At 71.5% G+C, this 42,027-nt stretch carries 37 protein-coding genes; 8 read left to right on the forward strand and 29 right to left on the reverse strand.

Annotation, left to right across the window (positions count from 1 at the left end; genetic code table 11):
- Window positions 1–29 precede the first annotated feature (29 nt).
- The 6 genes from serA to ACWIF2_RS24955 all read right to left on the reverse strand — a co-directional run bounded on the left by serA (window position 30) and on the right by ACWIF2_RS24955 (window position 9,891).
- On the reverse strand, window positions 30–1,619 hold the full coding sequence (gene serA, locus ACWIF2_RS24930; RefSeq protein ID WP_454362864.1) for a phosphoglycerate dehydrogenase: 1,590 nt from the start codon (window positions 1,617–1,619) through the stop codon (window positions 30–32).
- A 220-nt stretch (window positions 1,620–1,839) separates the two neighbouring features.
- Window positions 1,840–2,838, reverse strand: a complete 999-nt coding sequence (ilvC, locus tag ACWIF2_RS24935; RefSeq protein WP_454362865.1) for a ketol-acid reductoisomerase — start codon at window positions 2,836–2,838, stop codon at window positions 1,840–1,842.
- 121 nt (window positions 2,839–2,959) lie between these two features.
- On the reverse strand, window positions 2,960–3,484 hold the full coding sequence (gene ilvN, locus ACWIF2_RS24940; RefSeq protein WP_010048631.1) for an acetolactate synthase small subunit: 525 nt from the start codon (window positions 3,482–3,484) through the stop codon (window positions 2,960–2,962).
- A 22-nt stretch (window positions 3,485–3,506) separates the two neighbouring features.
- The gene (locus tag ACWIF2_RS24945; protein ID WP_454362866.1) at window positions 3,507–5,357 is read right to left on the reverse strand and encodes an acetolactate synthase large subunit; all 1,851 of its coding nucleotides are present in this window, start codon (window positions 5,355–5,357) and stop codon (window positions 3,507–3,509) included.
- A gap of 225 nt (window positions 5,358–5,582) precedes the next feature.
- Window positions 5,583–8,597, reverse strand: a complete 3,015-nt coding sequence (locus ACWIF2_RS24950; RefSeq protein ID WP_454362867.1) for a putative bifunctional diguanylate cyclase/phosphodiesterase — start codon at window positions 8,595–8,597, stop codon at window positions 5,583–5,585.
- Between the two features lie 343 nt (window positions 8,598–8,940).
- Window positions 8,941–9,891: a 2-hydroxyacid dehydrogenase gene (locus ACWIF2_RS24955; protein WP_454362868.1), complete on the reverse strand. Its 951-nt coding sequence runs from the start codon at window positions 9,889–9,891 to the stop codon at window positions 8,941–8,943.
- A 77-nt stretch (window positions 9,892–9,968) separates the two neighbouring features.
- On the opposite strand from ACWIF2_RS24955, the gene ACWIF2_RS24960 reads away from it, so the two are divergent.
- Both ACWIF2_RS24960 and ACWIF2_RS24965 read left to right on the forward strand, forming a co-directional pair.
- Entirely contained in the window at window positions 9,969–10,967 is a 999-nt protein-coding gene (locus ACWIF2_RS24960; protein WP_454362869.1) for an aldo/keto reductase, read from the forward strand.
- Window positions 10,968–11,099: 132 nt separating this feature from the next.
- Complete coding sequence (locus tag ACWIF2_RS24965) at window positions 11,100–12,272, forward strand: PQQ-dependent sugar dehydrogenase (RefSeq protein WP_454362870.1); 1,173 nt, start codon at window positions 11,100–11,102, stop codon at window positions 12,270–12,272.
- Window positions 12,273–12,287: 15 nt separating this feature from the next.
- Here the strand turns inward: ACWIF2_RS24965 and ACWIF2_RS24970 are convergent, their stop codons facing one another.
- The 7 genes from ACWIF2_RS24970 to ACWIF2_RS25000 form a co-directional block, all read right to left on the reverse strand.
- The gene (locus ACWIF2_RS24970) at window positions 12,288–12,470 is read right to left on the reverse strand and encodes a DUF6191 domain-containing protein (RefSeq protein WP_454362871.1); all 183 of its coding nucleotides are present in this window, start codon (window positions 12,468–12,470) and stop codon (window positions 12,288–12,290) included.
- A 49-nt stretch (window positions 12,471–12,519) separates the two neighbouring features.
- Entirely contained in the window at window positions 12,520–15,564 is a 3,045-nt protein-coding gene (locus tag ACWIF2_RS24975; protein ID WP_454362872.1) for a helix-turn-helix transcriptional regulator, read from the reverse strand.
- Between the two features lie 137 nt (window positions 15,565–15,701).
- A complete protein-coding gene (locus ACWIF2_RS24980; protein ID WP_454362873.1) occupies window positions 15,702–15,887 on the reverse strand; it encodes a hypothetical protein in 186 nt (61 codons plus the stop codon).
- A 196-nt stretch (window positions 15,888–16,083) separates the two neighbouring features.
- On the reverse strand, window positions 16,084–16,647 hold the full coding sequence (locus tag ACWIF2_RS24985; RefSeq protein ID WP_454362874.1) for a hypothetical protein: 564 nt from the start codon (window positions 16,645–16,647) through the stop codon (window positions 16,084–16,086).
- 35 nt (window positions 16,648–16,682) lie between these two features.
- Window positions 16,683–17,255, reverse strand: a complete 573-nt coding sequence (locus ACWIF2_RS24990; RefSeq protein ID WP_454362875.1) for a GNAT family N-acetyltransferase — start codon at window positions 17,253–17,255, stop codon at window positions 16,683–16,685.
- On the reverse strand, window positions 17,233–19,479 hold the full coding sequence (locus ACWIF2_RS24995; protein WP_454362876.1) for an MMPL family transporter: 2,247 nt from the start codon (window positions 19,477–19,479) through the stop codon (window positions 17,233–17,235). The genes ACWIF2_RS24990 and ACWIF2_RS24995 overlap by 23 nt, the downstream gene beginning before the upstream one ends.
- Before the next feature lie 158 nt (window positions 19,480–19,637).
- Window positions 19,638–20,090, reverse strand: a complete 453-nt coding sequence (locus ACWIF2_RS25000) for a hypothetical protein (protein ID WP_454362877.1) — start codon at window positions 20,088–20,090, stop codon at window positions 19,638–19,640.
- Window positions 20,091–20,281: 191 nt separating this feature from the next.
- On the opposite strand from ACWIF2_RS25000, the gene ACWIF2_RS25005 reads away from it, so the two are divergent.
- The gene (locus tag ACWIF2_RS25005; RefSeq protein WP_454362878.1) at window positions 20,282–21,085 is read left to right on the forward strand and encodes a methyltransferase domain-containing protein; all 804 of its coding nucleotides are present in this window, start codon (window positions 20,282–20,284) and stop codon (window positions 21,083–21,085) included.
- A gap of 69 nt (window positions 21,086–21,154) precedes the next feature.
- Here ACWIF2_RS25005 and gatB read toward each other — a convergent pair whose 3' ends face one another.
- The 10 genes from gatB to ACWIF2_RS25055 form a co-directional block, all read right to left on the reverse strand.
- Complete coding sequence (gene gatB, locus ACWIF2_RS25010; protein WP_454362879.1) at window positions 21,155–22,669, reverse strand: Asp-tRNA(Asn)/Glu-tRNA(Gln) amidotransferase subunit GatB; 1,515 nt, start codon at window positions 22,667–22,669, stop codon at window positions 21,155–21,157.
- A gap of 15 nt (window positions 22,670–22,684) precedes the next feature.
- On the reverse strand, window positions 22,685–22,924 hold the full coding sequence (locus ACWIF2_RS25015; protein WP_215118383.1) for a hypothetical protein: 240 nt from the start codon (window positions 22,922–22,924) through the stop codon (window positions 22,685–22,687).
- Window positions 22,921–24,414 carry an Asp-tRNA(Asn)/Glu-tRNA(Gln) amidotransferase subunit GatA gene (gene gatA, locus ACWIF2_RS25020; RefSeq protein WP_454362880.1) on the reverse strand — a complete coding sequence of 498 codons (1,494 nt, stop codon included), beginning with the start codon at window positions 24,412–24,414 and terminating at the stop codon, window positions 22,921–22,923. Before gatA ends, ACWIF2_RS25015 begins: the two co-directional genes overlap by 4 nt.
- Before the next feature lie 5 nt (window positions 24,415–24,419).
- Window positions 24,420–24,716, reverse strand: coding sequence for an Asp-tRNA(Asn)/Glu-tRNA(Gln) amidotransferase subunit GatC (gene gatC, locus ACWIF2_RS25025; RefSeq protein WP_007384860.1), 297 nt, complete (start codon window positions 24,714–24,716; stop codon window positions 24,420–24,422).
- 99 nt (window positions 24,717–24,815) lie between these two features.
- A complete protein-coding gene (locus ACWIF2_RS25030; RefSeq protein WP_454362881.1) occupies window positions 24,816–27,113 on the reverse strand; it encodes a putative bifunctional diguanylate cyclase/phosphodiesterase in 2,298 nt (765 codons plus the stop codon).
- Window positions 27,114–27,372: 259 nt separating this feature from the next.
- Window positions 27,373–29,568, reverse strand: coding sequence for an NAD-dependent DNA ligase LigA (ligA, locus tag ACWIF2_RS25035; protein ID WP_454362882.1), 2,196 nt, complete (start codon window positions 29,566–29,568; stop codon window positions 27,373–27,375).
- Window positions 29,569–29,583: 15 nt separating this feature from the next.
- Entirely contained in the window at window positions 29,584–30,540 is a 957-nt protein-coding gene (locus tag ACWIF2_RS25040; RefSeq protein WP_454362893.1) for a methionine synthase, read from the reverse strand.
- 82 nt (window positions 30,541–30,622) lie between these two features.
- Window positions 30,623–31,321, reverse strand: coding sequence for an SDR family oxidoreductase (locus ACWIF2_RS25045; protein WP_454362883.1), 699 nt, complete (start codon window positions 31,319–31,321; stop codon window positions 30,623–30,625).
- Window positions 31,322–31,347: 26 nt separating this feature from the next.
- A complete protein-coding gene (locus ACWIF2_RS25050; protein WP_382497098.1) occupies window positions 31,348–31,887 on the reverse strand; it encodes an LOG family protein in 540 nt (179 codons plus the stop codon).
- The gene (locus tag ACWIF2_RS25055; protein ID WP_454362884.1) at window positions 31,884–32,687 is read right to left on the reverse strand and encodes a class I SAM-dependent methyltransferase; all 804 of its coding nucleotides are present in this window, start codon (window positions 32,685–32,687) and stop codon (window positions 31,884–31,886) included. Before ACWIF2_RS25055 ends, ACWIF2_RS25050 begins: the two co-directional genes overlap by 4 nt.
- An 80-nt stretch (window positions 32,688–32,767) precedes the next feature.
- Here ACWIF2_RS25055 and ACWIF2_RS25060 point away from each other — a divergent pair, with 80 nt between their 5' ends.
- Window positions 32,768–33,091, forward strand: a complete 324-nt coding sequence (locus ACWIF2_RS25060; RefSeq protein WP_454362885.1) for a DUF427 domain-containing protein — start codon at window positions 32,768–32,770, stop codon at window positions 33,089–33,091.
- A 61-nt stretch (window positions 33,092–33,152) separates the two neighbouring features.
- Window positions 33,153–33,935 (forward strand): alpha/beta fold hydrolase, encoded by a 783-nt coding sequence (locus ACWIF2_RS25065; RefSeq protein ID WP_454362886.1) that lies wholly within the window; start codon window positions 33,153–33,155, stop codon window positions 33,933–33,935.
- Between the two features lie 166 nt (window positions 33,936–34,101).
- On the opposite strand, the gene mnmA is transcribed toward ACWIF2_RS25065, so the two are convergent.
- Entirely contained in the window at window positions 34,102–35,232 is a 1,131-nt protein-coding gene (gene mnmA, locus ACWIF2_RS25070; RefSeq protein WP_454362887.1) for a tRNA 2-thiouridine(34) synthase MnmA, read from the reverse strand.
- 60 nt (window positions 35,233–35,292) lie between these two features.
- Here mnmA and ACWIF2_RS25075 point away from each other — a divergent pair, with 60 nt between their 5' ends.
- Window positions 35,293–35,970 carry an N-acetylmuramoyl-L-alanine amidase gene (locus ACWIF2_RS25075; RefSeq protein WP_454362888.1) on the forward strand — a complete coding sequence of 226 codons (678 nt, stop codon included), beginning with the start codon at window positions 35,293–35,295 and terminating at the stop codon, window positions 35,968–35,970.
- 40 nt (window positions 35,971–36,010) lie between these two features.
- On the opposite strand, the gene ACWIF2_RS25080 is transcribed toward ACWIF2_RS25075, so the two are convergent.
- The 3 genes from ACWIF2_RS25080 to ACWIF2_RS25090 all read right to left on the reverse strand — a co-directional run bounded on the left by ACWIF2_RS25080 (window position 36,011) and on the right by ACWIF2_RS25090 (window position 37,791).
- Window positions 36,011–37,180: a cysteine desulfurase family protein gene (locus tag ACWIF2_RS25080; RefSeq protein ID WP_454362889.1), complete on the reverse strand. Its 1,170-nt coding sequence runs from the start codon at window positions 37,178–37,180 to the stop codon at window positions 36,011–36,013.
- A gap of 140 nt (window positions 37,181–37,320) precedes the next feature.
- Window positions 37,321–37,587, reverse strand: coding sequence for a DUF4190 domain-containing protein (locus ACWIF2_RS25085; RefSeq protein ID WP_454362890.1), 267 nt, complete (start codon window positions 37,585–37,587; stop codon window positions 37,321–37,323).
- Window positions 37,588–37,623: 36 nt separating this feature from the next.
- Entirely contained in the window at window positions 37,624–37,791 is a 168-nt protein-coding gene (locus ACWIF2_RS25090) for a hypothetical protein (protein WP_184598666.1), read from the reverse strand.
- Between the two features lie 115 nt (window positions 37,792–37,906).
- Here ACWIF2_RS25090 and ACWIF2_RS25095 point away from each other — a divergent pair, with 115 nt between their 5' ends.
- Window positions 37,907–38,545 carry a TetR family transcriptional regulator gene (locus ACWIF2_RS25095; RefSeq protein WP_432966758.1) on the forward strand — a complete coding sequence of 213 codons (639 nt, stop codon included), beginning with the start codon at window positions 37,907–37,909 and terminating at the stop codon, window positions 38,543–38,545.
- A gap of 656 nt (window positions 38,546–39,201) precedes the next feature.
- Here the strand turns inward: ACWIF2_RS25095 and ACWIF2_RS25100 are convergent.
- Window positions 39,202–40,062 carry a thioesterase family protein gene (locus tag ACWIF2_RS25100; protein WP_454362891.1) on the reverse strand — a complete coding sequence of 287 codons (861 nt, stop codon included), beginning with the start codon at window positions 40,060–40,062 and terminating at the stop codon, window positions 39,202–39,204.
- A gap of 143 nt (window positions 40,063–40,205) precedes the next feature.
- Here ACWIF2_RS25100 and ACWIF2_RS25105 point away from each other — a divergent pair, with 143 nt between their 5' ends.
- The gene (locus ACWIF2_RS25105) at window positions 40,206–41,441 is read left to right on the forward strand and encodes an alpha/beta hydrolase (RefSeq protein ID WP_454362892.1); all 1,236 of its coding nucleotides are present in this window, start codon (window positions 40,206–40,208) and stop codon (window positions 41,439–41,441) included.
- Here ACWIF2_RS25105 and ACWIF2_RS25110 read toward each other — a convergent pair.
- Window positions 41,332–42,024: a trimeric intracellular cation channel family protein gene (locus ACWIF2_RS25110; protein WP_454362894.1), complete on the reverse strand. Its 693-nt coding sequence runs from the start codon at window positions 42,022–42,024 to the stop codon at window positions 41,332–41,334. The two genes, ACWIF2_RS25105 and ACWIF2_RS25110, sit on opposite strands and share 110 nt — an antisense overlap.
- Between the last annotated feature and the right edge of the window lie 3 nt (window positions 42,025–42,027).

Below are 42,027 nucleotides of genomic sequence, written 5' to 3' on the forward strand. Positions count from 1 at the left end.
AATCAGACAGTCACTCGTCTGATCGAAGGTCAGAAAAAGTTAACGGAGCGCGCGGAGGTCGCACCGATCTCCGCCGCCACCTCGGCCAGCACCCCGGAGGTCACCGTGTCGTCCACGGTCAGCACCGCCAGCGCCTCGCCGCCGGCCACGGCCCGCGACACCTGCATGCCGGCGATGTTGATGCCCGCCTCACCGAGGATGCGGCCCACCGTGCCGACGACACCCGGCCGGTCCTCGTACCGCAGCACGACCATGTGCTCGGCGAGCGCGAGGTCGACGTCGTACTCCCCGACCGCGACGATCTTCTGGAGGTGCTTCGGGCCGGCCAGCGTGCCGGAGACCGACACCTCCTCGCCGTCGGCGAGGGTGCCGCGCACGGTGACGACATTGCGGTGCTCGGACGCCTCGGAGCTGGTGGTCAGGCGCACCTCGACACCGCGCTCCTGCGCGAACAGCGGGGCGTTCACATAGGACACCGTCTCGTCGACGACGTCCTCGAAGACACCCTTGAGGGCGGACAGCTCCAGCACCTTCACATCGTGCTGGGTGATCTCGCCGTACACCTCGACGTCGAGGCGGACCGCGACCTCACCGGCGAGCGCGGTGAAGATCCGGCCGAGACGCTCGGCGAGCGGCAGGCCCGGCTTGACGTCCTCGGCGATGACACCGCCCTGCACGTTCACCGCGTCCGGCACGAGCTCACCGGCGAGGGCGAGGCGCACCGAGCGGGCGACGGCGATACCGGCCTTCTCCTGCGCCTCGTCGGTGGAGGCACCGAGGTGCGGGGTGGCGACGACCTGGTCGAACTCGAAGAGCGGCGAGTCGGTGCAGGGCTCCTTGGCGTACACGTCGAGACCGGCACCGGCGACCCGGCCCTCCTTGAGGGCGGAGTACAGCGCCTCCTCGTCGACGATCCCGCCGCGCGCGGCGTTGACGATGCGCACGCTCGGCTTGACCTTGCGCAGCGCCTCGTCGCCGATCAGACCGAGGGTCTCGGGCGTCTTGGGGAGGTGGACGGTGATGAAGTCGGAGACCTCGAGCAGCTCGTCCAGCGACAGGACCTTGACGCCCATCTGCGCGGCGCGGGCCGGCTGCACATAGGGGTCGTAGGCGACGACCTTCATGCCGAAGGCCGACATGCGCTGCGCGACCAGCGCGCCGATGCGGCCGAGACCGACGACACCGAGGGTCTTCTCGGCCAGCTCGACGCCCGTGTACTTGCTGCGCTTCCACTCGCCGTTCTTCAGAGCGGCGTTGGCCTGCGGGATGTTACGGGCGGTGGCCACGAGCAGCCCGCAGGCCAGCTCGGCGGCGGTCACGATGTTCGAGGTGGGGGCGTTGACGACCATCACGCCGGCCTTGGTGGCGGCGGAGACGTCCACGTTGTCCAGGCCGACGCCGGCTCGTGCGACGACCTTGAGCTTGTTCGCGGCTGCGATCGCCTCGGCGTCGACCTTGGTGGCCGAACGGACCAGGATCGCGTCGACATCGGCGATGGCCGGGAGCAGCTCGGCCCGGTCCCCGCCGTTGCAATGCCGGATCTCGAAGTCCGGGCCAAGCGCGTCGACGGTGGCGGGCGACAGCTCTTCAGCGATGAGTACGACGGGTTTCGAGCTCACGTGAGTCCTCACAAGTCCAATGCTGCGGACGGCCGTCCCGACGGCCGCAGGCGGTGGAGGGATGCTTGCCGCGTGGAAGACGCACGACGCTGTGGGCCTGACGCGTATATATGCAGCAGTGTAGTGGTGGTGCGGAGGGCGCCTCCCGCCTGAGCGGAAGGATCACCCGGACGAGAAAGGGGCCGGCCGTGGCAGCGGTGCCGCGGCCGGCCCCAGGGGCTCACGCCTCCTCGTCGACCCAGCTCATGAGCTTGCGCAGCTCCTTGCCGGTGGTCTCCAGCAGGTGCTCGGAGTCCTGGGTCTTGTACTCGTTGTACTTCTTCAGACCGCCGTGGTACTCGTCCATCCACTGCTGGGCGAAGGTGCCGTCCTGGATCTCGGCGAGGACCTTCTTCATCTCGGCCTTGGTGGCGTCGGTGATGATGCGCGGGCCGGTGACGTAGTCGCCCCACTCGGCGGTCTCGGAGATCGACCAGCGCATCTTCTCCAGGCCGCCCTCGTACATGAGGTCGACGATCAGCTTCAGCTCGTGCAGGCACTCGAAGTAGGCGATCTCCGGCTGGTAGCCGGCCTCGGTCAGGGTCTCGAAGCCCGCCTTGACCAGCGCGGCCGTACCACCGCAGAGGACGGCCTGCTCGCCGAAGAGGTCGGTCTCGGTCTCCTCGGTGAAGGTCGTCTTGATGACGCCGGCCCGGGTGCCGCCGATGCCCTTGGCGTACGACAGGGCCAGCGCGAAGCCGTTGCCCGTGGCGTCCTGCTCGACGGCGGCGATGCACGGAACGCCGCGGCCCTCCTCGTACTGGCGGCGGACCAGGTGGCCCGGGCCCTTGGGGGCGACCATGCAGACGTCGACGCCGGCCGGGGGCTTGATGAAGCCGAAGCGGATGTTCAGGCCGTGGCCGAAGAACAGCGCGTCGCCGTCGTTCAGGTTGTCCTTGATGTGGTCCTCGTAGACCTGGGCCTGGATCGGGTCCGGGACGAGGATCATGATGACGTCGGCCTCGGCGGCGGCCTCCGACGGGCTCACCACGCGCAGGCCCTGCTCCTCGGCCTTGGCCTTGGACTTGGAGCCCTCGTGCAGACCGACGCGGACGTCGACACCCGAGTCACGGAGCGACAGCGCGTGGGCGTGGCCCTGGCTGCCGTACCCGATGACCGCGACCTTGCGGCCCTGGATGATGGACAGGTCGGCGTCGGCGTCGTAGAACAGCTCGGCCACTTTGGGTTCTCTCCTCGGGAGTGCAGGTGTTGCGTCCCACCGTATGACGGGGGGCGGAAGGGAAGTCTGAGGGTCTCGGAATACGGGCGGCCGACGGCGCGCCGACCGCCCGCTTCAGGTCTTACGCCGACCGGTCCAGGGCGCGCAGCGACCGGTCCGTGATGGAACGGGCGCCACGGCCGATCGCGATCGTGCCGGACTGGACCAGCTCCTTGATGCCGTACGGCTCCAGCATCTTGAGCATGGCGGACAGCTTCTCGCCGGACCCGGTGGCCTCGATGGTGACGGCCTCCGGGGAGACGTCGACGGTCTTGGCGCGGAACAGCTGGACGATCTCGACGATCTGGGAGCGCGTCTCGTTGTCGGCGCGCACCTTCACCAGGACGAGTTCGCGCTGCACCGCCTGCGAGGGCTCCAGCTCGACGATCTTCAGCACGTTGACGAGCTTGTTGAGCTGCTTGGTCACCTGCTCCAGCGGCAGGTCCTCCACGCCGACGACGATGGTGATGCGGGAGATGTCGGGGTGCTCGGTGACACCGACGGCGAGCGAGTCGATGTTGAAGCCGCGGCGGGAGAACAGGGCGGCGATCCGGGCGAGGATGCCGGGCGTGTTCTCCACCAGGACGGAGAGCGTGTGCTTGGACATGATCTGGCTTCCTTTACGGCTCTCAGTCGTCTTCGTTGTCGCCGAAGTCGGGGCGGACGTCCCGGGCGGCCATGATCTCGTCGTTGGAGGTGCCGGCGGCGACCATCGGCCAGACCATCGCGTCCTCGTGGACGATGAAGTCGATGACGACCGGGCGGTCGTTGATCGAGTTCGCCTCCTCGATGACCTTGTCGAGGTCGTCCGGGGACTCGCAGCGGATGGCATAGCAGCCCATGGCCTCCGACAGCTTCACGAAGTCGGGGACGCGGGTGCCGCGGGCGTCCGGGTTGACGTCCTCCGGGCCGGAGTGCAGGACGGTGTTGGAGTACCGCTGGTTGTAGAAGAGGGTCTGCCACTGGCGGACCATCCCGAGGGCGCCGTTGTTGATGACGGCGACCTTGATCGGGATGTTGTTCAGGGCGCAGGTGGTGAGCTCCTGGTTGGTCATCTGGAAGCAGCCGTCGCCGTCGATGGCCCAGACGGCCCGCTCGGGTGCGCCGGCCTTGGCTCCCATGGCGGCCGGGACGGCGTAGCCCATGGTTCCGGCGCCGCCGGAGTTCAGCCAGGTGCCCGGCTTGTCGTACTCGATGAAGTGGGCGGCCCACATCTGGTGCTGGCCGACGCCCGCCGCGAAGATCGTGCCCTCGGGCGCGAGCTGTCCGATGCGCTGGATGACCTGCTGCGGGGAGAGCGAGCCGTCGTCGGGCTGGTCGTAGCCGAGCGGGTAGGTGTCGCGCCAGCGGCTCAGGTCCTTCCACCAGGCGCTGTAATCGCCCTGTTGGCCTTCGCTGTGCTCCTTCTGGACGGCCTGGATCAGGTCGGCGATGACCTCGCGGGCGTCACCGACGATCGGCACGTCGGCGGCGCGGTTCTTGCCGATCTCGGCCGGGTCGATGTCCGCGTGGACGATCTTGGCGAAGGGGGCGAAGCTGTCCAGCTTGCCGGTGACGCGGTCGTCGAAGCGGGCGCCGAGGGCGACGATCAGATCGGCCTTCTGCAGACCGGTGACGGCGGCCACGGAGCCGTGCATGCCGGGCATGCCCAGGTGCTGCGGGTGGTCGTCGGGGAACGCGCCGAGCGCCATCAGGGTGGTGGTGACGGGCGCGCCGGTGAGCTCGGCGAGGACCTTCAGCTCGGCGGTGGCCTTGGCCTTGAGCACGCCGCCGCCGACGTAGAGCACGGGCCGCTTCGCCTGGGTGATCAGCTTGGCGGCCTCGCGGATCTGCTTGGCGTGCGGCTTGGTCACCGGGCGGTAGCCGGGCAGGTCCATGGCGGGCGGCCAGGAGAAGGTGGTCTTCGCCTGGAGGGCGTCCTTGGCGATGTCGACCAGGACCGGGCCCGGGCGGCCGGTCGAGGCGATGTGGAAGGCCTGGGCGATGATCCGCGGGATGTCCTCGGCCTTGGTGACGAGGAAGTTGTGCTTGGTGATCGGCATGGTGATGCCGACGATGTCCGCCTCCTGGAAGGCGTCGGTGCCGATCGCCTTGGACGCCACCTGGCCGGTGATCGCGACCAGCGGCACGGAGTCCATGTGCGCGTCGGCGATCGGGGTGACCAGGTTGGTCGCGCCGGGGCCTGAAGTGGCCATGCAGACGCCGACCTTGCCGGTGGCCTGCGCGTAGCCGGTGGCGGCGTGGCCGGCGCCCTGCTCGTGCCGGACCAGGACGTGGCGCACCCTGGTGGAGTCCATCAGCGGGTCGTAGGCGGGGAGGATCGCCCCGCCGGGAATGCCGAATACCGTGTCGGCGCCGACCTCCTCGAGAGAGCGGATGAGGGACTGCGCGCCCGTCACCTGCTCGGGGGCGGAGTGTCCTCCGGATCGGGGCCGGGGCTGCGGGTGATGGGCCCCGGTGGCCTGCTCGGTCATCGGCATTCTCTTCTCAGATGCTGAGGGTTTTTTGCGAGGTTTGTGCGGTTTTCATCTGCTGCACGTAAGGCGCCTGTGCAACAAAAAACCCCTCGTGCCATAAGGCAAGCGAGGGGAGCGCGCCGGGTGGAGTCGCTGAGCGGTCGAGGCTCAGCGTCAGCCGACGCGCTTTCCAAGTACGAGAATTCGGGTGCGCATGGCACAGACCCTCCCCCCGGCGCACACTCACTGTCAAGTGGGTGGGACGGGAGTCTCATTATGTGAGCGTAGGGCCGTACCGCCTCCGATGACGGCGGACACTCCCGAGCTGTACACCCGCGGGGCACCGCCCGCGAACGCCGGCTCGGCAGATCCGTTCGGCACCGGATAGTGACCGCCGGCCAGGGCCCGGCGCAGTCGGTACTCGTCGAGCGGTCCGGAGAACGCCATGCCCTGCCCGTGTGTGCAGCCCATCGCGCGCAGGGCGACGACCTGCTCGGGCAGGTCCACCCCCTCGGCCACGGACTTCAGCCCGAGATCGGTGGCGATGCGCAGCAGCCCACTGGTGATCTTGTACAAGCGGGCGGACTCGACGACACCCTCGACCAGAGCGCGGTCGAGTTTCAGGATGTCGACGGGGAGCCGCCTGAGGGCCGTGATCGCCGCGCAGTCGCCGCCGAACCCGTCGAGGGCGATCCGTACGCCGACCCGCCGCAGGGCGCCGAGACGCCGCTCCAGCTCGTCCGGCGAGACCGTCGGGCCGGCGTCGGACAGCTCGATGATCAGCGACCCGGAAGGCAGCCCGTGCCGCGTGAGCAGTGCCTCGATCGAGCCGAGCGGCATCGACCGGTCCAGCAGCCGGCGGGCGCTCATCCGGACGACGACCGGCACGGACAGCCCGGTCGCCTGCCGCTCGGCGGCCTGCTCGACGGCCTCCTCGATCATCCACCGGCCCAGCTCGGCGGTCTTGTCGCTGTCCTCGGCCACGCGCAGGAACTCCGCCGGGGTGAAGAGCACCCCCTGCGAGGAGCGCCAGCGCGCCTGCGCGGACACCGACGTGATCCGGCCGTCCTCGAGGCAGACCACCGGCTGGTGCAGCAGGGCGAACTCGCCGTCGTGCAGCGCGGCCCGCAGACGCGTGGCCAGCTCCGCCTTGCGGACGACGTCCTGCTGCATCTGCGGCTTGTACAGCTCCACGCGGCCCTTGCCCCCGGCCTTGGCGCGGTACATGGCCAGGTCGGCGTTGCGCAGCAGCTCGCCCGCGCCGAGGCCCGCATCCGCGAAGGCGACGCCGATGGAGGCGTTGACACGGACATCGTTGCCGTCGATGAGGTACGGCTGGGAGAGCGTCGTCCTGAGGCGGTCGGCGAGTTCCACTATGTGCCGTTCCCGGGCGGCCCGGTCGCGGGTGTTGTCCCCGACGATCAGGGCCGCGAACTCGTCGCCGCCCAGCCGGGAGGCGGTGTCGCCCTGCCGGACGGAGTCCTGGAGTCTGCGGGCGGCCTGGACGAGCAGCTCGTCCCCCGCCTGGTGCCCGATCGTGTCGTTGACGGCCTTGAAGCCGTCGAGGTCGATGAACAGCACGGCCGTGTTCCGCAGGGCCAGGCCCCGGTCGGAGGCCCGGCGGCCCGAGAGCGCGTGCTGGACGCGCTTGGTGAACAGGGCGCGGTTGGGCAGGTCCGTGAGCGGGTCGTGCTCGGCGTTGTGCTGCAACTGGGCCTGGAGCCGGACCCTTTCGGTCACGTCCCTGCTGTTGAAGATGAGCCCGCCCTGGTGGCGGTTGACGGTCGACTCGACGTTGAGCCAGCCTCCGTCGCCCGAGCGGAATCGGCACTCGATGCGCGTAGTGGCTTCCTCGACCGGGTTGGCGGCGAGGAACCTGCGCGCCTCGTGCACGACGCAGCCCAGGTCCTCCGGGTGGATGAGACTGGCCAGTTCCGTACCCACCAGGTCCTCCGCCGAGCGACCGTACACACCGGCGGCGGCCGGGGAGACGTACCGGAGGACACCGCTGGGCGCGGCGATCATGATCACGTCGCTGGAGCCCTGCACCAGGGAGCGGAAGTGGTTCTCCTTCTGCGCCAGTTCCTGGGTGAGGGTGATGTTGTCGAGCAGCATGATGCCCTGGCGCACGACGAGCGCGAGCACGACCGTGCCACCGGTCAGCAGGACCACGCGGTCGACGCTGCGGCCGTTGAGGACGTTGTAGAGGATCCCCAGGGTGCACACGGCGGCCGCGAGATACGGCGTGAGGGCGGCGAGGGAGCCGGAGATGGGCCGGGCGGCCGGATAGCGGCCGAGTTCGCCTCCGGGCGTGGGCGGCTGGTGGTGCGGGCCGCCGCGCTGCCCGGGCACGTGCTCGTGCACCACGCGCGTGTGCCCCGCCGTGCTCTGCCGGTCCGGGCCGTGCCGGTCGGTGTCCTGCGTGCGGGGCGCGGCCCACGGGGCGTACGCCAGGAGCAGCGAGCCGGCGAACCAGCCCGCGTCGAGCAGCTGGCCGGAGCGGTAGTCGTGGTGCATCAGCGGCGAGGTGAACAGCGCGTCGCACATCACGGTCAGCGCGAGCGCGCCGATGGCGGTGTTGACCGCGGAGCGGTTCCCCGCGGACCGCCTGAAGTGCAGCGCGAGGACCATGCTGACCAGCGCGATGTCGAGCAGTGGGTAGGCCAGCGACAGCGCGGTGTGCGCCACGCCCGGCCCTTCCGACTTCGCGGCCTGGGCGAGGGCGAGGCTCCACGCCAGGGTGAGCAGCGAGCCGCCGATCAGCCAGGCGTCCAGCCCGAGACAGACCCAGCCGGCCTTGGACACCGGCCGCTTGGCGAGCACGAGCAGCCCGACGATGGCGGGCGGCGCGAAGCACAGGAAGAACAGGTCGGCGTAGCTGGGGCTGGGCACGGGCAGTCCCAGGACCACCTCGTACCACCCCCAGACCAGGTTGCCGAGAGCCGCCATGGCGGAGGAGAGGCCGAACAGCAGCCAGGCGGGTCGAAAGCGGGTGCGGCGGTTGCGGGCGTAGAGGAAGCACGAGACGGAGGCGGTGGCCGCCGCGGCGCTCAGCCCGAAGTCGCCCATGATGAGGGCCACTTGGTACGAGCCCCAGCCGAGCGCGGAACCGACGGCGTACGCCGCGCAGACCAGGGCGAGGACGAGCTGGAGGGCCAGGCCCGGCCGATGGCCGCGGGCCGGCGTGCGGGGCAGCAGCACCCCCGGTGACGGAGGCTGTGCCCGCAGCGCTCCGTCCAGCATCGGGGTCGGCGGCGCGCTCACCGGACCCTCCCGGCCCGTACCGCTTGATGGTGTTCACTGTGGTGGGTGTGGTGGCCGCCGTGATCGGCGTGCGGACCGCGTCGATACGCGGCCGTCCGCCAGGGTCGCCGCCGGCCGCCCCGTCCCGTCGGATCGCTCGTCCATAGGCCGTGCATCGCCTGTCGCCCCCCTCACAGTCCGAAAGGTCCGTCCCCGGCGCCGAAAGTCCCCCGGCGCTGCCCCTGTCGGGACGATACACCAGTCTCGTCACTCAGGGACATAGGTTCTCTACGCTCCGTGACGATCAACAGATATATGAGTACCCACCGCACCCGAAGGATTGCGGACGGTACCCGAGGTCGGTTCAGCCTGTTGATGCACCCGTCGTAAGGATCACGTTGCGGAGCGGCTCCCGGTTCACATAACGGTTCAACTGGTCCACCAGGAGCCGCTTGGCGCGCGGAAGGAACGCGGAGGTGGGTCCGCCGACGTGGGGGCTGATGAGTACCCCCGGCGCACGCCACAAGCGGTGTTCGCGCGGCAGGGGCTCGGGGTCGGTGACGTCGAGGGCGGCGGTGATGCGGCCGGTCTCCACCTCGGCGAGCAGGGCCTTGGTGTCGACGACGGGGCCGCGGGCCACGTTGACCAGGAGCGCGCCGTCCTTCATATGGGACAGGAACTCGGCCCCGGCGAGGCCACGGGTGGTTTCGGTGAGCGGCGTGGCCAGGATGACGATGTCCGCTTCCGGGAGCAGGGAGGCGAGTTCGGTGAGCGGATGCACCGGACCGCGCGCCGTGGTGCGCTCGGAGCGCGCGACGCGCGCCACCCGCGCCACCTCGAACGGAACGAGCCGGTCCTCGATGGCCGCGCCGATCGAGCCGTATCCCACGATGAGGACGCTCTTGTCGGCGAGGGCGGGCCGGTACCCGGCGAGCCACTCCCCCCGGTCCTGCGCGCGGACGAAGTCGGGGATCCCGCGCAGTGAGGCCAGGATCAGGGCGAGGGTGAGCTCTCCGGTGCTGGCCTCGTGCACCCCGCGCGCGTTGCACAGCCGCACGCCCGGACGCAGGTGCCGCAGCCCGGGCTGCACGTGGTCGATCCCGGCCGAGAGGGTCTGCACGACCTCTACGTGGCTCATCTCCGGCATCGGGCGCACGCACAGCGGGCTGGGCTTCATGTAGGGGACGACGTAGAAGGCGCAGTCCGCCGGGTCCGCGGGGAACTCGTCCCCGCCGTTCCAGTAGCGGTAACCGGGACCCTCGGGGAGCCCCTCGATCTCGTCCGGCGGGATGGGCAGCCACACGTCAGCAGTCATGCCCTGGAGGCTATGTCAGGAGCGTGCGACGGCAGAGGTTAGGTTGGGGTGGCCGGAACAGGGAGGGTCACGACCAGGTGGAGCGCAGGACGATCGGCGCGGCGGCGCTCGCGGTGGGGGCCGTCGGACTCGGGTGCATGCCGATGAGCTGGGCCTACAGCACCTCACGGCAGCGTGGCGACGAGTCGCTCAGGGCGGTGCACCGGGCGCTCGACCTGGGCGCGTCCCTGCTGGACACGGCCGACATGTACGGCCCCTTCACCAACGAACTGCTGGTGGGGCGGGCGTTGAAGGAGCGCCGGTCCGACGCGTTCGTGTCGACCAAGGTCGGTCTGCTCGTGGGCGACCAGCACATCGTCGCCAACGGCCGCCCGGGCTATGTGAAACGTGCCTGCGACGCCTCGCTGCGGCGCCTCCAGACGGACGTCATAGACCTCTACCAGCTGCACCGGGCCGACCCGGAGGTGCCCGTCGAGGAGACGTGGGGCGCGATGGCGGAGCTCGTCCAGGCCGGGAAGGTGCGGGCGCTCGGCCTGTGTGCGGTCGGCGCGCGGGCCGGCCGTCGCGGCGGGGCCCGGCCGCACGACGCGACGATACGGCAGCTGGAGCGGGTGCAGCAGGTCTTCCCGGTGAGCGCGGTGGAGGCGGAACTGTCGGTGTGGTCGCCCGAGGCGCTGGAGACCCTGCTGCCGTGGTGCCAGACGCGGGGCGTCGGCTTCCTCGCCGCGATGCCGCTCGGCAACGGCTATCTGACCGGCAGGCTGCGGACCGGCGCGGGTTTCGAGGCGGACGACCTGCGCGCCCGGCACCCCCGTTTCACGGGGGAGATGATGGCCGCGAACCAGCCGATCGTCGCGGGCCTGCGCCGCGTGGCCCGCCGCCACGGCGAACACGTCACCCCCGCCCAGGTCGCCCTCGCCTGGATACTCGCCCAGGGCCCGCACGTGGTCCCGGTACCGGGCACGAAGCAGGAGCGCTGGGTCACCGAGAACGCGGCCGCGACGACCCTGCGCCTGACGCCGGACAATCTGCGGGAAGTGGCGGAGCTGCCCCGGGCCCAGGGGTCGTGGGACTGAGCCGGACCCGGCCCCGGCGGCTAGGTCACAAACCCGCCCAGGCCCCCTGTTCTCGGTTCGGGGTTCGGCGATCGGGAACTTGTGAGGCGCTTGCGGTGTATGACAGGGAGAACCCGCCGCGTCGAAGGGACCATGATCGTGCAACGTCGAGCCGTCCCGGCCGTGTTGGCCGCCGCCGCGCTCCTGCTGACGGCCGGCTGCTCCTCCGACGGCGGAGGATCGTCCGGCTCGGACGAGGGCGCCTCCCCCGGCCGTACGACACCGCAGTCCTCCGCGCCGCCGGGGAAGGCCGGCGAGGAGACACCTCCCGCCAAGGGCTCGGTCGAGGTGGTGCGCACCGTCGCCGAGGGCCTGGACTCCCCCTGGGGCCTCGCTCCCCTGCCGGGCGGCGGCCTGCTCGTCTCCTCCCGGGACGACGGGACGATCGTCCGGGTCGACGACAAGACCGGGAAGAAGACCGAGCTGGGCGAGGTGCCGGGCGTCTCGGCCGCCGGCGAGGGCGGACTGCTGGGCATCGCCCTGTCTCCCGACTACGCCTCGGACCACATGGTCTACGCGTACTTCACCTCGGCCTCGGACAACCGCATCGTCCGCATGCTGTACGACGAGAAGAAGCCCTCCGGTGAGCAGCTGGGCGCTCCCGACACGGTCTTCAAGGGCATCCCCAAGGGCTTCATCCACAACGGCGGCCGGATCGAGTTCGGCCCGGACAAGATGCTCTACGTCGGCACGGGCGAGAGCGGCGACACCGGCCTGTCCCAGGACAAGGACTCCGTGGGCGGCAAGATCCTGCGTCTGACCCCGGAGGGCGAGCCCGCGCCGGGCAACCCGTTCTCCGGCTCGCCGGTGTACTCGTACGGCCACCGCAATGTGCAGGGCCTCGCCTGGGACACCAAGCAGCGGCTCTTCGCCTCGGAGTTCGGCCAGGACACCTGGGACGAGCTCAACGCGATCAAGCCGGGCGACAACTACGGCTGGCCGGAGGCCGAGGGCAGGTCGGGCGACGGGGACTTCCACAACCCGATCGACCAGTGGACCACGGCCGAGGCGTCCCCCAGCGGCATCGCCTACGCCGAGGGGTCGGTCTGGATGGCGGGCCTGCGCGGCAAGCGGCTGTGGCGCGTCCCGCTGAACGGCACGGAGGCCTCGGCCGAGCCGCAGGCCTTCCTGGACGGCGAGTACGGCCGGCTGCGCACGGTGGTCCCGGCGGGCGGCGACCGGTTGTGGCTCGTGACCAGCAACACGGACGGCCGGGGCAGCCCGAAGGACGGGGACGACCGGATCCTGGAGCTGCGGGTGAAGTAGCCCCCGTGCCCCCGCTCACTCCTCGGTGTTCTCCGGCTCCCGCTGCGGGCGTACGACGACCTTCCCGGACGACAGGTCTATCGGGCCGCGTCCGGGATCGCCGTCCCCCGTGTCCTCGCGGGTCAGTTCCAGGCGGTTCTGCTCGTCACGGGTGTGTTTGCGGCCGGGCGAGAACAGTTCCTCGAACACGTTGAACACGGATCCTCCCTGAACCGCGACACCCCCGACGTCCCTTACAGCGTATGCCTCAGCCCGCCGGACCGGGCAGGACCGATTCCGCCGGAAACAGCCCCAGCCGGTGCGCCACCGCCGCCGCCTCGCCGCGCCCGGAGACGCCGAGCTTCGCCAGGATGTTGGAGACGTGGACGCTCGCGGTCTTCGGGGAGATGAACAGCTCCTCGGCTATCCGGCGGTTGGTGTGGCCGACGGCGACCAGGCGCAGCACGTCCCTCTCCCGGCTGGTGAGGCCGAGGGCCTGGGCGGGGTCGGCGGGGGCGAGGGCCGGTTCCGAGGCGGGCGTGAGCGGGAGGCGGGCGCGCTGGGAGAGCGCGGCGGCGGAGTCGGCCAGGGGCCCGGCGGCGAGGTGACTGGCGACGGCGTGGGCGAGGCGCAGCAGCTCCGTGGCGCGGTCGCGCTCGTCCTCGCCGCCGGCCGCCAGCAGGGCCTCGGCCAGGCGGTACCGGACGCGGGCGAGGTCGTAGGGCCGTTGAAGGGGTTCGAAGGCGGTGACCACCCGCGACCAGGTCTCCGGGGTGGCCCGGCCCTCGGCGCGCTGGAGTTCGGCGCGGACCCACTGCTCGTGGGCGAGCCAGACCGGGGCGTTGGTGGTGAGGCGCTTGGCGGACCTGAAGATGCCTTCCAGGGCCTGGGCGCGGCCGTCCCGGGCGGCGGGCAGGGACCGGGCCTCGGCCTCCGCGGTGGCCGCTTCGAGCAGCAGCGGCCAGGCGTAGCGCTGGGTGCCGGGCGGGAAACCGGACTCCATGGTGCGGGCCAGTTCGGCGCGGGCGTCGGACAGGCGGCCCTCGGCGACGGCGAGGGCGATGGTGAGGCAGGAGACCGGGAGGTCGTGCTGCGGCATGGGGTCGAGCGGGCCGTAGGCGGCGCGGCCCTCGGCCAGGTGGCGGGCGGCCTCGGGGAGCCGGCCGCGGGCGAGCGCGAGGAACGCCAGGCTGTTGGCGCCGGAGCCGTGCGGCCCGGCCGTCTGGCCGCGCCGCTGGGCGTTGCCGGCGGCTTCGACGGCCTCGTCCCAGCGGCCCAGCGAGATGAGCGACTCCGCGAGGTTGCTCCAGATCCAGGCCTCGGCGACCCGCAGGCCCATCGCCCCGGTGAGCCGCAGGCCCTCGCGCAGGATGTCGACGGACTCCTCGGAACGGCCGACGCCTTCGAGGACGGAGGGCAGGTTCACATGGCTGCGGCCCACGATCGACGCGAGGCTCCGGGCGACCACCTCGTCCCTGACCTCGTACATGTGCGTGAGCCCGGCCTCGATCTGCCCGGCGTCGACCATGAGGCCGCCGAGGGTGAGCCGGGCGTTGGCCTCGATGTCCTCGGCGCTCACCATGCGCGCGTACTCGACGGCCCGCTCGGCGGCCGTCAGTGCCTCCGGGCCGGGTTCGTGGAGCATCGACCAGTGGGCGGCCGTGGCGAACACCTCGGCGTGCACCTCGGACGGCGGCAGGCCCCGGACCAGCTCCTGCGCGGTGGCGATCTCCTGCCGGCCGTCGCCGCGGGCGAGGCTCTGCACCAGCCGGGAGCGCTGGATCCAGAACCAGGCGGCGCGCAGCGGGTCGTCCTCGTCGTCCAGCAGGCGCAGCGCCCGCTTGGTGATCTTCAGGGCGCGTTCGCGCTCCCCGCAGAGCCGTCCGGCCACGGCGGCCTCGGCCAGCAGGTCGAGGTGGCGCAGCGGGGTGGTGGAGGGGTCGCAGCCGCAGGGAGGGTAGACCTCGGCGTAGTCGACGGGGCGGAGGGTGCGGCGTACGGCGTCGGGGGCTGCGTCCCACAGCTCCATGGCCCGTTCCAGCAGCCGCAGTTGCTCGGCGTAGGCGTGGCGGTGTCGGGCCTCCACGGCGGCGTCGAGGACGGCGGGCAGGGCCTTGGCGGGGTCGTGGGCGTGGTACCAGTAGCTGGCCAGGCGGGCCGGGCGCTGGTCGGCCGGGACGAGGGTCGGGTCGGTCTCCAGGGCTTCGGCGTAGCGGCGGTTGAGGCGGGAGCGTTCGCCGGGGAGCAGGTCGTCGCTGACGGCCTCGCGGACCAGGGAGTGGCGGAAGCGGTAGCCGTCGCCGCCGGGTGCGGGGGCGAGGATGCTGGCGTTCACGGCGGCCCGCAGCGCCTCGATGAGGTCGTCCTCGACGAGCCGGGCGACGGCGGCCAGCAGCCGGTACTCGACGGTGGAGCCGCCCTCGGCGACGATCCGGGCGACCTGCTGGGCGGACTCCGGCAGCCCTTCCACACGGACGAGCAGCAGGTCGCGCAGGGAGTCGGTCAGGCCCGTGCGGCAGCCCTCGTGGCCGGCGACGGCGAGTTCCTCGACGAAGAAGGCGTTGCCGTCGGAGCGTTCGAAGATCGCGTCGATCCGGTCCGGGTCGGGTTCGGTGGCGAGGATGCCGGCGACCTGGCGGCACACCTCCTCGCGGCTGAAGCGGGCGAGTTCGACGCGGCGGACGGTGCGGAGCCGGTCGAGTTCGGCGAGCAGGGGCCTGAGCGGGTGGCGGCGGTGGATGTCGTCGGAGCGGTAGGTGGCGAGGACGACGAGGCGGCCGGTGCGCAGGGTGCGGAAGAGATAGGCGAGCAGGTGGCGGGTGGAGGCGTCGGCCCAGTGCAGGTCCTCCAAGGCGAGGACGACCGTGTGATCGGCGGCGATGCGCTCCAGCAGGCGTGCGGTGAGCTCGAAGAGGCGGGCCATGCCGTCCTCGTCGTGCCGCCCGGTGCCCGACTCGCCCAGCTCGGGCAGCAGCCGGGCCAGCTCCTCCTCCTGTCCGGCGGCCGCGGCGGCCAGCTCGCCGGGGAGTTCGCGGCGCAGGGCGCGCAGCGCGGTGGAGAACGGCGCGAAGGGCAGTCCGTCGGCGCCGATCTCCACACAGCCGCCCAGTGCGACGACCGCGCCCCGGCGGCGGGCGGCGGCGGCGAACTCCTCGACCAGGCGGGTCTTGCCGACTCCGGCCTCCCCGCCGATGAGCAGGGCCTGCGGCTCGCCCTCGCGAGAGCGGGCGAGCGCGTCGTGCAGTGTGCCCAACTCCCCGGCACGGCCGACGAACACGGGGCTGAAGGACCTGGTCTCCACGGCCCCGAGCATCGCATGCGCGTCCGACAGCGCGGCACCGGTTTTCCCACGGACGGCCGGAGCACCGGCCGGCGTCCCCGTGCGAACGGCGGGATCACCGGCCGCCACGCCGGTGTGAACGGCCGCGGCGGCCGGAGCCGCCCCGCCGTTCACGCGGCCCGGGCGGACCTGGTCCGGCGGAAGCCCCGGATATGGCTTTCGTGCTCGGCGGAGTTCTCGGCCGCTTGACGGCGCGCGGCGCGGCGGGCCCGGGTGGCCTCGCGGACCAGGCGTTCGTGGTCGGCCCGGCGGATGAGTTCGGCGGTGCGCAACTGCTGGAGCTCGTACTCGTACATGCTGTGTCCTTGGTGAGAGGCCGGTCACGGAGTGTTTCTCCGTGATGGCTCCACTCTCGTCTCCCAGGCGGGCCGGCCACATCGGGAGAGTTCCGCATCTTCGGCGGCGGTCGGGGCCTTAGACACGGCTGAGGGGCCCCAGGGGCTCCGTAAGGTGCTTACGGAACTCCTAAGACCCCTCAGGACCTGCGGTGACTCAGCCTGCGGACGGCAGTCCGAGCAGGATGCCGGTGTACTTGAGGACGGCCAGGAACAGGCCGATGACGCCGAGCGCGACACCCGCCCAGGCGACGGACTTGATCCAGGGGGCCTGGATCCTGCCGGGCGTGCCGAACGCGGGCCTGGCCAGCGTCACGACGCCGACGACCAGCGCGATGGCGGCGAACAGGCCGCCCCACAGCGCTGTGGCCTGCCAGGCGTCGCCGTAGACCGCCTGGATCTGCTGGGCCACGCCCGCCCCCTGTGCGGTCTCCAGCTGACCGACCAGGTTCTGGCGCGCCGCGGCGATCGTGCCGACCCAGCTGCCGGTGAGCGAGACGACGCCCAGCGCGGCGGAGACCACGGCGGCGGCACCCTGGCCGATGCCGGAGGGGGCCTCCTCCTTGGTCTCGACGACCTCGGTCTCGGCAACCTCTGTCTCGACGACCTCCGCCTCGGCCGGGGCCTCGGTCGTGGTCGCCTCGTCGGACTCGGTGGTGTCCACCGCCTTCTCGGTCGTGGCCTCGGTGGCCTTGGTCTCGTCCACTGCGTTCGTTGCCATGTCTCGCACCGTAAAGTCGCTGTCTGAGAAGTCTCTTAATGATCGTTGTGAGCGGCACGCGCGCGTGCGGCGCGCCACTCGGGCGCCAGCACCGACCAGACTTCGAGATCGTGCCGTACGCCACGATAGGGGTGCGCCTCGCGTCGCACACCGTCGCGGGTCATGCCGAGGCGCTTGGCCACGTTCAGACTCGGCCGGTTTCCCGACGCGGCGACCCACTCGATCCGGTGAATGCCGCGTTCCTCGACCGCCCAGTCGATGAGGACGCGCATCGCCCGGGTGACCAGGCCGCGCCCCGTCCCGGCGGGCTCCAGCCAGCAGCCGACCTCGCAGTTGCCGGTCGCCGCGTCGAAGTTCAGGAACAGCACGCCGCCCACCAGCTTGCCCTCCAGCCACAGGCCGTGCAGGGACCCCGTGTCGGCGGCGCGCATGTCGGCGTACAGCTGGAGCTTCGCCCGGGCCGAGGCCGGGTCCGTCTCGGTCGTCCCGAACGGGATGTACTGCCCGATGAACTCCCGCCCTCGCTCCAGGTGTGCCAGGAACTCCTCGGCGTGCCAGGGCTCAAGGGGTTTCAGCTGGGCGTCGTCACCCAGGGATATCGCGTACATCCCGCTGCCGCTCCTCCTCCGCCAGGACGTCCGCCATCTCGGCGTCCGTCGCGGCGGCCAGCCTCTCATGGGCGGCCCGGGCCTCGGGCGGTTCGATGCTGATCCGCGGCAGGCGCTTGTCGAGCCAGCGGGGCAGCCACCAGTTGGCGCCGCCGAGCATGTGCATCAGGGCGGGGACGAGGAGCGTGCGCAGGACGAAGGCGTCCAGGGCGACGGCGGCGGCCAAGGCGATGCCGAACATGGCGATCACGCGGTCGCCGCTGAGGACGAAGGCGAGGAAGACGGAGATCATGATGACCGCCGCCGAGTTGATCACCCGGCTGGTCTCGGCGAGGCCGACGCGCACGGCACGCCGGTTGTCGCCGGTCTCCAGCCACTCCTCGTACATGCGGCTGACCAGGAACACCTGGTAGTCCATGGAGAGGCCGAAGAGCACCGACACCATGATCACCGGCAGGAAGGGCTCGATGGGGCCCGCGCTGCCGAGGCCGAGCAGTTCGCTGCCCCAGCCCCACTGGAACATCGCGACCACCACCCCGAAGGCGGAGGCCACGGCGGCGACGTTCATCGCGGCGGCCTTCAGCGGGATGCCGACGGACCTGAAGGCGAGCAGGAGCAGCAGACAGCCGAGGCCTATGACGACCCCGACGAAGACGGGCAGCTTGGAGACGATGACGTCGGCGAAGTCGTCGTAGCCGGCCGTCATGCCGCCGACGTGCACATCGAGCGAGGTGCCCGTCTCGGCACGCGGCAGCACCTCGCCGCGCAGCCGGTCGACGAGGTCGCTGGTCTGCTTCGACTGCGGCGAGGACTCCGGTACGACGGTCAGGTACGCGGTGTGGCCGCCGGAGTCGAAGGTCACCGGGGTGACCGAGGCGACGCCGTCGGTGGCACGGAGGGTGCCGTCGAGGTTGTCCAGGGCGAGCTTGTCGTCGGCTCCGTCGACGTTCGTGACGAGGGTGAGCGGGCCGTTCACACCGGGCCCGAAGCCGTCGGCGAGCAGGTCGTAGGCCTGGCGGGTGGTGGCCGCCTTGGGGTCGTTGCCCTGGTCGGAGGTGCCCAGGTGCAGGGAGAACGTGGGCAGCGCGAGGACGGCCATGACGACCAGGGCGACCGCGCCGAGCACCTTGGGGTGGCGCTCCACGAACGCCGACCAGCGGGCGGCGAAGCCGGTCGGCAGCTCGGGTTCGGGCCCGTGCTCGGCCAGGCGGCGGCGTTCACGGCGGCTGAGCGCGCGCATGCCGATGAAGGACAGCAGAGCGGGCAGCAGCGTCACGGAGGCCGCGACGGTGAGGACCACGGTCAGGCTGGCCGCGATGGCGACACCGTTGAGGAAACTCAGCCGCAGGATCAGCATGCCGAGCAGGGCGATGCAAACGGTGGCACCCGCGAAGACCACCGCCCGTCCCGTGGTCGCGACGGCGTTCGTGGCCGCCTCGGGGACCGACAGCCCGCGTTTCAGCCCGCGCCGGTGGCGCGTCACGATGAACAGCGCGTAGTCGATGCCGACGCCGAGCCCGATCAGCATGCCGAGCATGGGCGCGAAGTCGGCGACGGTCATGGCGTGCCCGAGCAGCACGATCCCCGCGTAGGCGGTGCCCACGCCGACCAGTGCGGTGGCGATGGGCAGCAGGGAGGCGGCGAGCGAACCGAAGGCGAGGAACAGCACGACCGCGGCGACGACCACGCCGACGATCTCGGCGAGGTGCCCGCCGGAGGACTGGGTGAGCGCGACGGCACTGCCGCCCAGCTCCACCTGGAGCCCGTCGGTCTCCGCCGCCTTCGCGGTGTCGACGACGGCCTTGGCCTCGCCCTGGTCGATGTCCTCGGCCCGGTCGTCGAAGGTGACCGTGGCGTACGCCGTACGCGCGTCCTCGCTGATGCGGCCCGTGCCCGGCCCGTCGTAGGGGCTGGTCACGGAGGCCACGCCGGGCAGGTTCTCGACCCGGTCGAGGGTGCGGGTCATGGTCTGCTCGACGTCGGCGGCTCGGACGGTGCCGGACGTGGTGTGCCAGACGATGGTGTCGCTGTCTCCGCCGAGCTGCGGGAAGCCCTCGTGCAGCAGCTCGGTGGCGCGGCCCGACTCGGTGCCGGGGACCTGGTAGTCGTTCGAGTACGCGGAGCCGGCGACGGCGGCGCCCGCGGCCACTCCCGCGCAGGCGAGGAGCCACAGCAGAACGGTGACCAGACGGCGTTGGACACACCAGCGTGCTAGGGCTGCCACGAATCGTGCTCCCAGAGTGACTTTTTGTGGATCTTTGGCCGGGAGCAGTCGTCCATGACCTGAACATCCAGCAAAGAACGCATGAGCAATGCGGAGCCACTCTTACAGGCGCACGAGATCGTTTGTCGCTTTCGTGGGCTTATTCACAACGGCAGTGATCAATCGAACTGGTCCCCCAGGGCCATCACCATCGCCCCCGCGATCAGCAGCCACAGCGCCCGCCGGGTGCGTCCCCGGGAGCCCAGCACGGCGGCGCCGGCGCACACGAGCGCGCCGCAGGCGTACGCCGCCGGGACGAACGCCGGGGCGGGGCGGGTGAGGCGGAGCAGCGCGGCGGCCAGTCCCGCGAGGGTCAGCAGGGCACCGGTCCCGGCGGCGGTCCATCGGGCCCGCCGCGCGTCGTCGTCCTCGTCGTCCTCGTCGTCATCGTCATCGTCATCGTCATCGTCATCGTCATCATCCGGATCGTCGTCGTCCGGATCGTCCGCGTCGTCGTCCGGCTCGTCGTCCGGCTCCTCGTCCTGGTCGGCTTCCTGGTCGGCTTCCTGAACGGGGGCCGCCTCCGAGTCCGCTATCTCTGCGTCGGTGTCGGAATCAGCGCGTCCACTCATGGCCGAGACGGTAGCGCGTCGTGAACGAAAACCGGGTGCGGGGTCATACGGCCCCCTGTTAGCGTCCGCCGGTCCGAGGAATCGCCCGCGGCAGCCCGCCGCCCGGCCGAAGCAGGTGCATTGTTTGACGGTCCGACCGAGCTCCTACGCATCCCCTTTCCTCCTCAAGGACTCAAGGAGCCCGTTCACCGATGTCGGACATCACTTCCCGGACCTCGAACGACCCCCTCGCTGACCGCACCGCCCACCCCGGCTACCCGCGCAGCAACCGCTACGACGCCCGCTGGACCATCGACAACCAGATGGGCCCGCACGCGCTCTGGCTGCTGGAGTGGCTGGCCCCGGCCCTGGGGCTCGACACCCTGAGCCCCGGCTCGCGCGTGCTCGACCTGGGCTGCGGACGTGCCATGACGTCGATCTTCCTCGCCAAGGAGTACGACGTGTCGGTCACCGCCGCCGACCTGTGGGTCAAGCCGAGCGAGAACGCCCAGCGCATCGCCGAGGCGGGCGTGGCCGACCGTGTCCTGCCCGTGCTCGCCGAGGCGCACGACCTGCCGTTCGGCGAGGGCAGCTTCGACGCGATCGTCTCCGTCGACGCCTACCAGTACTTCGGCACGAACGACCTGTACCTGCCCGAGCTGACGCGGCTGCTGAAGCCCGGCGGGCGGATCGGTGTCGTCGTACCGGCGCTGCGCGAGGAGATCGACGGCGTCGAGCCGCCGGAGCACCTCAAGCCCTTCTGGGAGCCAGACTTCTGGTGCTTCCATACGGCCGCCTGGTGGCGGCGCCACTGGACCCGCAGCGGGGCCGTGGAGGTCGAGACGGCCGACTGGCTCGAGGACGGCTGGCGCGACTGGCTGCGCTGGTGCGAGGTCGTCGCCGACGAGCACACGGACGAGTGGCACATCCGGATGGCCGGCCGGTGCGCCGAGATGCTGCGCCTCGACCAGGGCGGCACGCTGGGCTTCGTCCGGGTCGTGGGACGCCGCCTGTAGAACACATGAGCACATGAGCAGGGGGGATGCACCGGGTCCGGTGCATCCCCCCTGTCGGGTCCGCGGGGGTCAGCCCTCGCTGACGCCCAGCTTCTCCAGGATCAGCTCCTTGACGCGTGCCGCGTCGGCCTGGCCCCGGGTCGCCTTCATGACCGCGCCGACCAGGGCGCCGGCCGCGGCCACCTTGCCGCCGCGGATCTTGTCCGCGACGCCCGGGTTGCCGGCGATGGCCTCGTCGACGGCCGTGCCCAGCGCGCCCTCGTCGGAGACGACCTTCAGACCGCGCTTGTCGACGACCTCGTCCGGGGTGCCTTCGCCCGCGAGGACGCCCTCGATGACCTGCCGGGCCAGCTTGTCGTTCAGGTCGCCCTTCGAGACCAGCTCGGAGACGCGGGCGACCTGGACCGGCGTGATGGCCAGCTCGTCGAGCGCCTTGCCCGACTCGTTGGCGCTGCGGGCCAGCTCGCCCATCCACCACTTGCGGGCGGAGGCGGCGTCGGCCCCGGCCTCGATGGTGGCGACGATGGGCTCCAGCGCGCCGGCGTTGAGGATCGCCTGCATGTCGACGGCCGAGATGCCCCACTCCGCGAGGAGGCGGGTGCGGCGGGCCAGCGGCATCTCGGGAAGCGCCACCCGGATCTCCTCGACCCACTCGCGCGAGGGGGCCACCGGCACCAGGTCCGGCTCGGGGAAGTACCGGTAGTCCTCGGCCTCCTCCTTCACACGGCCCGAGGTCGTCGACCCCGTGTCCTCGTGGAAGTGCCGGGTCTCCTGGATGATCGTGCCGCCGGAGGAGAGCACGGCCGCGTGCCGCTGGATCTCGAAGCGGGCCGCGCGCTCCACGGACCGCAGCGAGTTGACGTTCTTCGTCTCCGAGCGCGTGCCGAACTTCTCGGTGCCGTTCGGGCGCAGCGACAGGTTCACGTCGCAGCGCATCTGGCCCATCTCCATACGGGCCTCAGAGACGCCGAGCGCCTTGATGACCTCGCGCAGCTCACGGACGTACGCCTTGGCGACCTCGGGAGCACGCTCCCCCGCGCCCTCGATCGGCTTGGTGACGATCTCGATGAGCGGGATGCCGGCGCGGTTGTAGTCGAGCAGGGAGTGGGACGCGCCGTGGATACGGCCGGTGGCGCCGCCGACGTGCGTCGACTTGCCGGTGTCCTCCTCCATGTGGGCGCGCTCGATCTGCACGCGGAAGGTCTCGCCGTCCTCCAGCTGTACGTCGAGGTAGCCGTTGAAGGCGATCGGCTCGTCGTACTGGGAGGTCTGGAAGTTCTTCGGCATGTCCGGATAGAAGTAGTTCTTCCGGGCGAAGCGGCACCATTCGGCGATCTCGCAGTTCAGCGCGAGGCCGATCTTGATCGCGGACTCGACGCCGGTCGCGTTGACGACCGGCAGCGCGCCGGGCAGGCCGAGGCAGACGGGACAGGTCTGCGTGTTGGCGTCCTGGCCGAGCGCGGTCGAACAGCCGCAGAACATCTTGGTCTTGGTGCCGAGTTCGACATGGACCTCGAGGCCCATGACGGGGTCGTACGACGCGAGTGCTTCCTCGTACGACACCAGGTCGGTCGTGGTGGTCACGGTGAAACTTCCCTCTCAGCCCAGCAGGACGTCGTCGTCGCCCAGCCGCTTCAGCTCGCGGTAGAGGATGGCGAGGCCGGTGACGATGGCGACGGCGGACACGGTGGCGTCGATCAGGACCAGCGTGTCCTGCTCGGCGCGGGCCTTCTTCAGCCGCTTGGCGACGCCGATCGCGCCGAACGCGGTCCCGGCCATGGACAGGTACGTGCCGGACTTGGACTTCTTGAAGCCCTTGGCCTTGGTCAGTGCACTCACAGCGACGGAGCCTCCTCGATCAGCGGATGGCCCCACTTTTCCACGAAGGCGGCCTCGACGGCGGCTCCCACCTTGTAAAGGCGGTCGTCCTTCATGACCGGGGCGATGATCTGCAGGCCGACCGGGAGGTTGTCCTCCGGGGCGAGACCGCACGGCAGCGACATGGCCGCGTTGCCCGCCAGGTTGGTCGGGATGGTGCACAGGTCGGCGAGGTACATCGCCATCGGGTCGTCGGCGCGCTCGCCGATCGCGAAGGCGGTGGTCGGGGTCGTCGGCGAGACGATGACGTCGACCTGCTCGAACGCCTTGTCGAAGTCCTGCTTGATCAGCGTGCGGACCTTCTGGGCGCTGCCGTAGTAGGCGTCGTAGTAGCCGCTCGACAGGGCGTACGTGCCGAGCATGATGCGGCGCTTCACCTCGGGGCCGAAGCCCGCCTCACGGGTGAGGGAGGTGACCTCCTCGGCGGAGTGCGAGCCGTCGTCGCCGGTCCGCAGGCCGTAGCGCAGGCCGTCGAAGCGGGCGAGGTTGGAGGAGCACTCGGACGGCGCGATCAGGTAGTACGCCGAGAGCGCGAGGTCGAAGGACGGGCAGTCCAGCTCGACGATCTCGGCGCCCAGCTCCTTCAGCAGCGCGACGGACTCGTCGAACCGCTGGATGACACCGGCCTGGTAGCCCTCGCCGCGGAACTGCTTGACGACGCCGACGCGCATGCCCTCGACGCTGCCGTTGCGGGCGGCCTCGACGACCGCCGGGACGGGCTCGTCGATGGAGGTCGAGTCGAGCGGGTCGTGCCCGGCGATGACCTCGTGCAGCAGGGCCGCGTCCAGGACCGTGCGGGCGCAGGGGCCGCCCTGGTCGAGGGAGGACGAGAAGGCGACCATGCCGTAGCGGGACACCGCGCCGTACGTCGGCTTCACGCCGACCGTGCCGGTGACGGCGGCGGGCTGACGGATGGAACCGCCGGTGTCCGTGCCGATGGCGAGCGGGGCCTGGAAGGAGGCGAGCGCGGCGGACGAACCGCCACCGGAGCCGCCGGGGATCTTGGTGAGGTCCCAGGGGTTGCCGGTCGGGCCGTACGCGCTGTTCTCGGTGGAGGACCCCATGGCGAACTCGTCCATGTTGGTCTTGCCGAGGATGACGACGTCGGCGGCCTTCAGCCGCTGGGTGAGCGTCGCGTCGTACGGCGGGATCCAGCCCTCGAGGATCTTCGAGCCGACCGTGGTCGGGATGCCCTCGGTGGTGAAGATGTCCTTGAGCGCCAGGGGAACGCCGGCCAGCGGACCGAGCTTCTCCCCCTTGGCGCGCTTCTCGTCGACGGCACGGGCCTGGGCGAGGGCGCCCTCGCGGTCGACGTGCAGGAAGGCGTGCACCTTCTCGTCGACGGCCTCGATGCGAGCGAGGTGGGCCTCGGTGACCTGGACGGCCGTGAGCTCGCCGGAGGCGATCTTCGAGGCGGTCTCGGCGGCCGTGAGCTTGATGATGTCCGTCATGGCTTCTAGTCCTCCCCCAGGATCTGCGGCACCTTGAAACGCTGCTGCTCCTGGGCCGGGGCGCCGGAGAGCGCCTGCTCGGGGGTGAGCGACGGACGGACCTCGTCCGCCCGCATGACGTTCGTCAGCGGGAGCGGGTGCGAGGTCGGCGGTACGTCTTGGTCGGCGACCTCACTGACGCGTGCGACCGCGCCGATGATGTCGTCCAGCTGTCCCGCGAAGTGCTCGAGCTCTTCGGGCTTCAGCTCCAGACGCGCCAGCCGGGCGAGGTGGGCGACCTCCTCGCGCGTGATGCCAGGCATGCAGCGATCCTCTGGGGTGAGTGAATGTGGTTTGGCCTAATCCTATGGGGCAGGAGGGCGTGCCCGTGAAACGGTTTGGCGCGCCCGCTCACGAGGGAGCTAGCCGACGCGGCCCGAGTCGTCCGCCGTCGCCGCCGGGAGGGCGGCCCGGGGGCGCTGCCAGCCTCGGGAGCCCCGGGCGCGGAGCCAGGCCGTGGTCTCCTCGGGGGGCATCGCGGCGGCGACCAGCCAGCCCTGGACGGCGTCGCAGCCGAGGTCGCGCAGGCGCTCCCAGGTCTCGTCGTCCTCGACGCCCTCGGCGACGACGAGCAGGCCGAGGGAGTGCGCGAGGTCGACCGTGCAGCGCACGATCTCCGCGTCCTCGGTGTCGACCGCGAGCCGGGCCACGAAGGAGCGGTCGATCTTCAGTTCGCTGACCGGGAGCCGGCGCAGGTGCACGAGCGAGGAGTACCCCGTGCCGAAGTCGTCCAGGGACATCTTGACGCCGTGCCCGGTCAGGGCGTTGAGGGTGTCCGCGGCGCGCTGCGGGTCCTCCAGGAGGACGTGCTCCGTGATCTCCAGCTGGAGCGCTCCCGCGGGGACGCCGTGCCGGGCCAGCCGGGCGGCGACGGAGCCGGCGAAGCCGGGGGTGTGCACATCACGCGGGGAGACGTTCACCGCGACGGGTACGAACAGGTCCTGGGACCGCCAGCGCGCGACCTGGCCGAGCGCGGCCTCCAGGACGTATTCGGTGAGGTGGGGCATCAGGCCCGAGGACTCGGCGATCGCTATGAACTCGTCCGGCGGCACCTTGCCCCGCTCCGGGTGCACCCAGCGGACCAGGGCCTCCAGGCCCACGACCTGTCCGTCGAAGCGGACCTTCGGCTGGTAGTGCAGATGCACTTCATTGGCCTCGAGGGCGCGGCGCAGATCGCCCAGCAGACCGAGCCGGTCGGGGGTGTTCGAGTCGCGCTTGGACTCGTAGACCTCCACGCCCGTGCGGTCCCGCTTCGCCTGGTACATCGCCACGTCCGCCCGCCGCAGCAGCCCTTCGGCGTCCAGGGCGTGGTCGGGGAAGACGGCGACTCCGGCGCTGGCCTCCAGGACGAGGGTGAGGCCGTCGAGGTCGAGGGGGGAGCTGAGCGCGGTGACCAGGCTCCGGGCGACCTGGGTCGCGGACGTCGTGGAGTCGGCGACCGGCAGTAAGACGGCGAACTCGTCTCCGCCGAGCCGGGCGGCCTCCGCCCCGCGCGGCAGCGCCACCCGCAGCCGGTCGGCGATCTGCAGCAGCAGCCGGTCACCGGCGAGATGCCCCAGCGTGTCGTTGACCGACCGGAACCGGTCGAGATCGATCAGCATCAGGGCGGCGCGGGCGTCGATCCGCTCGGCGTCGTCCAGTGCGGTCCAGATGCGCTCCAGCAGCCACTGCCGGTTGGGCAGCCCGGTCAGCGGGTCGCGCAGCTGCTCCTCGGCCCGGGCCCGGGCTATCCACAGGGTGGAGTCCAGGGCGATGAGGGGGATGGAGAACAGGGGCAGCAGGATCGGCTTGGCCACGGCCACCACGCAGACCAGCGGCGCGATCCCCAGCAGCGCGACCGCGACCAGGCCTTGTCTGACCAGGGCGGTGCGGGCGACGGTGGGCAGCCCTGGGCGCGGGGCGTGCAGATACCAGAGCAGGACGCGGGTGACCATCAGGTAGGCGGCGGCGACCAGGGCCACCTGGGGTGCGGTGGTGAGCGTCCAGGCGGCGGGCTGCGCGGGCGACTCGACGGACGGCACGGTTCCGAACGCGGCGAGCACCAGGGCGCCGGCGCCGATGCCGAGGAGGTCGACCGAGCCGTGCAGCACGCCCTGGCGCCAGCGGTTGCGGCGGGCGACGCCGACCAGCACGACGACCGTGAGGCTGACCATGCCGGCCGGTACCCAGCCGTAGAGCAGCAGCACGGCGAGGGTGAGGGCGGCGCCCGAGCCGGTGCCGCCCCACCAGCGGGAGCGGCCGAGCATGACGAGGTGGCCGACGATGATGCCGGTCAGCACGGCCAGCGCCCAGCCGGGCGTGCCGGACGGGAACAGCGCGTGGCCGCCGGTGAAGGCGCGGTAGAAGCCGGCGCCGAGGACGAACCCGGCCGCCGCGACGACCGCGGCGGGCAGCGCGGGCCAGGAGTGGTGCCGTTCGCCGTCCGCGTCCTCGACGGTCAGCCCGGGGGTGTGCTCGGTGGCCGGCTGCGCGGCGCCGCGGCCGTCCGCCGCGGCGCGCCCCCCGGCGGACCGCCCGTCCGCCGTGTACTGTCCGACGGCGCGTGCCTCCGCACCCGGACGCACCGCCGGCCGTCCGACCCCGCGGACCGCACGCCATGCGACCGCCATGCGGCGCAGGCGCAGCCGTGCGCCCGGCACGGCGCTCTCGGTCGGTTCCATTCCCGTCCCTCTCACAGCCGGCGGTGCCCACGCCCCGCGGCCCGGTGCCCGACAACCCTTGGGCGGCCCGCGTTGGAAAACCCTTCCCCGCGCTCTGTGCGAGCACGAAGATGCCCCGACCGCAGCTGGGCACGGCAGGCGCACATCTCAACAGTAGGCCGCAGAAGGCTTCCACGGGCAGCGGTCGCGGACGGTTGCCCGAATGCGCCCCGGCCACCCGTATGCATCTGATATGCGCTGAACGGGTGGCCTTCAACCGCTACTCCTCGGCCGAAAGCGCGACTTCGGCCGCCGCGTCCGGCCCCTGCTCCAAGAGGACGCCGAAACCCTCCTCGTTCAGGACCGGCACCTTCAGCTGCATCGCCTTGTCGTATTTCGATCCGGGGCTGTCACCCACAACGACGAATGACGTCTTCTTCGAAACCGAGCCGGTCACCTTCGCTCCGCGGCTCTGCAGCGCCTCCTTGGCGCCGTCCCGTGTGAAGTGTTCGAGGGTGCCGGTGACGACGACGGTGAGCCCTTCGAGCGGGCGCGGCCCCTCGTCCTCGCCGGTGCTCTCCTCCTCCATGCGGACGCCGGAGGCCTTCCACTTACGGATGATTTCGCGGTGCCAGTCCTCGGCGAACCACTCCTTGACGGCCGCGGCGACGATCGGGCCGACGCCGTCCGTGTTCTTCAGCTCCTCCTCCGTGGCCTGGTCGATGCGCTCGATCGAGCGGAACTCCCTGGCCAGCGCCTCGGCCGCGACCGGTCCGACGTGACGGATCGACAGGCCGGTGAGGATGCGGGCCAGCGGGCGCTGCTTGGCCGCCGCGATGTTCTCCAGCATGGCGAGCGCGTTCTTGCGGGGGTTGCCCTCCTGGTTCGCGAAGATCGTCGCGACCTTCTCCTCGCCCGTCTTCGGGTCCCGCTTGGGCAGGCCGCTGTCCGAGTCGAGGACGTACGCCTTGATGGGGAGCAGCTGGTCGATGGTGAGGTCGAACAGGTCGCCCTCGTCGACCAGCGGCGGGTCCTTCGGCTCCAGCGGCGCGGTGAGGGCCGCCGCCGACACATAGCCGAAGTGCTCGATGTCCAGCGCCTTGCGGCCCGCGAGATAGAACAGGCGCTCGCGCAACTGGGCCGGGCAGGTGCGGGCGTTCGGGCAGCGCAGGTCGACGTCGCCCTCCTTCATCGGCCGCAACGCCGTACCGCACTCGGGGCACTCGCTCGGCATCACGAACTCGCGCTCGCTGCCGTCGCGCAGGTCGGCGACCGGCCCGAGGATCTCGGGGATGACGTCACCGGCCTTGCGGAGCACCACGGTGTCGCCGATGAGGACGCCCTTGGCCTTGACCACGTCCTGGTTGTGCAGCGTGGCGAACTCGACCTCGGAGCCCGCGACCGTGACCGGCTCGACCTGGGCGTACGGCGTGACCCGGCCCGTGCGGCCCACGCCCACGCGGATGTTGACGAGCTTGGTGTTGACCTCCTCCGGCGCGTACTTGTACGCGATGGCCCAGCGCGGCGCGCGCGAGGTGGAGCCGAGGCGGCCCTGGAGCGGGATCTGGTCGAGCTTGACGACGACGCCGTCGATCTCCCACTCCACGGAGTGGCGGTTCTCGCCGAAGTACGCGATGAACTCCCGGATGCCGTCCAGGCCGTCGACCACCCGGTTGTGGCCGGAAACGGGCAGGCCCCACGTCTTCAACAGGTCGTAGGCCTCGGAGAGGCGGGTCAGGCCGGTGAAGCCCTCCAGGGCGCCGATGCCGTGGACCACCATGTGCAGGGGGCGGGTGGCGGTGACGCGCGGGTCCTTCTGGCGCAGTGAACCGGCCGCCGCGTTGCGCGGGTTGGCGAAGGGCTTGTCGCCCGCCTCGACCAGCCGGGCGTTGAGCTCCTGGAACTTCTCCATCGGGAAGTAGACCTCGCCGCGGATCTCCACGAGGTCGGGAACGGTGTCGCCCTTGAGGCGCTCCGGGATCTCGGCGATCGTCCGGACGTTCGGTGTGATGTCCTCGCCGGTGCGGCCGTCACCTCGGGTCGCCGCGCGGGTGAGGCGGCCGTGCTCGTAGGTGAGGTTCACAGCGAGGCCGTCGACCTTCGTCTCGCACAGGAAGTGGTAGTCCTGCTCGCCCAGTTCCCTGGCGATGCGCTCCGTCCAGGCGGCCATCTCCTCGTCGTTGAACGTGTTGTCGAGGGAGAGCATGCGCTGGCGGTGCTCGACCGCCGTGAACTCCGTCTCGTACGACCCGGACACCTTCTGGGTCGGCGAGTCCGGGGTGCGCAGCTCCGGATGCTCCTCCTCCAGCGCCTCAAGGGAACGCAGCAGTCGGTCGAACTCCGCGTCGCTGACGACGGGAGCGTCCTTCACGTAGTACCGGAAGCGGTGCTCCTCGATCTGCTCAGCGAGGCGCGCGTGCTTCTCCCGTGCCTCGGCGGGCACCGTCGTCGTCTCCGCTTGCTTGTCCCCGGCCACCGTGTCGTCCTCCCGTTACTCTGGGTTGTCCGCGAGAGATCTCGCCGCCCTGACGCAGTGGGCGAGAGCCGTGCGCGCGTACCCCGGGGAGGCCCCCGCGAGTCCGCACGCCGGGGTGACTGTGACCGCCTCCGCGAGAAGCCCCGGTGACAGCCCCAGCCTGCGCCACAGCGTCCTGACACCCATGACGCTACCGGCAGGGTCTGACAATGGGCCCTCCGTGCCCGGGACGACACCGGCGAAGAGCCGGGTGCCGGCCTCCACCGCCTCGCCGATCGCGTCGTCGTCACGTTCGGTGAGCAGGGAGAAGTCGAAGGAGACGGCCGCCGCGCCCGCCCGGCGGAGCAGGGCGAACGGGACGTCCGGTGCGCAGGAGTGGACGACGACCGGGCCCTCGGCGTGCACGCCGACGGCGTCGCGGAGGGTGGCCTCGACGATCTGCCGGTCGACGGCCCGGTGGGTGCGGTAGCCGCTGGCGCTCTTCACCTGGCCGCGCAGGACGGCGGTGAGGGACGGCTCGTCGAGCTGGAGGACGAGGTGCGCGCCGGGGATCCGCCGCCGTACTTCGGCGAGATGCTGGCGCAGCCCCTCTGCGAGGGAGGCGGCGAGGTCGCGGCAGGCTCCGGGGTCGGACAGGGCGGCCTCGCCGTTGCGCAGCTCCAGGTTGGCGGCGAGGGTCCAGGGCCCGACGGCCTGGACCTTCAGCGGCCCCTCGTACTCCTGTGTGAACTCCTCCAGCGCGTCGAGGTCCTCGCCGAGCCAGGAGCGGGCCCGTTTGGTGTCCCGCCCGGGCCGGTCCCCGAGACGCCAGCCGCTGGGCTCCACGCGCGCGTACAGCTCGACGAGCAGTCCGGCGGTCCGCCCGATCATGTCCGCTCCCGGACCCCGGGCGGGCAGTTCGGGCAGGAAGGGGAAGTCCTCGAAGGTTCCGGTGACGGTCTTGGCGGCTTCTCGGGCGTCGCCGCCCGGCATGGACCCCACACCGGTGGCGGCGCCGAACCTGGACTGGCTGTTTTCGCTCACCGGAGAAGCCTACGCAGCGGCTCCGCAGGGGTCAGTTCCCGGGCCGCACCGTCAGGTCGTTGACCTCGGCGTCCCTCGGCAGGTCCAGGGCCGTCAGGATCGTCGTCGCCACCGACTCGGGGTCGATCCACCGGGAGGCGTCGTACTCCTTGCCCTCCTGCTGGTGCACCTTGGCCTGCATGGGGCTGGCCGTGCGGCCGGGGTAGACCGAGGTGACGCGCACGCCATTGCCGTGCTCCTCGTGCCGCAGGGAGTCGGCGAGGGCCTTCAGGCCGTGCTTGGAGGCGGCGTACGCGGACCAGCCGGCGTGGGCGTTGAGGCCGGCGCCGGAGTTGACGAAGACCACGTGACCGCGGGCGACGCGCAGCTGGGGCAGGAAGTGGCGGGTCAGCTCGGCGGGGGCGACGAGGTTGACGTTGAGCTGGTGGCGCCAGGTCTTCGGGGTGAGCTCGCCGACGGGGCCGAGGTCGACGACCCCGGCGATGTGCAGCAGCGAGTCCACACGGTCGGGCAGCGACTGGTGGGAGAAGGCCCAGGAGAGCTTGTCGGGGTCGGCCAGGTCGCCGACGAGGGTGCGCGCCCCCGGGAACTCGGCCGCCAGCTCCTTCGCCCGGCCCGCGTCGCGCGCGTGCAGCACGAGCTCGTCCCCGCGCGCGTGCAGACGGCGGGCCACGGCCGCGCCGATGCCGGAGCCCGCTCCGGTGATCACATGAGTAGCCATGCCCGCCATGCTCGCATCAGCGTCAGGGGCCTCGGTCACTCGATGCCGCGGCTCTCCTCCAGGTAGGCCAGTGCGCCCACCGGCTCCTCGGCGAAGAACACCAGGTCGGTGAGCGGGCGGGGGAGGAAGCCCTCGTCCTCCATGCGGCGGAACTGCTGCTTCAGACCGTCGTAGAAGCCCGCGGTGTTGAGCAGGACGACCGGCTTGTCGGTGTGGCCGTGCTTCTTCAGTTCCAGGATCTCGGTCGCCTCGTCGAGGGTGCCCGTGCCGCCGACCATGATGACCACGGCGTCGGCCTTCTCCAGGAGGAGCTTCTTGCGCTCGGCGAGGTCCTCGGCGACGACCATCTCGTCGACGCCCGGGCGGGCCTTCGCCGAGAGGAATTTCACGGAGACGCCGGTGAGCCGGCCGCCCGCCTCCTGCACCCCGTCGGCGACCACCTTCATGAGGCCGACGTCCGAGCCGCCCCACACGAGGGTGTGTCCGCCCTTGCCCAGCAGGGTGGCGAACTCCCGCGCGGGCCGGGTGTAGCGCTCGTCGAGGTCGGCGGCGGAGAGGAAGACACAGATGTTCATGAACCCACCGTACGGGCACGGTCGGGCGCCGTGGTGACCCGCATTTTGGACTGCCGGTGCGGGAGTTCCTCCCAGTCGTCCATGAACCGGGCGTTCAGGCCGTGCTTCGCGGCGAGTTCGGTCAGCGTCCGGGTCCGGTAGTAGAAGTCCTCGTGGAGCACCTGGTGCTCCTCGCCCTCGGTGCGGTCGAACGTGAAGTCGAAGAAGCCGCCGGGCGCGAGGATCCGGCCGACGTGGGCGAAGCACTCCTCTATGACGTGCGGCGGCGAGTGCGAGAAGACGCTGTGCGCGTGCACGACGTCGAAGTGCGCGTCGGGCAGGAAGGCGAAGGTGAGGTCGTCGGCGAGCGCCAGGTAGGGCATTTTGGACTGGAGCCCCTCGGACACGAGGGTGTCCTGGGCGGCGAGCAGGATGTGCGGCGAGATGTCGATGCCGTAGTAGTGGCCGACCTCGAGGTGGTCGATGAACAGGCGTCCGGCGCGCAGATTGCCGCAGCCGATCTCCAGCATCCGGTGCTGCGGCCGGAGGCCGTGCCCCACCAGGTAGTCGAACTGCATGCGCCCGATCCGCGTCCACGCCTCGCGGGAGGGGTTGTGCCCGACCGCCGCCTCCGCGCTGCGGGCCGCGTCGGAGGCCATGACGGCGCGGTAGTAGGAGATGTGGTCGCGGTACCGCAGCCGCAGCCAGGCGTCCCGTGCCGCGCGCCGGGCGTGCGCCGGTACCCGCCCCGGGTGGCGCAGGGCGTACCTGACCTGGTGGGCCAGGGTGCTGCGGTTTTCGGCCGGTTCTGCTGCTCGCATGGGGGCCTCCTGCGGCGAGGGAAGAACTCCGCTACAGCGTGCGCTGTATCGATGGACTCGGCTACCCAAGGAGGGCGATCGTGACCAGAGGGCACCGCATCACCGTTGAACCGAGCGGGCGGCACGTGCGCGTGGTGCACGGCGGACAGATCCTGGCGGAGAGTGACCGGTCGCTGGTCCTGCGGGAGACGGGCTGTCCCGAGCGGTTCTACATCCCGGCCGAGGACGTACGCCTGGACCTGCTCACACCGTCCGGCACCCGGACGCACTGCCCCTTCAAGGGCGACGCCTCCTACTGGTCGCTGCCGGACGCGGCGGACCTCGTGTGGGCGTATCCGGACCCCAAGCCGGACGTCGCGGAGATCAAGGACCACCTGTGCTTCTACGAGGTGGAAGTGATGTGATCGGCTGACGCACGGCCCGCCTCACCGATGAACACGGCGCCGTGCGGCAGTCTGCATGAGCATGGACAAGAAGATCCTTTCTCGCGACGGCACCCGCATCGCCTACGAGGGCACCGGACAGGGCCCCGCGGTCGTCCTGGTGAGCGGCGCGATGTCGACGGGCGGCACCCTGGCGCCGCTGGCCGTGTCGCTCTCGGAGCGTTTCCAGGCCGTCGTCTACGACCGGCGGGGCCGCGGTGCCAGCGGGGACACCGCACCGTACGCCGTGGAGCGTGAGCTCGAGGACCTGGCGGCGGTGATCGAGGCGGTGGGCGGCGAGGCGCTCCTGTACGGCATCTCGTCGGGCGGTGCGCTGGCCCTGGAGGCGGCGGCGAGCGGACTGCCGGTGCGCCGCGTCGCGGTGTACGAGACGCCGTTCGCGATGTCCGAGGAGGGCGCCGAGGAGCGCGCGGAGTACACCGTCCGGCTGACGGAGGCGCTCGGCGAGGGACGGCGCGGGGACGCGGTCGAGCTGTTCCTGCGGCTGACCGGCCTGGCCGAGGGGGTGATCCAGGGGGCCCGCCAGTCCCCCATGTGGGCCGGCATGGAGTCGATCGCCGCGAGCCTCGCCTACGACGACGCCGTGATGCGCGACGGCCGGGTCCCCCGCGACCGGCTGGCCGCGGTGGGCGTCCCGGTCCTGGCGGTCGCGGGCGACTCGAGCCCCGCCTGGCTGCGCGAGGCGGCCCGGGCGATCGCGGACTCGGTGCCCACGGGCGCGTACCGCACGCTCCAGGGCCAGACGCACATGGTCGAGCCGAACGTGCTGGCGCCGGTGCTGACGGACTTCTTCCTGCAGGGCTGACCACGGCGCCGCGTCAGCCGTCGCCCGGGGCGTCGAGGAGAACGTGCCGACGGGCCTCCTCGTGCAGGACTGACGGCGCCACGCCCGGCCATCGCCCGGAATCTCGAGGCGAACGTGCTGACGCCTGAGCCGACGGGCCTCTTCCCGCAGGGCTGACGGGCCCGCGTCAGGCCACGCCCGCCGTCGCCCGGGTCGTCGAGGCGATCGTCGCCGAGCCCACCACGCGCGTGCCGTCGTACAGCACGATCGCCTGGCCGGGGGCGACGCCGCGGACCGGCTCGGTGAAGGTGACCTCCAGGGAGCCGTCGACGAGTTCGGCACGCACCTCGGTCTCGCCGCCGTGGGCGCGGAGCTGGGCCGTGTAGGTGCCCGGGCCGGTGGGGGCGGCACCGCACCAGCGCGGCTTGATCGCGGTCAGGGCGCTGACGTCCAGCGCGGCGGCCGGGCCGACCGTGACCGTGTTGTCCACCGGGGAGATGTCGAGGACGTAGCGGGGCTTGCCGTCGGGGGCCGGGGTGCCGATGCGCAGGCCCTTGCGCTGGCCGATGGTGAAGCCGTAGGCGCCCTCGTGCGTGCCGATCCGGTTGCCGGACTCGTCGACGATGTCGCCCTCGGACCTGCCGAGCCGGTTCGCCAGGAAGCCCTGGGTGTCGCCGTCGGCGATGAAGCAGATGTCGTGCGAGTCGGGCTTCTTGGCCACCGCCAGGTCGCGGCGCTCGGCCTCCGCGCGGATCTCGTCCTTCGTGGTGACGGTGTCACCGAGGGGGAAGAGCGCGTGGGCGAGCTGCCGGTCGTCCAGCACGCCCAGGACGTACGACTGGTCCTTGGCCATGTCGGAGGCGCGGTGCAGCTCACGGGTGCCGTCGGCGAGTGTGACGACCTTGGCGTAGTGGCCGGTGCACACCGCGTCGAAGCCCAGGGCGAGCGCCTTGTCGAGGAGGGCGGCGAACTTGATCTTCTCGTTGCACCGCAGGCAGGGGTTGGGGGTGCGGCCGGCCTCGTACTCGGCGACGAAGTCCTCCACCACGTCCTCGCGGAAGCGGTCGGCGAGGTCCCACACGTAGAACGGGATGCCGATGACGTCCGCGGCGCGGCGGGCGTCGCGCGAGTCCTCGATGGTGCAGCAGCCGCGCGCGCCCGTCCGGAAGGATTGGGGGTTGGCGGAGAGCGCGAGGTGGACGCCGGTCACATCGTGGCCGGCCTCGGCCGCGCGGGCGGCGGCGACGGCGGAGTCGACTCCGCCGGACATGGCGGCCAGGACGCGGAGGGGACGGGAGCGCTGCGGGGTTTCAGTCATAGCCCTTCCAGGGTACGGGGGCGCGGGAACCAGGGCTCACGAGTATCCGTTGACGATCACATGGGACAGCGGAAGGCTTCGAAGGACGGCGACCGGAAGGTCGGGCGTCGCGCGCTGCTGATCGGCGGGGCGGCGGCAGCGGCGGGCACGGCCGCGCTGGCCCGGGACGAGCTCGCGCGCCTGTGGTGGCGGACTCCCGGCGTGGAGAAGCCACGCAAGGCGGGCGAGGTCGACTACGGGGGTGCCCGCTGGGTGGCGGCGTCGGAGGCGAACTGGCGCCGGGCTGACCGCCCCGACGACTTCGGCATAGACATGGTGATCGTCCATGTCACACAGGGCAGTTTCGACAGCGCGGTGAAGGCCTTCCAGGACCCGGGCCACAAGGCCGCCACGCACTACATCGTCCGCCAGGACGGGCATGTCACGCAGATGATCCGCGAGCTGGACGTGGCGTACCACGCGGGCAACCGCGACTACAACGAACGCAGTGTCGGTATCGAGCACGAGGGCTTCGTGGACCGCCCGCAGGACCTCACGGACGAGATGTACGAGGCTTCCGCCCGCCTCACGGCCCGCATCTGCGCGCGCTACGACATCCCCGTCGACCGCGAGCACATCATCGGCCACGTGGAGGTCCCGGGCACCGACCACACGGACCCGGGGCCGCACTGGGACTGGGACAGGTACATGCGCTTGGTGAAACAGGCGGTGAAGCAGGCGCGTACGGCTCCGGCCTGACCGGCGGGCCCCGGCGCGCTACGTCAGCCCGCCGCCCGCGCTATGTCAGCCCCGCCGCCCGTGCCCGCTCCACCGCCGGGCCGATGGCCTTCGCGAGGGCCTTGATGTCGGACTCGGTGGAGGTGTGGCCGAGGGAGAAGCGGAGGGTGCCGCGAGCGAGGTCGGGGTCGGTGCCGGTGGCGAGGAGGACGTGGCTGGGCTGGGCGACGCCGGCGGTGCAGGCGGAGCCCGTGGAGCATTCGATGCCCTGGGCGTCGAGCAGGAGCAGCAGGGAGTCGCCCTCGCAGCCGGGGAAGGTGAAGTGCGCGTTGGCGGGGAGGCGGCCCTCCGGCGCGGGGTCGCCGCCGAGGATCGCGTCCGGCACGGCCGAGCGGACGGCGGTGACGAGGGCGTCGCGCAGGGCGCCGATCTCGCGGGCGAACCACTCGCGCTGTTCGGCGGCCAGCCGTCCGGCGACCGCGAACGAGGCGATGGCGGGTACGTCGAGGGTGCCGGAGCGCACATGGCGTTCCTGGCCGCCGCCGTGCAGGACCGGTACGGGGGCGTGCTCGCGGCCGAGGAGCAGTGCGCCGATGCCGTAGGGGCCGCCGATCTTGTGGCCGGACACCGTCATCGCGGCGAGACCGGAGGCGGCGAAGTCCACGGGGATCTGACCGAAGGCCTGGACGGCGTCCGAGTGCAGGGGGACACCGAACTCGGCGGCCACATCGGTGAGTTCGCGGATCGGCAGGATCGTCCCGATCTCGTTGTTCGCCCACATGACGGTGGCGAGGGCCACGTCGTCGGGGTCGCGGGCGATCGCCTCGCGCAGGGCGTCCGGGTGGACGCGGCCGTGGGTGTCGACCGGCAGGTACTCGATGGTGGCGCCCTCGTGTTCGCCGAGCCAGTGGACGGCGTCGAGGACCGCGTGGTGCTCGACGGGGCTGGCGAGGACGCGGGTGCGGGCCGGGTCGGTGTCGCGGCGTGACCAGTACAGGCCCTTGACGGCGAGGTTGTCGGCCTCCGTGCCGCCCGAGGTGAAGACGACCTCGCTGGGGCGGGCGCCGAGGGCTTCGGCGAGGGTCTCGCGGGCCTCCTCGACGGTACGGCGGGCCTGCCTGCCGGATGCGTGGAGGGAGGAGGCGTTGCCGGTGGCACCCAGGTGCGCGGTGAGCGCCTCTGCCGCCTCCGGGAGCATCGGGGTGGTCGCGGCGTGGTCGAGGTAAGCCATGGTGAGCCCGATTCTACGGCTCTGGTTCCACGGGCCTCAGAGCAAGGTTGGCCGAACGTGAACCGCTTTCCCGCGCGGCTGCGGCCCGTCGTCCACGGGCCCGTCCGCGCCGTGCCGGAGCACGGTCGTCCGACGGCGGCTCAGAAGCTCCAGGAGATCGTGCTGTCGAACTGCATGAACGCCGCCAGCACCAGCAGGTCGGCGATGCCCAGGCCCAGACCCAGGTAGGCGCGGCCGGGGCGCGCGGTGCCGCGCCACAGGGCGATGCTCGCCAGCACGATGGCGGTCGGGCCGAGGAAGAGGTTGAGGACGAGCAGACCGAGGAGGCCGAGGACGAAGGACGCGACGGCCATGCCGTCGGTGTCGCGGATACCGGTGCGGCGCGTGGCCGGAGCGGTGAGCTGCATGATGATCGACTCCCAGTCGGGTGGGCGGGACGGTGGTCAGTGGGCCTGCGTGTGGCGCCGGCGGCTGTGGCGCTCGCGGATCGCGAAGATGCCGAGCCAGGCGGCGATGACCACGCCGGCGGCGACGGAGAAGGTGAGCGGCGCGTGGGCCACGGTGCCCAGCACGACCCCCAGCAGCAGGAGTGCGGCGACGATGAACAGCATGGGAAAAGCCCCCAGGGTTTCGGTGAACGGTTGTAGTTACAGTTGTTCACTGACTTCCCAGTCTAGCGCCTCTCATGACTTTCCAATTCCAGAGAACAGTTGTTAACTGCATGGTATGAGTCACACCCTCGGCATCCGGCAGGCCCAGAAACAGAAGACCCGGCAGGCACTCCTGGACGCGGCCCTGGGGCTGCTGGAGGAGCAGAGCCTGAGCAGCCTCGGGCTGCGCGAGGTCACGCGCGCCGTCGGTGTCGCCCCGACGGCCTTCTACCGGCACTTCCGCTCCACCGCGGATCTGGGCGTGGCCCTGGTCGAGGAGGCGCTGGGCAGCCTGCACCCGATGATCCGGACGACGGTGTCCGCGACGGGCGACCACGAGGAACGCATCACGCGCGCCATCGAGCTGATCGCCCGTCACGTCGACGGGTACCCCGCACATGTCCGGTTCATCGCCCGTGAACGGCATGGCGGAGTTCAGCCGGTACGGGAGGCGATACGGGAGCAACTGGCCCGTTTCGCACGGGAGGTCAAGGACGAACTGGCCAAGGACTCGGTGTCCGAGGGCTGGACCGAGGACGACCTGCTGATGCTCGCGCACCTCTACGTCGACCAGATGCTGATCACCGCGTCGCTCTTCCTGGAGGCGCTGGAGGGCCCGGAGAAGGAGCGTGCGGAGCGGACCCGGCACGTCACGCAGGTGGCGACCCGCCAGATGCGGCTGATCGGCCTCGGCCGCCACCACTGGCTGGACTGACACCCGGCGCGCAACGCAGCGGGGCGGCACGCCCGTTCGCCGAGCGCGCCGCCCCTGCCGTATTCCGGGGCCCGGCTGGGCCCCCGCACCTCTACGTCTATTGCTCCCTCTGTGCCTGCGGGGTCTGCTGCGCCTGCGGGGCCTGCTGCCCCTGCCCGCCCGAGGCCTGACCGCCGCCGGGCGCACCGCAGCCGCCGCCCTGGCCACCGCCGGGACCGCCCTGCCCGCCGCCCTGAGCGCCGCCCGGCGCCCCACTGGGCGCACCCGAAGGCGCCCCGGACGGCGCTCCCGACGGCTTGGCACCCCCGGCAGCGGCGCCCGACGGAGCCCCGGAGGGCGCCCCCGAGGGCGCACCGGAAGAAATGCCCGACGGAGCCCCGGAAGAGGCCCCCGAAGGCACTCCCGACGGGGCCTGGCAGGCCCCCTGCTGCCCGGAGCCGCCGCCGCTGTTCGAGGAGGACGAGGAGTCACCCGAGCCGCAGGCCGCCAGAGCGAGGGGCGACAACGCCAGCAGGGCCACGGCAGGAAGGAGACGGGCACGCTTCATGAGAGACAGCTCCAGGGAGGATGAGGAAGTCCTGAGGCGAGCACTCAACCAACGCCGCTCAGGACTCTCCTCGGGACGCCCTGTGATCTGCCTGTCAGTGCGGCAAAGTTCACCCGAGCCGGACCCGGGCGAGCTGCCGGGACTGGGCGACCAGCCGGTCGGCGCTGTCCCAGACCTCGGCGTCCTCCTCCAGGAAGCCGCCGGCGAGGTTGCGCGTGGTGATCGAGACGCGCAGGGGGCCCGGCGCGGGGCGGCAGCGGACGTGCACGGTCAGCTCGACCGTGGGGACCCAGCCCTTGATCCCGAGCTCGAAGGCGGTGGGCGGCAGGGCGTCCACCGCGAGCAGCAGGGAGAGCGGGTCGTGGTCGCGGCCGTCCGCGAGCCCGAACCAGGCGCGCATCTCGCCCTTGCCGGACGGCTGCCCGAGGGCCCAGCCCAGCGTCGACGGATCCAGCTTGAGCATCAGGCGGTCGGTGATGGCCGAGCTGCCGGAGACGGGCGCCGGCCCGTCCTCGGGGCCGAAGCAGTGCTCCATGGGCGGGATCGCGGGCGGCTCGGCCGTCGTGCGGACGTCGTCGGGCAGGGCGTCCAGGTCGCCGTAGGAGGCGAGGACGCGGATGCGTTCGACCTCACGGCCCTCTTCGTCGTACTGGAAGAGGGAGGCCTGGCCGGTCGACAGGGTGCGGCCGGTGCGGGCGACGTCCGTGCGGACGACGGCCGGGCCGGGCTGGGACGCGGTCAGGTAGTGCGCCGAGACGGTGAACGGGTCGGAGTGCGGCAGGGCGTCCGCGAGCGCGCGGCCCAGGACGGCCAGCAGGTAGCCGCCGTTGACAGCGCTGATGATCGTCCAGCCGGCGGAGAGGTCGATGTCGTAGACGCCGGGTGCGCGGAGGGTGAGCGCGGTGTCGCGGTCGAACTCGCTGTCGCCGATCGTGGCCCGGACGACCTGGGCGGAGGCTGCTTCTGGCATGACTGAACAGTACAAGAACTAACTACTAAGCGGTAGCTTTCCTGGCTTGCCCAGCACTCCCGCTTGGTGAGACCCGGGCAATATCTCGGTAAGTGTCCGACTCGTCCGTACACCCTCAGGCCCTTCCCGCCCTCTGTAGGGGCATGAGCCTCACCGGGACCCCGTTCCTCTGCACACTGGTCGTGCTGTCCCTCGTCGCCCTCGCACTGCCGCTGGTCCTCTGGTCACGCCTCCGCGGGCCCCGGGCCCTGCGCGCCGCGGCCCGGACAATGATGCTGCTGTTCGCGCAGGGGACGGCCGTGGCCCTGGTCTTCACCCTGGTCAACAACGCCAACAGCCTCTACGACACCTGGGGCGATCTGCTCGGCACCGGCGACCATGTGCAGCAGGCGGCCGACTTGGGCGCCGACGGCACCGGCGGCCTCGCCCTGAAACGGCTGCCCAAGGTGCGCCAGGCCTTCGAACCGGCCACCGGGCCCGGAATGCGCGCGGCCGGCGGGGTGCGGGTCACCCAGCTCAAGGGCCGGGTGTCGGGCGTGAACGCCGAGGTGTACGTGTGGCTGCCGCCGCAGTACGACGAACTGGCCTATCGGCATCACCGGTTCCCGGTCGTCGAGCTGCTGCCCGGCTACCCCGGCTCGGCGAAGGCCTGGTTCGGCTCGCTGCGCGCGCACGAGCAGCTGCTGCCGCTGATGCGCGACGGGCAGATCGCCCCGTTCATCCTGGTCGCCCCGCGCACCAGCCTGCTGCCCGGGGTGGACACCGGGTGCGCCAACATCCCGGGCACGGTCGACGCCGACACCTGGCTGAGCGTCGACGTGCCGAGGATGGTCATGGACAACTTCCGCGCCGAGGCCGCACCGCAGGGCTGGGCCGTAGCCGGCTACTCGGCCGGGGCGCACTGCGCGGCCAAGCTCGCCGTAGCCCACCCCGACCGCTACCGGGCCGCCGTCAGCTTGTCCGGCTACAACGACCCGATCGGCGAACGCGACTCGCTCGCCGCGCAGAGCCCGGCGCTGCGGGCCGGGAACAACCCCTGGGTGCTGCTGCGCGAGGCGCCGACCCCGCCGCGGATCGCGCTCTACCTCTCCGGCCAGCCGCACGACGGCTACGAGGCGGCCGTGGCGCTGGAACAGGCCGCGAAGGCCCCGACGACCGTGCACGTGGTGTTCGTGCCGGGCAGCGCGGGCGGTCACACCATGGCGCTGTGGCGGCCGCAGGTGGTCCCGGCGTTCCGCTGGCTGACGGAGATGACGGGCGACCGTACCGTCACGGCAGGAGGGGCTGCTCCTCCTCGCTCACCGTCGACCGCCGGTGCCACGCCCGCGGAGCTCGCCAGTGGTACCGCATCGCGAGCAGCCGCAGCACGAAGGCCGTGATCACCGCGAGCGCGCTGGTCAGCGGGGACAGGACGTCGTAGCGGATGCACAGCACGACCATCGTGGCGCCGACGATCGCCGGGACCGCGTACAGGTCGCGGTCCCAGCGCAGCAGCGAGGGCACCTCGTTGGCGAGCACGTCCCGCAGCACGCCCCCGCCCACCGCGGTGACCATCCCCAGACAGGCCGAGGCGGTCAGATTGAGCCCGTACTCGTACGCCTTCGTCGTCCCGGCGACGCAGAACAGGCCGAGGCCGGCCGCGTCGAAGACGTTCACGGCGACCTGGATGCGTTCCACATGGGGGTGCAGGAAGAAGACCAGGAGGGTGGCGAGCAGCGGGGTGAGGAAGTACCCCAGGTCCGTGAAGGCGGCGGGCGGTACGGCCCCGATGACCAGGTCACGGAAGAGCCCGCCGCCCAGCGCGGTGCCCTCGGCGAGCACGGCCATGCCGAACACGTCGAAGTTCTTGCGGACCGCCAGCAGCGCGCCGGAGATCGCGAAGACGAAGATGCCGATCAGCTCGAGCGAGTGCTGGACGGACGGGGTGAAGAGTTCCTGGAGCACCCGAACATTTTTACCCATGGC

Source organism: Streptomyces sp. NPDC055506, from assembly GCF_053643595.1.

Coding starts and splice junctions, on each gene's coding strand:
- ilvN (WP_010048631.1), bottom strand. CDS start 3,484: ATGTCCAAGCACACGCTCTCCGTCCTGGTGGAGAACACGCCCGGCATC.
- ACWIF2_RS24945 (WP_454362866.1), bottom strand. CDS start 5,357: ATGCCGATGACCGAGCAGGCCACCGGGGCCCATCACCCGCAGCCCCGG.
- ACWIF2_RS24955 (WP_454362868.1), bottom strand. CDS start 9,891: ATGACTGCTGACGTGTGGCTGCCCATCCCGCCGGACGAGATCGAGGGG.
- ACWIF2_RS24965 (WP_454362870.1), top strand. CDS start 11,100: ATGATCGTGCAACGTCGAGCCGTCCCGGCCGTGTTGGCCGCCGCCGCG.
- ACWIF2_RS24975 (WP_454362872.1), bottom strand. CDS start 15,564: ATGCTCGGGGCCGTGGAGACCAGGTCCTTCAGCCCCGTGTTCGTCGGC.
- ACWIF2_RS24980 (WP_454362873.1), bottom strand. CDS start 15,887: ATGTACGAGTACGAGCTCCAGCAGTTGCGCACCGCCGAACTCATCCGC.
- ACWIF2_RS24985 (WP_454362874.1), bottom strand. CDS start 16,647: ATGGCAACGAACGCAGTGGACGAGACCAAGGCCACCGAGGCCACGACC.
- ACWIF2_RS24990 (WP_454362875.1), bottom strand. CDS start 17,255: ATGTACGCGATATCCCTGGGTGACGACGCCCAGCTGAAACCCCTTGAG.
- ACWIF2_RS25000 (WP_454362877.1), bottom strand. CDS start 20,090: ATGAGTGGACGCGCTGATTCCGACACCGACGCAGAGATAGCGGACTCG.
- ACWIF2_RS25005 (WP_454362878.1), top strand. CDS start 20,282: ATGTCGGACATCACTTCCCGGACCTCGAACGACCCCCTCGCTGACCGC.
- gatA (WP_454362880.1), bottom strand. CDS start 24,414: ATGACGGACATCATCAAGCTCACGGCCGCCGAGACCGCCTCGAAGATC.
- gatC (WP_007384860.1), bottom strand. CDS start 24,716: ATGCCTGGCATCACGCGCGAGGAGGTCGCCCACCTCGCCCGGCTGGCG.
- ACWIF2_RS25030 (WP_454362881.1), bottom strand. CDS start 27,113: ATGGAACCGACCGAGAGCGCCGTGCCGGGCGCACGGCTGCGCCTGCGC.
- ACWIF2_RS25040 (WP_454362893.1), bottom strand. CDS start 30,540: ATGCCGGGCGGCGACGCCCGAGAAGCCGCCAAGACCGTCACCGGAACC.
- ACWIF2_RS25045 (WP_454362883.1), bottom strand. CDS start 31,321: ATGGCGGGCATGGCTACTCATGTGATCACCGGAGCGGGCTCCGGCATC.
- ACWIF2_RS25050 (WP_382497098.1), bottom strand. CDS start 31,887: ATGAACATCTGTGTCTTCCTCTCCGCCGCCGACCTCGACGAGCGCTAC.
- ACWIF2_RS25055 (WP_454362884.1), bottom strand. CDS start 32,687: ATGCGAGCAGCAGAACCGGCCGAAAACCGCAGCACCCTGGCCCACCAG.
- ACWIF2_RS25065 (WP_454362886.1), top strand. CDS start 33,153: ATGGACAAGAAGATCCTTTCTCGCGACGGCACCCGCATCGCCTACGAG.
- mnmA (WP_454362887.1), bottom strand. CDS start 35,232: ATGACTGAAACCCCGCAGCGCTCCCGTCCCCTCCGCGTCCTGGCCGCC.
- ACWIF2_RS25075 (WP_454362888.1), top strand. CDS start 35,293: ATGGGACAGCGGAAGGCTTCGAAGGACGGCGACCGGAAGGTCGGGCGT.
- ACWIF2_RS25080 (WP_454362889.1), bottom strand. CDS start 37,180: ATGGCTTACCTCGACCACGCCGCGACCACCCCGATGCTCCCGGAGGCG.
- ACWIF2_RS25085 (WP_454362890.1), bottom strand. CDS start 37,587: ATGCAGCTCACCGCTCCGGCCACGCGCCGCACCGGTATCCGCGACACC.
- ACWIF2_RS25090 (WP_184598666.1), bottom strand. CDS start 37,791: ATGCTGTTCATCGTCGCCGCACTCCTGCTGCTGGGGGTCGTGCTGGGC.
- ACWIF2_RS25095 (WP_432966758.1), top strand. CDS start 37,907: ATGAGTCACACCCTCGGCATCCGGCAGGCCCAGAAACAGAAGACCCGG.
- ACWIF2_RS25100 (WP_454362891.1), bottom strand. CDS start 40,062: ATGCCAGAAGCAGCCTCCGCCCAGGTCGTCCGGGCCACGATCGGCGAC.
- ACWIF2_RS25105 (WP_454362892.1), top strand. CDS start 40,206: ATGAGCCTCACCGGGACCCCGTTCCTCTGCACACTGGTCGTGCTGTCC.
- ACWIF2_RS25110 (WP_454362894.1), bottom strand. CDS start 42,024: ATGGGTAAAAATGTTCGGGTGCTCCAGGAACTCTTCACCCCGTCCGTC.